Source organism: Alloyangia pacifica (assembly GCF_900116195.1).
Lineage (GTDB): Bacteria > Pseudomonadota > Alphaproteobacteria > Rhodobacterales > Rhodobacteraceae > Salipiger > Salipiger pacificus.
The window spans coordinates 1-56,314 of sequence record NZ_FOZW01000017.1 but is presented as its reverse complement, the minus strand read 5'-3'; the positions used below and the strand labels follow the sequence as shown (position 1 = coordinate 56,314).

The 56,314-nt window shown below is 66.7% G+C and carries 51 protein-coding genes and 1 riboswitch (1 of these 52 cut by a window edge); of the genes, 25 read left to right on the top strand and 26 right to left on the bottom strand.

All coding sequences use genetic code 11. The annotated features are described in order from the left end of the window. Positions 1-472 carry the 5' portion of a MarR family winged helix-turn-helix transcriptional regulator gene (locus tag BM397_RS25730; protein WP_245696223.1) on the bottom strand. It extends 2 nt beyond the left edge of the window, so only the first 472 of its 474 coding nucleotides appear in the window; it begins with the start codon at positions 470-472; only part of the stop codon is in view: it crosses the left edge, with 1 base visible at position 1. A gap of 103 nt (positions 473-575) precedes the next feature. Between BM397_RS25730 and BM397_RS25725 the strand changes: the two genes are divergently transcribed. Beyond that, the gene (locus tag BM397_RS25725) at positions 576-1,004 is read left to right on the top strand and encodes an organic hydroperoxide resistance protein (protein WP_092430073.1); all 429 of its coding nucleotides are present in this window, start codon (positions 576-578) and stop codon (positions 1,002-1,004) included. A gap of 87 nt (positions 1,005-1,091) precedes the next feature. Here the strand turns inward: BM397_RS25725 and BM397_RS25720 are convergent, their stop codons facing one another. Then, a complete protein-coding gene (locus BM397_RS25720; protein ID WP_092430075.1) occupies positions 1,092-1,625 on the bottom strand; it encodes a GNAT family N-acetyltransferase in 534 nt (177 codons plus the stop codon). Positions 1,626-1,668: 43 nt separating this feature from the next. Beyond that, positions 1,669-3,345, bottom strand: coding sequence for a chloride channel protein (locus BM397_RS25715; protein WP_092430077.1), 1,677 nt, complete (start codon positions 3,343-3,345; stop codon positions 1,669-1,671). 73 nt (positions 3,346-3,418) lie between these two features. On the opposite strand from BM397_RS25715, the gene BM397_RS25710 reads away from it, so the two are divergent. Continuing rightward, the gene (locus BM397_RS25710; RefSeq protein ID WP_092430079.1) at positions 3,419-4,792 is read left to right on the top strand and encodes an FAD-binding oxidoreductase; all 1,374 of its coding nucleotides are present in this window, start codon (positions 3,419-3,421) and stop codon (positions 4,790-4,792) included. 130 nt (positions 4,793-4,922) lie between these two features. On the opposite strand, the gene BM397_RS25705 is transcribed toward BM397_RS25710, so the two are convergent. The 4 genes from BM397_RS25705 to metZ form a co-directional block, all read right to left on the bottom strand. Further along, positions 4,923-6,371 (bottom strand): TrkH family potassium uptake protein, encoded by a 1,449-nt coding sequence (locus BM397_RS25705; protein ID WP_092430081.1) that lies wholly within the window; start codon positions 6,369-6,371, stop codon positions 4,923-4,925. Between the two features lie 44 nt (positions 6,372-6,415). Further along, positions 6,416-6,655 (bottom strand): hypothetical protein, encoded by a 240-nt coding sequence (locus tag BM397_RS25700; RefSeq protein WP_092430083.1) that lies wholly within the window; start codon positions 6,653-6,655, stop codon positions 6,416-6,418. A gap of 187 nt (positions 6,656-6,842) precedes the next feature. Further along, on the bottom strand, positions 6,843-7,943 hold the full coding sequence (gene folE2 / locus BM397_RS25695) for a GTP cyclohydrolase FolE2 (RefSeq protein WP_092430085.1): 1,101 nt from the start codon (positions 7,941-7,943) through the stop codon (positions 6,843-6,845). Between the two features lie 163 nt (positions 7,944-8,106). Then, complete coding sequence (gene metZ, locus BM397_RS25690; protein WP_092430087.1) at positions 8,107-9,291, bottom strand: O-succinylhomoserine sulfhydrylase; 1,185 nt, start codon at positions 9,289-9,291, stop codon at positions 8,107-8,109. Positions 9,292-9,367: 76 nt separating this feature from the next. Continuing rightward, positions 9,368-9,444: riboswitch (SAM riboswitch) on the bottom strand. Between the two features lie 177 nt (positions 9,445-9,621). On the opposite strand from metZ, the gene BM397_RS25685 reads away from it, so the two are divergent. Both BM397_RS25685 and BM397_RS25680 read left to right on the top strand, forming a co-directional pair. Continuing rightward, the gene (locus BM397_RS25685) at positions 9,622-11,493 is read left to right on the top strand and encodes a monovalent cation:proton antiporter-2 (CPA2) family protein (RefSeq protein ID WP_092430089.1); all 1,872 of its coding nucleotides are present in this window, start codon (positions 9,622-9,624) and stop codon (positions 11,491-11,493) included. 244 nt (positions 11,494-11,737) lie between these two features. Continuing rightward, the gene (locus tag BM397_RS25680; protein ID WP_176806880.1) at positions 11,738-13,066 is read left to right on the top strand and encodes an NAD(P)/FAD-dependent oxidoreductase; all 1,329 of its coding nucleotides are present in this window, start codon (positions 11,738-11,740) and stop codon (positions 13,064-13,066) included. 268 nt (positions 13,067-13,334) lie between these two features. On the opposite strand, the gene BM397_RS25675 is transcribed toward BM397_RS25680, so the two are convergent. From BM397_RS25675 to BM397_RS25655, 5 genes are all read right to left on the bottom strand, one after another. After that, complete coding sequence (locus BM397_RS25675; protein ID WP_092430093.1) at positions 13,335-13,844, bottom strand: CarD family transcriptional regulator; 510 nt, start codon at positions 13,842-13,844, stop codon at positions 13,335-13,337. Between the two features lie 311 nt (positions 13,845-14,155). Next, on the bottom strand, positions 14,156-14,494 hold the full coding sequence (fdxA, locus tag BM397_RS25670; RefSeq protein ID WP_092430094.1) for a ferredoxin FdxA: 339 nt from the start codon (positions 14,492-14,494) through the stop codon (positions 14,156-14,158). A 49-nt stretch (positions 14,495-14,543) separates the two neighbouring features. Next, on the bottom strand, positions 14,544-14,927 hold the full coding sequence (locus tag BM397_RS25665) for an RNA-binding S4 domain-containing protein (RefSeq protein ID WP_092430096.1): 384 nt from the start codon (positions 14,925-14,927) through the stop codon (positions 14,544-14,546). Positions 14,928-14,939: 12 nt separating this feature from the next. Continuing rightward, the gene (locus BM397_RS25660; protein WP_092567426.1) at positions 14,940-17,948 is read right to left on the bottom strand and encodes a helicase-related protein; all 3,009 of its coding nucleotides are present in this window, start codon (positions 17,946-17,948) and stop codon (positions 14,940-14,942) included. A 56-nt stretch (positions 17,949-18,004) separates the two neighbouring features. Then, positions 18,005-18,568 carry a tetratricopeptide repeat protein gene (locus tag BM397_RS25655; protein WP_092430100.1) on the bottom strand — a complete coding sequence of 188 codons (564 nt, stop codon included), beginning with the start codon at positions 18,566-18,568 and terminating at the stop codon, positions 18,005-18,007. 65 nt (positions 18,569-18,633) lie between these two features. On the opposite strand from BM397_RS25655, the gene BM397_RS25650 reads away from it, so the two are divergent. The 7 genes from BM397_RS25650 to BM397_RS25620 all read left to right on the top strand — a co-directional run bounded on the left by BM397_RS25650 (position 18,634) and on the right by BM397_RS25620 (position 27,411). Continuing rightward, entirely contained in the window at positions 18,634-18,924 is a 291-nt protein-coding gene (locus BM397_RS25650; RefSeq protein WP_092430102.1) for an SCP2 sterol-binding domain-containing protein, read from the top strand. Continuing rightward, positions 18,924-19,892, top strand: a complete 969-nt coding sequence (locus BM397_RS25645) for an alpha/beta fold hydrolase (protein ID WP_092430104.1) — start codon at positions 18,924-18,926, stop codon at positions 19,890-19,892. Before BM397_RS25650 ends, BM397_RS25645 begins: the two co-directional genes overlap by 1 nt. Before the next feature lie 37 nt (positions 19,893-19,929). Then, the gene (locus tag BM397_RS25640) at positions 19,930-20,946 is read left to right on the top strand and encodes a ligase-associated DNA damage response exonuclease (RefSeq protein ID WP_092430106.1); all 1,017 of its coding nucleotides are present in this window, start codon (positions 19,930-19,932) and stop codon (positions 20,944-20,946) included. Beyond that, complete coding sequence (locus tag BM397_RS25635) at positions 20,943-22,535, top strand: ATP-dependent DNA ligase (RefSeq protein ID WP_092430108.1); 1,593 nt, start codon at positions 20,943-20,945, stop codon at positions 22,533-22,535. Before BM397_RS25640 ends, BM397_RS25635 begins: the two co-directional genes overlap by 4 nt. A 203-nt stretch (positions 22,536-22,738) precedes the next feature. Further along, the gene (locus tag BM397_RS25630; protein ID WP_092430110.1) at positions 22,739-25,033 is read left to right on the top strand and encodes an arginine/lysine/ornithine decarboxylase; all 2,295 of its coding nucleotides are present in this window, start codon (positions 22,739-22,741) and stop codon (positions 25,031-25,033) included. A gap of 168 nt (positions 25,034-25,201) precedes the next feature. Beyond that, the gene (locus BM397_RS25625; RefSeq protein WP_092430112.1) at positions 25,202-27,016 is read left to right on the top strand and encodes a M3 family oligoendopeptidase; all 1,815 of its coding nucleotides are present in this window, start codon (positions 25,202-25,204) and stop codon (positions 27,014-27,016) included. A gap of 86 nt (positions 27,017-27,102) precedes the next feature. Continuing rightward, positions 27,103-27,411: a hypothetical protein gene (locus tag BM397_RS25620; protein WP_245696224.1), complete on the top strand. Its 309-nt coding sequence runs from the start codon at positions 27,103-27,105 to the stop codon at positions 27,409-27,411. Here the strand turns inward: BM397_RS25620 and BM397_RS25615 are convergent. Next, positions 27,404-27,673 (bottom strand): DksA/TraR family C4-type zinc finger protein, encoded by a 270-nt coding sequence (locus BM397_RS25615; protein WP_092430114.1) that lies wholly within the window; start codon positions 27,671-27,673, stop codon positions 27,404-27,406. The two genes, BM397_RS25620 and BM397_RS25615, sit on opposite strands and share 8 nt — an antisense overlap. A 160-nt stretch (positions 27,674-27,833) precedes the next feature. Here BM397_RS25615 and BM397_RS25610 point away from each other — a divergent pair, with 160 nt between their 5' ends. After that, a complete protein-coding gene (locus BM397_RS25610) occupies positions 27,834-28,361 on the top strand; it encodes a glutathione peroxidase (RefSeq protein WP_092430116.1) in 528 nt (175 codons plus the stop codon). Here BM397_RS25610 and BM397_RS25605 read toward each other — a convergent pair. From BM397_RS25605 to BM397_RS25585, 5 genes are all read right to left on the bottom strand, one after another. Continuing rightward, on the bottom strand, positions 28,358-28,615 hold the full coding sequence (locus BM397_RS25605; RefSeq protein WP_092430118.1) for an HP1242/YdcH family protein: 258 nt from the start codon (positions 28,613-28,615) through the stop codon (positions 28,358-28,360). The two genes, BM397_RS25610 and BM397_RS25605, sit on opposite strands and share 4 nt — an antisense overlap. Positions 28,616-28,716: 101 nt before the next feature. Further along, entirely contained in the window at positions 28,717-29,433 is a 717-nt protein-coding gene (locus tag BM397_RS25600; RefSeq protein ID WP_092430120.1) for a thermonuclease family protein, read from the bottom strand. 90 nt (positions 29,434-29,523) lie between these two features. After that, positions 29,524-29,733 carry a hypothetical protein gene (locus BM397_RS25595; RefSeq protein WP_092430122.1) on the bottom strand — a complete coding sequence of 70 codons (210 nt, stop codon included), beginning with the start codon at positions 29,731-29,733 and terminating at the stop codon, positions 29,524-29,526. Between the two features lie 120 nt (positions 29,734-29,853). Further along, entirely contained in the window at positions 29,854-30,753 is a 900-nt protein-coding gene (locus BM397_RS25590; protein WP_245696225.1) for a DMT family transporter, read from the bottom strand. Between the two features lie 44 nt (positions 30,754-30,797). After that, positions 30,798-31,397 (bottom strand): LysE/ArgO family amino acid transporter, encoded by a 600-nt coding sequence (locus tag BM397_RS25585; protein ID WP_092430124.1) that lies wholly within the window; start codon positions 31,395-31,397, stop codon positions 30,798-30,800. A gap of 99 nt (positions 31,398-31,496) precedes the next feature. On the opposite strand from BM397_RS25585, the gene BM397_RS25580 reads away from it, so the two are divergent. Then, positions 31,497-32,384: a LysR family transcriptional regulator ArgP gene (locus BM397_RS25580; RefSeq protein ID WP_092430126.1), complete on the top strand. Its 888-nt coding sequence runs from the start codon at positions 31,497-31,499 to the stop codon at positions 32,382-32,384. Here the strand turns inward: BM397_RS25580 and BM397_RS25575 are convergent. Beyond that, positions 32,363-33,634 carry an MFS transporter gene (locus BM397_RS25575; RefSeq protein ID WP_092430128.1) on the bottom strand — a complete coding sequence of 424 codons (1,272 nt, stop codon included), beginning with the start codon at positions 33,632-33,634 and terminating at the stop codon, positions 32,363-32,365. The genes BM397_RS25580 and BM397_RS25575 overlap by 22 nt on opposite strands. 84 nt (positions 33,635-33,718) lie before the next feature. Next, the gene (locus BM397_RS25570) at positions 33,719-34,387 is read right to left on the bottom strand and encodes a DNA-3-methyladenine glycosylase I (protein ID WP_092430130.1); all 669 of its coding nucleotides are present in this window, start codon (positions 34,385-34,387) and stop codon (positions 33,719-33,721) included. Positions 34,388-34,516: 129 nt separating this feature from the next. Between BM397_RS25570 and BM397_RS25565 the strand changes: the two genes are divergently transcribed. After that, complete coding sequence (locus BM397_RS25565) at positions 34,517-35,227, top strand: GntR family transcriptional regulator (protein WP_092430132.1); 711 nt, start codon at positions 34,517-34,519, stop codon at positions 35,225-35,227. A gap of 4 nt (positions 35,228-35,231) precedes the next feature. Here the strand turns inward: BM397_RS25565 and BM397_RS25560 are convergent, their stop codons facing one another. Next, the gene (locus BM397_RS25560) at positions 35,232-35,666 is read right to left on the bottom strand and encodes a nuclear transport factor 2 family protein (protein WP_092430134.1); all 435 of its coding nucleotides are present in this window, start codon (positions 35,664-35,666) and stop codon (positions 35,232-35,234) included. 234 nt (positions 35,667-35,900) lie between these two features. Between BM397_RS25560 and BM397_RS25555 the strand changes: the two genes are divergently transcribed. From BM397_RS25555 to thrS, 5 genes are all read left to right on the top strand, one after another. Continuing rightward, a complete protein-coding gene (locus BM397_RS25555) occupies positions 35,901-37,070 on the top strand; it encodes an ABC transporter substrate-binding protein (RefSeq protein WP_092430136.1) in 1,170 nt (389 codons plus the stop codon). 86 nt (positions 37,071-37,156) lie between these two features. Next, positions 37,157-38,032, top strand: a complete 876-nt coding sequence (locus tag BM397_RS25550; RefSeq protein ID WP_092430138.1) for a branched-chain amino acid ABC transporter permease — start codon at positions 37,157-37,159, stop codon at positions 38,030-38,032. 4 nt (positions 38,033-38,036) lie between these two features. Further along, positions 38,037-40,553 carry a branched-chain amino acid ABC transporter ATP-binding protein/permease gene (locus BM397_RS25545; protein WP_092430140.1) on the top strand — a complete coding sequence of 839 codons (2,517 nt, stop codon included), beginning with the start codon at positions 38,037-38,039 and terminating at the stop codon, positions 40,551-40,553. Continuing rightward, positions 40,550-41,773, top strand: coding sequence for an amidohydrolase family protein (locus BM397_RS25540; protein WP_092430142.1), 1,224 nt, complete (start codon positions 40,550-40,552; stop codon positions 41,771-41,773). Before BM397_RS25545 ends, BM397_RS25540 begins: the two co-directional genes overlap by 4 nt. A gap of 314 nt (positions 41,774-42,087) precedes the next feature. After that, on the top strand, positions 42,088-44,034 hold the full coding sequence (gene thrS, locus BM397_RS25535) for a threonine--tRNA ligase (RefSeq protein WP_092430144.1): 1,947 nt from the start codon (positions 42,088-42,090) through the stop codon (positions 44,032-44,034). 94 nt (positions 44,035-44,128) lie between these two features. Here thrS and BM397_RS25530 read toward each other — a convergent pair whose 3' ends face one another. After that, positions 44,129-44,443: an ArsC/Spx/MgsR family protein gene (locus BM397_RS25530; RefSeq protein WP_092430146.1), complete on the bottom strand. Its 315-nt coding sequence runs from the start codon at positions 44,441-44,443 to the stop codon at positions 44,129-44,131. A 242-nt stretch (positions 44,444-44,685) separates the two neighbouring features. Between BM397_RS25530 and BM397_RS25525 the strand changes: the two genes are divergently transcribed. Continuing rightward, entirely contained in the window at positions 44,686-44,892 is a 207-nt protein-coding gene (locus BM397_RS25525; RefSeq protein WP_008885598.1) for a cold-shock protein, read from the top strand. A 121-nt stretch (positions 44,893-45,013) separates the two neighbouring features. On the opposite strand, the gene BM397_RS25520 is transcribed toward BM397_RS25525, so the two are convergent. Beyond that, a complete protein-coding gene (locus tag BM397_RS25520) occupies positions 45,014-45,919 on the bottom strand; it encodes a LysR family transcriptional regulator (protein ID WP_092430148.1) in 906 nt (301 codons plus the stop codon). A 98-nt stretch (positions 45,920-46,017) separates the two neighbouring features. On the opposite strand from BM397_RS25520, the gene metF reads away from it, so the two are divergent. The 4 genes from metF (at position 46,018) to BM397_RS25500 (ending at position 50,791) form a co-directional block, all read left to right on the top strand. After that, complete coding sequence (gene metF, locus BM397_RS25515; protein WP_092430150.1) at positions 46,018-46,884, top strand: methylenetetrahydrofolate reductase [NAD(P)H]; 867 nt, start codon at positions 46,018-46,020, stop codon at positions 46,882-46,884. A gap of 331 nt (positions 46,885-47,215) precedes the next feature. Next, the gene (locus BM397_RS25510) at positions 47,216-47,980 is read left to right on the top strand and encodes an HAD-IIB family hydrolase (RefSeq protein ID WP_092430152.1); all 765 of its coding nucleotides are present in this window, start codon (positions 47,216-47,218) and stop codon (positions 47,978-47,980) included. A 12-nt stretch (positions 47,981-47,992) separates the two neighbouring features. Then, positions 47,993-49,213, top strand: coding sequence for a glycosyltransferase family protein (locus BM397_RS25505; RefSeq protein ID WP_092430154.1), 1,221 nt, complete (start codon positions 47,993-47,995; stop codon positions 49,211-49,213). Positions 49,214-49,405: 192 nt separating this feature from the next. After that, a complete protein-coding gene (locus BM397_RS25500; RefSeq protein ID WP_092430156.1) occupies positions 49,406-50,791 on the top strand; it encodes a GntP family permease in 1,386 nt (461 codons plus the stop codon). Between the two features lie 57 nt (positions 50,792-50,848). Here BM397_RS25500 and BM397_RS25495 read toward each other — a convergent pair whose 3' ends face one another. Both BM397_RS25495 and BM397_RS25490 read right to left on the bottom strand, forming a co-directional pair. Beyond that, a complete protein-coding gene (locus BM397_RS25495) occupies positions 50,849-51,469 on the bottom strand; it encodes a DedA family protein (RefSeq protein WP_092430158.1) in 621 nt (206 codons plus the stop codon). A gap of 161 nt (positions 51,470-51,630) precedes the next feature. After that, complete coding sequence (locus BM397_RS25490; protein WP_092430160.1) at positions 51,631-53,379, bottom strand: alpha-amylase family glycosyl hydrolase; 1,749 nt, start codon at positions 53,377-53,379, stop codon at positions 51,631-51,633. A gap of 336 nt (positions 53,380-53,715) precedes the next feature. Between BM397_RS25490 and purU the strand changes: the two genes are divergently transcribed. After that, a complete protein-coding gene (gene purU / locus BM397_RS25485; protein WP_092430162.1) occupies positions 53,716-54,603 on the top strand; it encodes a formyltetrahydrofolate deformylase in 888 nt (295 codons plus the stop codon). A 1,001-nt stretch (positions 54,604-55,604) separates the two neighbouring features. On the opposite strand, the gene BM397_RS29435 is transcribed toward purU, so the two are convergent. Next, positions 55,605-56,314, bottom strand: a 710-nt coding sequence (locus BM397_RS29435; protein ID WP_218159339.1) for a hypothetical protein, incomplete at its 5' end; no start/stop codon positions are given.

Sequence of the window (56,314 nt, the reverse complement as noted above, 5' to 3'; positions counted from 1 at the left end):
ACCCCTTGCGCAGGTTGTCCCGCAGTCGGCTCACCTGGTCGCGCAGGGCAAGCAACTCGTCGACGCTCATGCCGCTCTGCTCGGCGATGCAGCCCGCGATATGCGCCGTGCGGCCCTGCATTTGGTGTCCCTCCTCCGTCAGGGCGATACGCACCTGCCGCTCGTCCTCTGCGTCGCGACGGCGGGTCAACAGACCCATGGTCTCGAGCCGCTTCAGCAGTGGGGTCAGCGTGCTCGACTCGAGCTGCAGCTGGCGCGACAGCATACCCACGGTCGGCGGCGCCTTGGCCGCCCAAAGCGCGCTCATCACGAGGTACTGCGGATAGGTCAACCCGAGCTTTTCCAGATGCGGGCGGTACGCCTGGCTCATGGCGTGCACCGCCGAGTAGAGCGAGAAACAAACCATGTCCTGCGGCGAAAGCGCCTGCGGTGCGGTGGTCTCGGGGTCTGAGGGCGTGGCGGTTCGGGTCATGCCCCCAATATAAATCGCACGCGATACTTTCTCAAGCGATTGACTTTCGCTTGGATGCGAATATCTATCGCGCGCGATACAATCGACAACAAAGGATTCTCCCATGTCTCTCGATGTGAAATACCGGACCGAAGCGCAGGCCTCCGGCGGCGGCCGCGACGGCATCACCAAGCTCGCCTCGGGCATGCTGACCTTGACGATGAACAGCCCAAAGGAACTGGGTGGCTCGGGCAAGGGGCACAACCCCGAGGAACTCTTCGCCATGGGCTACGCCGCGTGCTTCCTCAGCGCGATGCGCTTCGTGGCGCAGGCCGAGAAGCTGGGCACCGTGCCCGAGAGCGCGACCGTAGATGCGCAGGTGGCGATCGGCGGCCTGCCCGAAGGCGGTTTCGGACTGGCGGTGAAGCTGGTCGCGAAGATGCCGGGCCTGGAGCGCGACACGGCCGAGGCGATCCTCGCCCGCGCCCACGAACTCTGCCCCTATTCCAACGCCACCCGCGGCAATATCGACGTCACGCTGGAGCTGGCCTGAAGAGCCTCACCCAAGGACGACAAAGCCCCGCGAACACTCGCGGGGCGTTTGCATTTCGAAGCAACGGAACATGGTCTCCGAACCCTATCAGTCCGGCATCGCGCCCGGCGCAGCGCGCAGCCGGCCCATGACGTGGGAGTCGATAAGTCCCCCGTCCCGCATGGCATCGCCGCGCCGCGTGCCCTCGATCTCGAAGCCGAACCCCTGATAGAGATGGATCGCCGCGCGGTTGTCGGTGTTCACATCGAGCTCCAACCGCCGCAACCCGAGCCAATTGTCGGCAATGTCGATGAGGGCCCGCAGGATCGCCTTGCCATAGCCGCGCCCCACGTGATCGTCGTGCACGATGAGGAATATCTCACCCACGTGTGAGCGCCGCCGCTGGCCCGGCATGAGCCCACCCTCGGCAACCACCTTCTGCACGCCCACGGGATGCTCGATCACCCCGACGAGAAAATGGTTCGCACCGCGCGCCGCAAGTCGCCGCTCGACCCTGCCTTGCGTGTCGTAGGGCATGCGTAGGGTGCCGTGCCGGACCCCCGGCAGGTTGCCCATCTCGGCAAGCGCGGCGGCATCGCCCGCTTCGGCAGCCCGGATCGTGAGAGCTGGAAACTCGGTCATTCAAACGCTTTCTTCCATGACGGCCGACGTCGGCGCGCGCGGCTCAGCTGTGTTCTTCCTCTGCCGTCGCCGCCAGCGCGCGGTTGTAGGCCTTCAGCGCATCGACGTGGAACAGCGCGCCCTGCAACACCGGCGCGTCGTCGGGGCCGCTGCGGGTCACCACCGGCAGGTAGGCCACGCCCGACTTGTCGAAGAGCGGCAGCGCCGCCTCCAGCGTTGCCTGTGCGTTCAGGAAAAGCCCCTGCTCGATCATCCGCAGGCAGGCCTCGTCATCTGCTGCGCCCTCGTCGGTGGGCTTGCGCATCACCCCCTGCACCCGGAACATCGCCAGAAGGTAGGCCTGCGGTCCGGCGGCGAGATGCACGTTGCGCCGCTCCAGTTGCGACAGGAAGAAGCTGCGGTCGACGAGCCGCGAGGCCACCGCCGTGGACATCGACACGGAGACCATCACCGCAAGCCCGGTCTGCCAGTCCCCGGTCAGCTCGAAGACGATGAGCGTCGTCGAGATCGGCGCGCCCAGCACCGCCGCCGCCACCGCCCCCATGCCCGCGAGCGCGTAGAGCGTGAAGACCGAGCTTTGCTCGGGGAAGAGCCCGGTGGCGATATGGCCGAAGGTCAGCCCGGTCAGCGCGCCGACCATCAGCGAGGGCGAGAACACGCCGCCGCCCATGCGCCCGGCCATGGTAATCGACACCGCCGCCACCTTCACCGCCGCGAAGACGAAGGCCTGGCTCAGCGTCAGCTGCCCCGAGAGCGCCCGCGAGGTCGTCTCGTAGCCCACCCCGATGATGTGCGGGAAGGCGATGGCGATGGCCCCCAGCAGCAGCCCCGCCACCGCCGGGCGCAGCCAGTGCGGCAGGCCGAGCCTGTTCTGGATCGTCGTGCCCACCCCGTCGGACCAGAACAGCGCCTTCATCATCAGCACCGCCACCAGCCCGCAGACCAGCCCCATGATGAAAAAGGCCGGCAGCTCGAGGTAGAACTGCACTGTGGTGGTGCCGGGCAGCACGAACTCGGTCACGTCGCCGAAATAGATGCGGTTGATCACCGTGCCCGCGGCGCTGGCCACCACGATCGGCGCAAAGGCATGCAGGGCGAAGTGGCGCAGGATCACTTCGAGCCCGAAAAGCGCGCCGGCGATGGGCGCATTGAAGCTGGCCGAAACGGCAGCGGCCACCGCGCAACCCAGCAGGTCGCGCCCGGTGATGCCGTCGACGCGCAAGAGATTGGACACCGATGAGGCGATCATCGCGGCGATATGCACCACCGGCCCCTCGCGCCCCGTGGAGCCACCGGTCGAGAGCGTGATCCACGAGCAGAGCGCCGAAGCGATGCCCGCCTTCTTCTCGACCCGCCCGTCGTTCAGCGCCGCCCCCTCGATCACGTCCGACACGCTGCGCACCCGCCCGTCCGGGGTGAACTTCTGCAGGATGAGCCCGACCGTCGCACCGCCCGCCACCGGGATCAGCAGCACGTAGATCCAAGGCAGCGACTCGGCAAAGGTGTGCAGCAGGTTGACGTCCTCGGTGCCGTAGACAAAGGCCTGCAACCGCTGGATGGCAATACGGAAGAGCAGCGCGGCAAACCCGGCAGCGGCCCCGACCAGCAAGGCGATCACCCAGAAGGTGACCTGCCCCGGCCCCTTGTGGCGCAGCGTGTCCCATCCACGGCTGCAAAGCGCGCGCGTCTCGCGCCACTGATCGGCAATCTGCTGCGGCATTCCTCGGTCCCATGGCTTTCGCAGGGCGCAGAGCGGGGATAAGGTCGCCCCGATTTTCCACGGAGGTTTCTCTATGTCCGTCGCCGCAGCCCTGGAGGCTCTTGATGCCTTCCTAGGCGAACGATTCACCCGCTCCAAGTCCGAACTGGAGCAGCATGGCCGTTCCGAGTCCTATTTCCCCCTCACCCCACCTGATGGCGTCGCCTACCCGGAGACCGCCGAGGAGGTGCAGCGCATCGTGCAGATCTGCGCCGAGCACGCCTGCCCGGTCATCGGCTGGGGCGCGGGCAGCTCGCTCGAGGGCCACGGCCAGGCGGTGAACGGCGGCGTCACCGTCGATTTCACCCGGATGAACAAGGTGCTGGAAATTCGCCCCGCCGACATGGATGTGACGATCCAGCCCGGCGTCACCCGCGAGGCGCTGAACGAGGAACTGCGGGCCACCGGCCTGTTCTTCCCGGTTGATCCCGGCGCCAACGCAACCCTCGGCGGCATGGCGATGACCCGCGCCTCGGGCACCACGACGGTGCGCTACGGCTCGATGCGGGACAACGTGCTGGGGCTGAAGGCGGTGCTCGCCGACGGGCGCACCATCGAGACCGGCACCCGCGCCCGCAAGTCGGCGGCGGGCTATGACCTCACCGCGCTTTTCGTCGGCTCCGAGGGCACGCTCGGTCTCGTCACCGAGCTGACGCTGCGCCTGCACGGCATCCCCGAGGCGGTCTCGGCGGGCATCTGCGCCTTCCCCGACATGGGCAGCGCGGTCACGGCGGTGATGGAGACCATCCAGATGGGCATCCCCATGGCCCGCATCGAATTCGTCGACGCCGCCACCGCCCGGGCCTTCTCGGCCTATTCGGGCATGGCGATGGCCGACAGCCCGCACCTTCTGGTGGAGTTCAACGGCTCGCCCGAAAGCGTGACACAGGACGCCGAGCGCTTTGCCGAGATCGTCGCGGACAACGGCGGCAGCCCGTTCGAATGGTCGACCCGAGAGGAGGAGCGCCGGGCCCTCTGGGCGCTGCGCCACAACGGCTATTACGCCATCCTCGCCTCGCGCAAGGGCGCACGGGCGGTGGTGACCGACATCTGCGTGCCGATCTCGCGGCTGGCCGAAGCGGTCGAGGAGACCCAGGCCGACATCGCGGCGAGCGGCATCCCCGGCCCGATCCTCGGCCATGTCGGCGACGGCAACTTCCACGCCATCCTTCTGCTTGATCCCGACAAGCCCGAGGACCTCGTCGAGGCCAAGCGCCTGTCGCACCGCATGGCCGAGCGCGCCCTGCGGATGGGCGGCACCTGCACCGGCGAGCACGGCGTCGGCCATGGCAAGCTGGCCTACATGGAAGAGGAACACGGGATGGGCTGGCAGGTCATGGGCGAGATCAAGCGCGCGCTCGACCCGCAGAACATCATGAACCCCGGCAAGCTGGTGCCGCAGGGGTGACGGCGGCAGGCCGGGGTGCCCGTCGCCCCGGCCTCGGCCACGACCTCTCCGCCGCGAGATGAGTATTTGGGGAAAGATGAAAGCCGGACGCGCCTTCATGTTTCTCCAAATACGCCCGCCGGAGGCATCCTCAGTCGCGCCAGAAGCGCACGGTGAAGAGCACGAAGACCGCCATGATCTCCAGCCGGCCGACCAGCATGGCAAAGGAGAGCAGCCATTTGGCGGTGTCGTTGAGCGTCGCGAAGTTGCCCGCCGGGCCAATGATGTCGCCCAGCCCCGGCCCGACATTGGCCAGCGCGGTGGCCGCGCCCGACAGCGAGGTGACGAAGTCGAGGCCGGTGAAGCCGAGCGCCACCGACAGCACGCCCAGCGAGACCACGAAGAAGACGAAATAAGCCATCACCGAGCTCAGCACGTCGTCGGCCACCGGCCGACCGTCGAAGCGCGGGGTGAAGACGCCATGCGGGGCGCGGATGCGCTTGAGCTGGACGCGGATCGAGGCGAAAAGCAGCTGGTAGCGGAAGATCTTCACCGAGCAGGCGGTCGAGCCCGCACAGCCGCCGATCAGCCCGATGAAGAAGAACAGCGTGATCAGGAACGGCCCCCAGCCCATGTAGTCCACAGAGGCGTAGCCGGTGCCGGAGATGATCGAGCTGATGTTGAACAGCGACTCGCGGATCGCCTGCTCGGGGTGGTGCGGGAACTGGAAGACCAGGGTCACGCTCATCACCGCCACCAGCGCGAGGATGGTGGCAAAGAAGGCGCGGACCTGGCTGTCCTGCCACAGCGCCGTATGGTGGCCGCCCAGCATCTGCACGTAGCGCACGAAGGGTAGCGCGGCGGCGATCATGAAGAAGGCGGCGACATATTCCGCCGGGCCCTGAAATGTGCCGAAGGAGGCATCATAATTGGCGAAACCGCCGGTCGAGAGCGTGGTCAGCGCGTGCACCGTGGCATCGAAGGCATCCATGCCGCAGACCATGTAGGCGGCGGCACAGGCCAGCGTCATGCCCACGTAGATGGTCGAGATCGACGAGGCGATCTCGGTGGCGCGGGGCAGGATCTTGCCCATGGTCTCGAAGGCCTCGGAGCGGAAGATCTGCATCCCCCCGACCCGCAGCTCGGGCAGGAAGACCATGGCGACGACGATGATCCCGATGCCGCCCAGCCATTGCAGGATGCCGCGCCAGAGCAGGATGCCCTTGGGCAACGCGTCGAGCCCGGTGAAGACGGTGGAGCCGGTGGTGGTGATCCCCGACATGGCCTCGAAGAAGGCGTCCACCACCCGCGCCTCGGTCGCCCCGAGCATGAAGGGAATGCCGCCGAAGAAGGGCAGCACCACCCAGGCTCCGACGGTCAGCAGGAAGGTCTGCTGCAGCGTCAGCCCCTGCCGCCCGGCGTTGGCGCAGGCGAGGCTCACGAGGCCGCCGCAGAGCATGGTGATCAATGCGCTTTCGAGGAAGACAGGCCAATGTCCGCGCGCTTCGGCAATGTCCACGAGGAACGGGACCAGCATGCAGCCGCCGAGCGTAGTGACGAGAAGGCCAAGGACGTAGGCGACGGGGCGGACATCGAACATGGCAGAGCCTTCGCCCGCCGGCCCGCGCCTGTCAAGCGCGCCCCTCAGTCGCCGAAGAGGTCGCGGAACACATGTGGCAGGATCTGGTCGCGGGTCAGCCCCAGCTCGGCCAGGCGCTCGTCGCTCTGGCTTTCCAGCACGAGGATTTGGTGCATCCGCGCGCGGCGCAGCCCGTAGGCGTTGATGCCCTGCCCGATGCCCACGAAATAGGCGTCGATCCTGGCACGGAGCGATCCCCGTCCCATGCCGATCATGACATTCTCTGCGATGCTGCTCGTGGCCATACGAAGACCTCCGGTGGGTTGCCTGCCCTCCCGGTCCCAGCATGCCCCCTCCCCGCATGGAAATCATGAACGTGCGCCGGAAAATTTCCGCAGTGCAGCAAAATGCCGCCGGAGTGACCGGCGGCATCGGGGAAGTGCCAAATCTTGCGGCAGCCTCGGGCAGCGCCCGGGCGCGGAGGCCCCGGCGTCAGCCCTGATGGATCAGGCTCGGGAAGAGCGTCGGATCGAGGCTGGTCTGCGCGAAGGTCGCGCCCTGGGTCAGCAGCGCCACGGCGTCATGCGAGTGCAGGCTTTCCTGGTGGCTGCAGAGCACGCGGAAGTCGCCGATCCGCTCTTCACCGGCCATCGCCTCGGCAAAGAGGCGCGCGGCATCCTCGACGAAGATCGGGTTGGCGGCGTTGAGCTCGGCAAATGCCTGCTCGTCCTCGCGCTTGACCATGACCTGCGTCTCGGTCGGCACCGCGGTGCGACACAGGCCCACGAGGTCCTCGAACCACAGGCAGTCGTCGCTGTCGTCGTTCAGCACCACCGAGACCCGCGCCACCGAACGCTGCGAGTGCGGCGTGGCGAGCTGGCCACGGAACTGGCGAGCGTGCTCGGAAAGCTCCAGCGAGCAGGGGCAGGTCGAGCTGTAGACGTAATCGAGGTGGGCAATGCGCTGGCGCACGCCATCCTGCTCGACCAGTTCGAGCGCGATGTCGTAGTACTGGTAGCCCGACAGGCCCGAGCGCAGGCTCTCCACCTTCATCGGGAAGCGGAAACGCATCTGGATGCGCGCATCGAAGCTTTCGAGGTCGGACTTGTAGTCGTCGAGCGCCGCCTCGATCACGCCGAAGCTGAAGCTCTTCTCGGCATGGGTGTAGAAGCTGCGCATGATGCGCGACATGTTGATTCCCTTTTTGTCGGCCTCGAGGCTGACCGTGCCGGTCACCGAGGTTTCGACGGAAAGGGACTGGCCGTCCTTCAGCTTGTAGCTGATCGGAAGGCGGAAGTTCGAAATGCCGACGTGCTGGATGCGCACATTTTCGCCACGGATCAGCGAGGCCGGACCGTTCTGCAGGTCGGGCAACGAGGTCTTGTAGGCGTCATCGACGGCGAAACCCTCGGGATACTGGCGCGAGAAGACCGGATAGTCCTGCGCTGCCCCCAGAAGTTTCAGAAGTGCGGGGTCGAGATCGGTAATTTCACTGTCGTCGGCTGCCTCGGTCCATTGACGGAGAACGGCAAGCGCTGCCTCTGCGTCATCACGGCTTGGGTTACGGTCAACTACCGGCGAATACACATTCATGTCCTGCCCTCCGAGGCGGGGGTTCGTTCCAACGTACTTAGGATGTTTTACCGAAAAAACCACCATTTACGACCCTTATACGGGCACCACTACTCTTATGGATCATCTATTGCGGGCAAAAATGTGGCTAGGGCAAACGTTATTTCCCCTAGCCGCCTGATTATTACGCAACGTCAAGGGCTTGTTGAATATCTGCAACAAGATCCCCGGTGTCCTCGATGCCGACCGAAAGACGGATCAAACCGTCCCCAATTCCAAGCCCTTGGCGCTGCTCCGGGGAGAGGCGCTGGTGGGTCGTCGTGGCAGGATGCGTGGCGATCGACTTGGCATCGCCGAGGTTGTTGGAGATCAGGATCACCTTCAGCGCGTTGCAGAAACGGAAGGCTGCCTCTTTTCCGCCTTCAATCTCGAAGGCGACCATCGTGCCCCCTGCCCCGAGCTGGCGCTGCGCCAGCTCGTGCTGCGGGTGGCTCTCCAGCCCCGGGTAGCTGACGCGGGTCACCTTGGGATGGCCGATGACCGCCTTGGCGATGGCTTCGGCCGAGGCGGTCTGCGCACGTACGCGCAGGTCGATGGTCTCCAGACCCTTGAGCATGACCCAGGCGGTGAAGGGGCTCATCGAGCCGCCGGTGTGCTTCATGTAGGGCTCGATGACGCCGCGGATGATCTCGCGCGAGCCGAGGATCACCCCGCCCAGCGTGCGGCCCTGGCCGTCGATGTGCTTGGTGGCCGAGTAGACCACCACGTCGGCGCCCTGCTCGATGGCACGGCTGTAGACCGGGGTCGAGAAGACGTTGTCGACCACGACCTTGGCACCAACTGCATGCGCGAGCTTCGAGACGGCTTCCACGTCCACCAGCTCCAGCGTCGGGTTCGACATGCTCTCGAAGAAGACCAGTTCCGCGCCCGGCTTCAGCGCCTCTTCCCATTGGGCCAGATCGGCCCCATCGACGAAGACCACCTCGACACCGAAGCGGGTCAGGATGGTTTCCAGCACGTAAAGGCAGGAGCCGAAGAGCGCGCGGGCCGCGACGACGCGGTCGCCGGCCTTCAGCATGGCGGTCAGCGCGCCCGAGACGGCGGCCATGCCCGAGGCGGTGGCAAAGGCATCCTCGGCGCCTTCCAGCAGCGCGATGCGTTCCTCGAACATGGCAACGGTGGGATTGCCGTAGCGGGCGTAGATGTACTCATCCGCCTCGGTCTTGATGAAGCGCGCCTCGGCCTGCTCGGCGCTGTCGTAGGCAAAGCCCTGGGTGAGGAAGATCGCCTCGCTCAGCTCCCCCCACTGGCTGCGCTTCGTTCCGCCGTGCACCAGTTCGGTTCGCGATGCCTTCTTGAAATCTGCCATGGTCTTCCACCTTTCTGTGTCCCGGCCATCCCGTTGCGCCGGAAATGAAAAAGCCCCGTCCGCGGTCAAGCGAAAGGGGCTCTCTCGTCCGACCTTTTAGCGGAATGTTTTACGTGGCCCGCAATCCGTCAACAAATCGCCACGGCGCGTGAAATACGCTTCTGCGGCGCATCGGTCAAGCGTGAGCACGGCCCTGGCGGAAACTGCGGATCAGGCGGCCTGCCCGAATGTCACGTGATGTCGGGCGCGCACCGGGGGCGCTTGTCATTCCGCGCGTTCCCGCCCCATCATGCGCGGGCAAGGGCAGACGGAAACAGGCACGGGACTGACATGGAAAGCGCGCTCTTTCAGGCCTCGATCTACCTCGCCGCGGCAGTGGTCGCGGTACCCATCGCAACGCGGCTGGGACTGGGCTCGGTGCTGGGCTACCTGCTCGCCGGGATCATCATCGGGCCGGGGCTGCACCTCGTGTCGCACACCGATGACCTGCGCCACTTCGCCGAGTTCGGCGTGGTGATGATGCTCTTCATCATCGGGCTGGAGCTGGAGCCGCGCGCGCTTTGGGACATGCGGCACCGGCTGATCGGTCTCGGGGGGCTGCAAATCCTGCTGACCATGGCGGCGGTGACCGCGGTGGTCATGGGGCTGGGCAGTGTCTGGACCACCGCGCTCGCCGCCGGGATGGTCTTTGCCCTCTCCTCCACCGCCATCGTGCTGCAGACCCTGTCGGAAAAGGGGCTGATGCAGACCGCCGGAGGGCGCTCGGCCTTCTCGGTGCTGCTGACGCAGGACATCGCGGTGATCCCGATGCTGATCCTGATGCCGCTGCTCGGCGCGCCCATCGCCGCCTCGCTCGGCACCGACGGCGCCGTCCAGCTGCCCGAGGGCGACCATGGCGGCGGGCACGGCATGTCGCTGGTGGCCGGTCTTCCGGGCTGGGCAGTGGCGCTGGTGACGCTGGGCGCAATTGCGCTGATCATCGTCGCGGGCATCTACGGCGCGCGGCCGCTGTTCCGGCACATCAATGCCTCGCACCTGCCGGAGATGTTCACCGCCGTGGCGCTGCTCATCGTCGTCGGCATTGCCTTCCTGATGGGACTCGTCGGCCTGTCACCCGCGCTCGGCACATTCCTCGCAGGGGTCGTTCTGGCCAACTCGGAATTCCGCCACCAGCTCGAGAGCGACATCGAGCCCTTCAAGGGGCTGCTGCTGGGGCTTTTCTTCATTACCGTGGGCGCCGGGCTCAACTTCGCGGACTTCCTCCGCGAGCCCTTCCTGCTGCTCGGCATCACGCTGGGACTGATCCTGCTGAAGGGCGCGATCCTCTACGTGCTGGGCGGGCTCTTCCACCTGCGTGGCCGCGACCGGATGCTCTTCACCCTGTCGCTGGCGCAGGCGGGCGAGTTTGGCTTCGTGCTGATTTCCTTCGCCCTGCAGCAGAACGTCATGACGCAGGTCTTCGGACAGCGGCTGCTCATGGTGGTGGCCCTCTCGATGCTGATCACCCCGGCGCTTTTCATCCTCTACGACAAGCTCTCGGGGAAGTTCGAGGAAAAGGCCGAGAAGCGCCCCGACGACAAGATCGACCGCGAGGGGCCGATCATCCTCGTGGGGATCGGGCGCTTCGGGCAGATCGTCAACCGGCTGGTGCAGAGCGCCGGCTTCAAGACCGTGGTGATCGACCACGACATGCAGACCATCGAGCTGATGCGGAAGTTCGGGGTGAAGGGCTTCTTCGGCGACCCCACCCGCCCCGAACTGCTGCACGCCGCGGGCATCTCCCGGGCCAAGGTGCTGGTCGCCGCGCTCGACGATCCCAAGGCCACGACCAAGCTGGTGCGCTTCGCCAAGCGCATCCGCCCGGACATTTTCATCGTCGCCCGCGCCCGCGACCGCACCCATGTCTACGAGCTCTACCAGGCCGGTGCGGACAAGATCGTGCGCGAGATGTTCGACAGTTCGCTGCGGGCCGGGCGCTATGTGCTCGAGCAGGCCGGGCTGAGCGACTACGAGGCCGCCATCGCCGAGGAAACCTTCTACCACCACGACCGCGAAACCATGCGCGAACTTGCCACGCTGTGGGACCCGAACACGCATCCGTCGCAGAACTCGGCCTACGTGAGGCGCGCCCGCGAGTTGGAAAAAGATCTCGAGACGGCACTGTTCGAAGCGCTGGAAGCGCAGCGCGAAGACGTGGCCTGAAGGTATCCCACGGCATACAATCCAGGGGAAAATCCCTTCATTCCCATGCGGATAGCTTAAAATTGAGGCAAATTGCCGCGTGCGACATATCACCTCGCGCGATTGTCATTACGCATCGGCATTTCGCGGATGCTGCACCTGCAGCATTGGGCTAAGCGGAGCGCGCCTGAGGTGGACCAAGACCCGCGCACGCGGCGCCGGCCACGTCCCGCCCTCCGGCTCCAAGATGCGAATAGCCTCGACCATGCCCCAGACCTCCCAGCAGACCCCCAAGCCGCCCCGGATCGTCATCGTAGGTGCCGGCACCGCCGGGCTGAACCTCGCCACCCGCCTCAGCCGCCGCCTCGGCCATGCCGGCAAGGCCGAGATCACCCTGGTGGACGAAAACCTCTCGCACATGTGGAAGCCCTCGCTGCACGAGTTCGCCGCCGGTACCAAGGGGTTCGACGAGGAGATCAGCCTGCTCGAGCACTCGCACCGGAACGAATACAACTTCCGCCTCGGCCGCTTCGTCGGCATCGACCGCGAAAAGCGCCTCGTGCAGCTGCAGGCGGTGAACGACCCAGCCAACCGCCCGCTCGCGCCCAAGCGCGCCCTGCCCTACGACATCCTCGTGCTGGCCATCGGAAGCCGCTCCAACGACTTCGGCACGCCGGGCGTCGCCGAGCACTGCATGATGCTCGACACGCCGAGCCAGGCCAAACGGCTGCAGGCAGAACTGCTGAACCTCTTCCTGCGCTTTCAGACCGGCGCGCTGTGCACGAGCAACGACAAGCTCGAGTTGACCATCATCGGTGCCGGTGCCACCGGCGTCGAGCTCGCCGCAGAGCTGCGCGAGGCCGCCGGGCAGTTCGCCCGCAACGGCATCCACAAGGTGCGCCGCCCCGATGCGGTGACCATCCGCGTGCTCGAAGCCGCACCGCGCGTGCTGGGCGCCCTGCCCGAGAACATCTCGGCCAAGGTCGAACGGCACCTGCGCGAGTTGCACATCGACGTGCAGACCGGCGCCAAGGTGGCCCGTATCGAGCCCGGCGCGGTCCACCTCGCCGACGGCACGGTGCTCAGCTCGAACCTGACGGTCTGGGCGGCCGGCGTGCGCGCGCCCGAGGTGGTCGGCCAGCTCGAAGGCTTCGAGACCGGCAGCCTGGGACGGCTCAAGGTACGGCCCACCCTGCAGACCCTCGCGGATGACCGGATCTACGCCCTCGGAGACTGTGCCGATTGCCCTTGGCCCGCCAAGGAGAGCTCGCTGCCGCCGCGCGCGCAGGTCGCCACGCAACAAGCCGAGTTCATGGAGCGCCAGATCTTGGCACAGATCGCTGGCAAGCCGCTGAAAGAGTTCTCCTACGCCGACCATGGCTCGCTGGTGGCGATCAGCAACGAGGGCGCCGTCGGCTCGCTGATGGGCAAGGCCATCGGCACGATCACCATCGAGGGTTGGCTGGCCCGCCGCGCCTACCGCTCGCTGCATTTCCTCCACCGCAAGTCGGTGCTGGGCACCTGGCGCGCCACGCTGGGCGCGCTGCTCGGCGGTGCCTCCAGCCGCATCCGGCCCAAGCTGAAACTGCACTGACCGGAGCCCTGAGGCGGGACGCCGGAACAAGCCGCAGAGCAGCGGGATCCCGCGGCACCGCCCTCCGAGCCCGCGGTCGCGCAGCCATATTTGCGCGGCGGGGCCGACGGACGCAGCGCCCCGCCGGCCGCCCCGCTCTCGCGGCCCGGCCCTCGTGCGTCGCGCCACGTGACAGCGCCCCTCACCCAGCAGCGCTAGGTCATCAAGAATGAAAAAGGGCTGTCCCTGCGGGGACAGCCCTTAAAAATGCGACGGGAGGTCGATGCGATCAGGCGGCGCGCAGGCCGAGAACCTCGTCCACCTGGCGGGCGGCAGCCACTTCGTCGCCACCGCTGACGGCGGCAACTTCGCGGGTCAGGCGCTCGAGCGCGGCTTCGTAGAGCTGACGCTCGGAGTAGCTCTGCTCGCGCTGGTCGTCGGCGCGGTGCAGGTCGCGCACCACTTCTGCGATGGCGATCAGGTCACCCGAGTTGATCTTCTGTTCGTATTCCTGGGCACGGCGGGACCACATGGCGCGCTTCACCTTGGCCTTGCCCTTGAGGGTCTTCATCGCCTGGCTCACCACGTCCGGGGAGGACAGCGAGCGCATGCCGATCTCGGTCGCCTTGTGGGTCGGAACCCGCAGCGTCATCTTGTCTTTCTCGAAGGAGATCACGAAAAGCTCCAGCGTGAGGCCGGCGATTTCCTGCTCCTCGATCGACATGATCTGACCCACGCCATGGGCCGGGTAGACCACGTAGTCATTCGGGCGGAATTCGTTCTTCTTGGTCTTGGTCATCCAACAGCGTCCTTAGCAGCGAAACCTTGAGCACACGCGACAGAAAGACGGACGGGATGCGGAGCATTCCGTTCGCCTGGTTTTACGCGACTAGCTTAACCCCCGGGGTGCAGACCGGCCCGGTCATGTGTGCATGGTTTCAACATGAGTGGCGCAGAACATAGCACAAAATGAACGTCTTTCCTAGGAGCGCCCGGGCCGGAAAGAAGTTTTTCTAAACCAACATGTTACGGGGCAATACACGCCCCCGTGAGCGGGTCCCGGTGCGGCAGGGACGAATCGCAGGCCGCGCCGGGGGTATTTCCACCGTCTCAGTCGCCCTCGCCGGGCGCTTCCGAGAAGTACTTGGTCATCTTGTCGGCCTCGCCGTCGCGCTCTTCGGCCTCGGGCAGCGGGTCCTTCTTGGTGATGATCACCGGCCAGAGCTCCGCGTACTTGCGGTTGAACTCCACCCACTTCTCCATGTCCGGCTCGGTATCCGGGCGGATGGCATCCGCCGGGCACTCCGGCTCGCAGACGCCGCAGTCGATGCATTCATCCGGGTGGATGACCAGCGTGTTCTCACCTTCGTAGAAACAGTCCACCGGGCAGACTTCCACGCAATCGGTGTATTTGCAGGCGATACAATTCTCGGTGACGACGTAGGTCATTGCTGTCTCTCAAAGGCTGTTAGGCGCTTAGCTAGACCAGCACAGGCGATCATTCAAGCGCCCGGCCACGATCAAGATCGAGTTTCCTGCGGTCGCGCTTGGTCGGACGAGAATTGCCTTCGAGGCGCTGCACGGGCGGAACGTCGTCCTCGGATTTCGGCTGCGGAGGATCAAGATCCTCGTAGAGCTGCTGCGCCTCGGGCGCCGGGCCGCGGCGCTCGCCGAGCGCCACGACCTTGATCACGCGCACTTGGCGCGCCTGGCTGAAGGTCAGAACGTCCCCCGGCCCCACGTTGAAGGCCGGTTTCGAGACGTTCAGCCCGTTGACCCGGACACCCGCCGAGATGGCCTTGGCCGACAGGCCCCGCGTCTTGAAGAAGCGGGCCTGCCAGAGCCATTTGTCGATGCGAATCTTGGAGACCGGATCAGCCACGCGCGATGCGCCTCAGGACTTGCCCTTGTTGAAGCCCATGAGCGCCGCGGCGAAGGGGTTGTCCGGATCGATCCGGTCCTTCTTCTCGGGCCGCGACTCGAAGGTCTTCGGCCCCTTGGGACCACCCTTGCCGCCGCCCTTCGGGCCGCCCTTGCCGCGCGGCTTGCCGCCGCCCTTGGGGCCACCCTTGCCGCCGCCACGCGCCTGGCGTCCGCCCTCGCGGCCGCCGTCACGACCACCCTCGCGGGCCCCGTCACGCGCGCCGTCACGGCCACCCTCGCGACCGCCCTGACGACCACCGCGTGCGCCGCGGTTGCCGCCCCAGGTGAAGGTGTAGAACACCTCGGTCTCGGGGCCGGCGAGCGCCGCATCGGGGGCCTCGCCCGGCAGGATCTCGGTCTCGGAGGCCTCGGGGATGTTGTCATCCACTTCCACCGCATCCGGGGTCTCGGCGATCGGGGCCACGCCCTCGTCGTCGATCGCTTCGGTGCCAGCGACGAGATCGGCAGCCTCGGGCGCGGCAGCCGGGTCGGCCATCGCGGCGGGGGTCGCCTCTTCTTCCTGCGCGGCGTCGAAGACGGGCTCGTCCTCGCCCGGCGTGCCGGTGGGCTCGGAGCTCTCGGTCACCACCTTGTCGGCGGCGCGCACCTTGCTGCGCTCGCCCTTCTCGGCGCGGTAACCCAGACCCTGCATCAGGTCCGAGAACTGCTCCAGCGTCATGCCGGTGATCGACAGCATGTCGGCCTTGGCCTCGAAACCGCCGCGGCTGTCCTCGCTGCGCAGCATGTCGGCGAGACGCTCGAGCATGTCGATGCGGATCGCGCGCTCACCGGCGGGGCGGTAGCCCGACAGCGTGTAATGCGCCATCGGCACTTCGCGCATGTTGGGCACGGTCACCAGGCCCGGCGGCGGCGCCTCGGGGAAGGTGTCAAGATCGCTGGACAGCGACCACAGCACCAGCCGCAGGCGCGTCGGCGCGGGCTTGAGCAGCAGCGGCATGAAGATGGTGTACTGGCCGAAGCGCACGCCGTGCTTGCGCAGCGCGCCGCGGGCATCCTGGTCCAGCTGCTTCACCTCGTCGGCCACCTGGCCACGCGGGATGATGCCCATCGATTCGATCAGGCGGAAGGCAAAGCCCCGCGCCAGGCCGGACAGTGTCTCGTCGTTCTTCATCGCCAGCAGCGGCTCGAAGAGCGCGGCGATCTTGCGGTCGATGAAATGCTGCAGGCGGCGTTCCACCTTCTGCGCCACATCGGCACCGGCCTCATCGTCGACGAAGACCGCGATGCGCGGCTTCAGCGGATCGTCACCCTTGACCAGCTTGCCCACGGCCTGGTCGCCCCACATGAGGCCACCCTGCTCGGTGAAGTCGATCTCGGTGTCGGGCGCGTTGTAGAAGCGATCCGCCCGCAGGTGGAAATGCGGCGCCAGCGCCTGCAGCGACGCCGTCTTCAGCGTCTTCGCTTCCTGTCCCGTTGCGCCGGCATCCTGCCGGAAGCGGAACCCTTCGAGCCGACCGACGAATTCGCCTTCGACGGTCACTTCTCCGTTCTCGTTCACCTCGGCCAAGAGGGCCTCCTTCTGCTTCAACCGCCGCATCAGCACTGACGTGCGGCGGTCAACAAATCTTTGCGTAAGACGCGCGTGCAGCGCGTCGGACAGGGCATCTTCTACCGCGCGGGTTGCCTCGCGCCAATGGCTTTCGTCATCGACCCAACCTTTGCGTTGCGCCACGTAAGTCCAAGTGCGGATAAATGCCAGACGTTTCGACAACGCATCGATGTCGCCATCGGTTCGATCGATGCGTTTTACCTGCCGCGCCATGAAATCGCGCGGAATGCTGCCGCGCTCGTGCAGGTGCTGGTAGATCACCTGCAGCAGCGCCGCGTGTTCATTATGGCTGATCCCGCGGAAATCGGGAATACGGCAGACATCCCACAGCAGCTTGACCGAGGCCGGATCGGACGCGCGCGCGCGGACCTCCGCCTGCGAGTTGAGCGACTTGAGCGACATCAGGTCGTCCGCCTCGCGCGCCTTCACCAGCGAGGGATCGTCCGGCGCCTTCTCCAGCGAGGCGATCAGCGCCTCGGGCGAGCCGAAATTCAGTTGCGGGTTCCGCCAGTTGAGCTTCTTGAGCGGGGTGAAGCTGTGGCTGGTGATCGCCTCGACCCACTCCTCGGGGATCTGCCCCGCCTCGCCGGTGGTGCCGAAGGAGCCGTCGCGCATCCCCCGCCCCGCCCGGCCGGCGATCTGCGCCAGCTCGTTCGGCTGAAGCTCGCGCATCCGCCGCCCGTCAAACTTGCGCAGCGAGGAAAACGCCACGTGATCGACGTCGAGGTTGAGCCCCATGCCGATGGCATCGGTGGCCACGAGATAGTCCACGTCGCCGTTCTGGTAGAGGTCCACCTGCGCGTTGCGGGTGCGCGGGCTGAGCGCCCCCATCACCACCGCCGCGCCGCCCTTGGTGCGGCGCAGCAGCTCGGCGATTGCATAAACGTTGTCCACCGAGAAACCGACGATGGCGCTGCGCGGCTGCATGCGGCTGATCTTTTTCGAACCCGAGTACATCAGCTGGCTCATGCGGTCGCGGCGCATGAACTCCACGCCCTTGACCAGTTGCGAGATCGGCCCGCGCATGGTGTCCGAGCCGAGGAACAGCGTCTCGTGCAGGCCGCGCATGCGCAGCAGCCGGTCGGTGAAGACATGGCCGCGCTCGGGGTCGGCGCAGAGCTGGATCTCGTCGATCGCCACGAAATCGCACCCCATGCCCTCGGGCATCGCCTCGACGGTGCAGATCCAGTACTGCGCGCGCGGCGGCACGATGCGCTCTTCGCCGGTCACCAGCGCCGCAACCGAGGGACCGCGGGCGGCCACGACCTTGTCGTAGACCTCGCGCGCCAGAAGCCGCAGCGGCAGGCCGATCATGCCGGTCCTGTGCGCCAGCATCCGTTCGATGGCGTAATGGGTCTTGCCTGTGTTGGTCGGGCCGAGAACGGCCGCGATCCGTGCGCGTTGGGCCATGGGAGGGGGCCTTGTCTTTCCTCTTCCGGTCGCCTGATTTGCGGCGGGCCGGTGCCTCAGAGCGAAACGCCGTTTACCCGCGTTTCGAGCCTTTCGATGGCCTCGGTGACATCGCTGTCATAGGGCCGAAGCTCAACTACCCGGGAATAGGCGCGATAGGCAAGGTCAAGATCGCCCAGCTCCTCGTGGATCGCCCCGACGCCCTGCAAGGCACCAAAATGATTGGGGTTGAGCGCCAGCGTGTGCTCCAGCGCATCCATCGCCGGGCCGAGCGCATCCGCGGCGTAATAGGCCAGCGCCAACGTGCTCCAGCCCTCGGCAAAGCCGGGTGCATGGTCGGTGAGCGCGGTGAGATGCTCGATGGCGGTCTGGAAGTCGCTGACCTCCAGCGCGTCGCGGCCGCGCTTCAGCAGCAGGTCCATCGCCGGCGAGCCGGATTTCGACCATTCATTGAACAGGTCGCGCTCCACCCGGTCGGCGATCTCGGGGCTCGAGGCGCCTGCCAGCTCCGCCAGAAGCTCGTCCGCCCGGTCCGCCTGCGCCGCGACGGGTAGGGAAAACGTGACTAGGGCCAGCGCCGCAACCGTTCTAGATTTGAATTCGCGGATCAGGATGCTCATAGAGGAGAGTGTAGCGCACGGCTGGCGCTTTGCCAGCACAGGAATTCGTGAGGAGTGCCCGCAACATGAGCGAAACGGTCAAGGCGGCGGTCGCCGCGCTGAACAACAAGCTGGACGGCAAGGGATTCGCCGGCATCGCGAAGTTCGTCATCGAGGGCAAAGGCAGCCTGATCGTCGACGAGAACGGCGCGCGCGTCGGCGATGACGAGGCCGAGGTGACGCTGACCGCCGACACCGAGACCTTCCGCGCCATCATCGACGGCGAGAAGAACCCCACCACCGCCTTCATGACCGGCAAGCTCAAGGTCGACGGCGACATGGGCGCGGCCATGCGGCTGGCGAGCACGCTGGCCTGATGTTCGAGGCAGCCCCCTTCCACGCCGAGCTGGCCGACGGCCCCGATGGGGGCCGCGCCTTCTGGGTACGTGCCGAGGACGGGCTGCGCCTGCGCATCGCCCATTACCCCGGCCCGGCGAAGGCCGAGGGCACCGTGTTGCTCTTTCCCGGCCGCACCGAATACGTCGAGAAATACGGCCGCGTGTCGCAGGAGTTCGCCGCGCGCGGCTTCCACGTGCTGACCATCGACTGGCGCGGCCAGGGACTGGCCGACCGGATGCTCGAGGATGTGCAGACCGGTCACGTGCACCTCTTTGCCGACTACCAGAAAGACGTGGCGGCGCTGCTCGACGCGGTGGACGTGCTGGGGCTGCCGCGGCCGCTGCACCTGCTGGCGCATTCCATGGGCGGGGCCATCGGGCTGCGCGCCCTGACCCGCGGCCTGCCGGTGGCCGCCGCGGGGTTCACCGCGCCGATGTGGGGCATCCGCATGTTCGGCCCGGTCCGCCCCGCCGCCTGGGCGCTGAGCTGGTCCGGCGCGCGCATGGGTATGGGGCATTTCTACGCACCCTCGACCGGGCCCGGCAGCTACCTGTCGCGCACCGCCTTCGAGGGCAACGTGCTGACCACCGACCGCGCCAGCTGGGACTACATGCTGCGCCAGGTTACCGAAGTGCCGCAGCTGCAGCTTGGCGGCCCCTCGCTGCGTTGGCTGCACGAGGCGCTGGCCGAATGCCTGTCGCTGTCGCGCCGGCCCGCGCCCGAAGTGCCTTGCCTCACCTATCTCGGCAGCAACGAGCGGGTGGTCGACCCCGCCCGCATCCGGGCCCGCATGGCATCCTGGCCCGGCGGCAGGCTCGAGGTCGTCCAGGCCGGCGAGCACGAGGTGCTCATGGAAGACGTGGTGACCCGCGGCCGCATCGTCTCGCAACTGGTGGCTCACTACCGGCAGGGCGCCGAGCAGGCGCAGCCCGCAGAGCAGGCCTGATCTGGTCGCCCGCAACCTGCGCCCTATCCTCCGCCCCATGGCGGACCCGGTTCTCAGCTTCACCGAGCGCGGCATCTACTGTCCCGCTGCGGACGTCTACATCGACCCGTGGCGCCCGGTGCCGCGGGCGCTGATCACCCACGCCCATTCCGACCACGCCCGCCCCGGCCATGGCGCCTACCTCGCCACGCCGGTCACCGCCGCGATGATCTGCCACCGGCTCGGGGTGGAGGTCGAAACGCAGCCCTACGGCGAACCGCGCAGGATCGGCGGCGCGACCATCAGCTTCCATCCTGCCGGACACGTGCCCGGCTCGGCGCAGGTGCGGGTCGAGGTGGGCGGCGAGGTCTGGGTGGTCTCGGGCGACTACAAGCTCGAGAACGACGGGCTCAGCGAGCCCTTCGAGCCGGTGCGCTGCCATGCGTTCATCACCGAGTGCACCTTCGGCCTGCCGGTGTTCCGCTGGCAGCCGCAGGCCGAGATCGCCGCCGAGATCAACGCCTGGTGGCGCGCCAACCGCGAAGCCGGACGCGCCTCGCTGCTGGGGGCCTACAGCCTCGGGAAGGCGCAACGGCTGATTTCGATGCTCGACCCGGAGATCGGCCCGATCCTCACCCATGGCGCAGTCGAGGGCAGCAACGCGGTGCTGCGCGAGATCGGCGCCTTCGACCGCGAGACCGTTCCGGTCACGCCGGATTACGACCGCAAGGCGCATCCCGCGCCGATGGTCATCGCACCGCCCTCGGCCTTCGGCACCTCCTGGGCGCGAAAGTTCGGCCCGGCACAGACCGGTTTCGCCTCTGGCTGGATGCGTCTGCGCGGCGTGCGGCGGCGGCGCGGCGTGCAGCGGGGCTTCGTCATCTCAGACCACGCCGATTGGCCCGCGCTGCTGCGCGCGATCAAGGATACCGGCGCAGAAAACATATATCCGACACATGGTTACGTGGACATCTTTGCGCAATACCTGCGCAGCGAGGGCTACGCCGCCACCCCCGTACCCACCGAGTTCGGCGGCGACGAGGACGCGACCGAGCAAAGTGGAGACGCCGCATGAAGGACTTCGCGCGCCTCTTCACAAAACTCGATCAAACCACCAGAACTTCAGAGAAAACTTCCGCTCTTACCGAGTTTTTTCGCGAGGCGCCCGAGGCGGATCGCCTCTGGGCGGTTGCGCTCTTCTCCGGGCGCCGGCCGAAGCGCGCGGTCACCACAACGCTGCTGCGCGAATGGGCCGCCGAGCGCGCCGGCATCCCCCTCTGGCTGTTCGAGGAAAGCTATCCCATTGTCGGCGATCTCGCCGAGACCATCGCGCTTATCCTGCCGTCGCCCGCCGCGCCCGAGGACCGGGAGCTGGCGGAATGGATCGGCGTGGTGAAGGGGCTGGCCGAGAAGGAGGCGGAGGACCGCAAGCACGCGGTGCTGGAGGCCTGGGATCACCTCGAGCCAACCGAGCGGTTCCTGTTCAACAAGCTGATCACCGGTGGCTTTCGCATAGGCATCAGCCGCAAGCTGATGACCCGCGCACTGGCCGAAGCGACGGGGGTGGACGAGGCGGCGATGGCGCTGCGGCTGATGGGCAAGTGGCAGCCTGAGGACACCAGCTGGGACCAGCTCACCGCCGAAGAGGACGCCAGCGAAGACGATAGCCGCCCCTACCCGTTCTGCCTCGCCTCGCCGCTCGAGGCAGAGGCCGCGAGCCTCGGCGATCCGGCGGACTGGCTGGCGGAGTGGAAATGGGACGGCATCCGCGGCCAGCTGATCCTGCGCGGCGGCACCCATCACCTCTGGTCGCGGGGAGAGGAGCTGATCACCGACCGTTTCCCCGAGTTCGCCCGCACGCCGGACTTCCTGCCGCCGGGCACGGTGCTGGACGGCGAGATCCTCGCCTGGAAGGACGGCAGCCCGCTGCCCTTTGCCCAGTTGCAGCCGCGCATCGGGCGCAAGACCGTGCCGAAGAAGCTGCTGACCGAGGCGCCGGTGCGAATGCTGGCCTATGACCTGCTGGAGCACGAGGGCGCGGACATCCGCGCGCTGCCTCTGTCGGAGCGCCGCGCCCGGCTCGAGTCGCTGCTCTCCGGCCTGCCGGAAGATGCCGCCGTGATGCCCTCGCCGCTCCTCGACGAGACCGACTGGCCCGCCCTCGCCGCGCGCCGCGAGAGCGCGCGCGAGCTCCGCTCCGAAGGGCTGATGCTGAAGCACCGGGACTCGGCCTACCGCGACGGGCGCAAGCGCGGCGACTGGTGGAAATGGAAGCTCGACCCGCTCAGTGTCGACGCGGTGATGATCTACGCCCAGCAGGGCCATGGCCGCCGCGCCAACCTCTTCACCGATTTCACCTTTGCGGTGAAGGATGGCAACGGGCTGGTCCCCTTCACCAAGGCCTACTCCGGCCTCACCGACGCCGAGTTCGACGAAATCACCCGCTGGGTGAAGCGCAACACCCAGCAACGCTTCGGCCCGGTGCGGCAGGTGACGCCCGAACTGGTTTTCGAGATCGCCTTCGAGGGCATACAGGAGAGCGCGCGTCACAAGTCCGGCATTGCGCTGCGCTTCCCGCGCATGGCGCGCTGGCGGCGCGACAAGCCGGTGGACGAGATCGACACGCTGGACGGGCTGAAATCCCTGCTTGCCGCCTATGGGTGAGCCCCGCCGTCCCGATGATCCAAGCGCGCTTTCCCGCCAGAAAGCCGGTCCGCGCCCCCTTGACGGGGACGGGTTCAAAAGAAAGAAACATCCGATCATTATAGGGGCAACATAGCGTGCCCCGACGACCCGCCCGGAACAGGGGCCCAAGGCCTCGGCGACCGCACATCCACCCAACGAAAGACCCCCTGTTGGAGAAAAGAATGAAGTTCCGCTTCCCCATCGTGATCATCGACGAAGATTTCCGCTCCGAGAACAGCTCGGGCCTCGGCATCCGCGCGCTCGCCGAAGCCATCGAGGCCGAGGGGTTCGAGGTGCTCGGCGTCACCAGCTACGGCGACCTGTCGCAATTCGCACAGCAGCAGTCGCGCGCCAGCGCCTTCGTGCTGTCGATCGACGACGAGGAGTTCTCTCCGGGTCCCGAGCTCGATCCAGCGGTGCTCAATCTGCGCAACTTCATCGAAGAGCTGCGCTGGAAAAACGAGGACGTGCCGATCTACATCTACGGCGAGACAAAGACCTCGCGGCACCTGCCCAATGACATCCTGCGCGAGCTGCACGGCTTCATCCACATGTTCGAGGACACGCCGGAGTTCGTCGCCAAGCACATCATTCGCGAGGCCAAGAGCTATCTCGAAGGCATCCAGCCGCCGTTCTTCAAGGCGCTGCTCGATTATGCCGAGGACGGCTCCTACTCGTGGCACTGCCCCGGGCATTCGGGCGGCGTGGCGTTCCTCAAGTCGCCGATCGGCCAGATGTACCATCAGTTCTACGGCGAGAACATGCTGCGCGCCGACGTGTGCAACGCGGTCGAGGAACTCGGCCAGCTGCTCGACCACAACGGCGCCATCGGCGAGTCCGAGCGCAACGCCGCGCGGATCTTCAACGCCGATCACTGTTTCTTCGTGACCAACGGCACCTCGACCTCGAACAAGATGGTCTGGCACCACAGCGTGGCGCCCGGTGACGTGGTCGTGGTGGACCGCAACTGCCACAAGTCGATCCTCCACTCGATCATCATGACCGGGGCGATCCCGGTGTTCCTCAAGCCGACGCGCAACCACTGGGGCATCATCGGCCCGATCCAGCGCAGCGAGTTCGAGATCGAGAGCATCAAGGCGAAGATCCGCGCCAACCCGCTGCTGAAGGACGTCGATCCCGAGACCGTGCAGCCGCGCATCCTGACCCTCACCCAGTCCACCTACGACGGGGTTCTCTACAACACCGAAGAGATCAAGGGACTGCTCGACGGCTACGTCGAGAACCTGCATTTCGACGAGGCCTGGCTGCCGCACGCCGCCTTCCACCCGTTCTACGGCACCTATCATGCCATGGGCCGCAAGCGCGGGCGCACCCGCAAGTCGCTGACCTATGCGACGCAATCGGTGCACAAGCTGCTGGCGGGGATTTCGCAGGCCAGCCACGTGCTGGTGCAGGACAGCGAGGAGACCAAGCTCGATCGGCATCTCTTCAACGAAGCCTACCTGATGCACACCTCGACGAGCCCGCAGTACAGCATCATCGCCTCCTGCGACGTGGCGGCGGCGATGATGGAGCCTCCGGGCGGCACCGCGCTGGTCGAGGAGAGCATCGTCGAGGCACTGGAATTCCGCCGCGCCATGCGCAAGGTCGATGAGGAATACGGCGCCGATGACTGGTGGTTCCAGGTCTGGGGCCCCGAGGACTTCGACCACAACAGCGACGGCATGGGCCGGACCCGCGACTGGGTGCTGAAAAAGACCGATGCCGAGGGCGTAGAGAGCAGCGGCACCGACAGCTGGCACGGCTTCGGCGACATGGCGCCGGGCTTCAACATGCTCGACCCGATCAAGGCGACGATCATCACGCCCGGCCTCAACCTCGACGGCCGCTTCGAGGACTGGGGCATCCCCGCCTCGATCGTTACCAAGTATCTCGCCGAGCACGGCGTGGTGGTGGAAAAGACCGGGCTCTACAGCTTCTTCATCATGTTCACCATCGGCATCACCAAGGGCCGCTGGAACACGCTGCTGACCGCCCTGCAGCAGTTCAAGGACGACTACGCCAAGAACCAGCCGATGTGGCGCTCGATGCCGGAGTTCTGCGCCAAGCACCGCCGCTACGAGCGCATGGGGCTGAAGGACCTGTGCCAGCACGTGCACGCGCAATACGCCAAATACGACGTGGCGCGGCTTTCGACAGAGATCTACCTGTCGGATCTCACCCCGGCGATGAACCCCGGCGAGGCCTTCTCGCATATCGCGCGCCGCACCACGCAGCGCGTGCCGATCGATGCGCTCGAAGGGCGGATCACCACTTCGCTGGTCACCCCCTACCCGCCGGGCATCCCGCTGCTGATCCCGGGCGAGGTGTTCAATAAGCGCATCGTCGACTACCTGCGCTTCAACCGCGAGTTCGCCCGCGAGTGCCCCGGCTTCGAGACCGATATCCATGGGCTGGTGCAGGAGACCATGCCCGACGGATCGGTGGAGTATTTCGCAGACTGCGTGGCGGAGTGAACTCCGGCGCGCGGCTGGAGAGGGGCTCTGCCCCTCGGCGCTGCGCGCCTCACCCCGGGATATTTTCATCTAGACGAAGGCAAGGCGCGCAACGCGGCGCTTTGCCCTTGAACCTGCGGGGGCCGCGTTCTTAGCTGTCCCCCAAGAAAGACAACAAGGAGCGACGCGATGACCGTTCGGCCCGTATTTGACGCAACCGCCTCTGCCGGAGGCAAGAACCTGGGCGATCTGCCGGAATGGGACCTGAGTGATCTCTATCCCGCGCCCGACGCGCCCGAGGTGAAGCGGGACCTCGACTGGCTGGAGGACGCCTGCGCGCGTTTCGCCGCCGATTACGAGGGCAAGCTGGGCACGCTCGATGCCGCCGGTTTCCTCGAGATGATCCGCCGCCACGAGAAGATCGAGGCCATCGGCGGGCGCATCATGTCCTACGCCGGGCTGCGCTACTACCAGCTGACGGTGGATGCCGAGCGCGCCAAGTTCCTGTCGGACTGCCAGGAAAAGATCACCAATTACACCACGCCGCTGGTGTTCTTCACGCTCGAGCTGAACCGGCTCGACGATGAGCTGCTCGACGGGCTCTTTGCCGCCGATCCCGAGCTCGGGCGCTACAAGCCCGCCTTCGACCGCATCCGCGCGATGAAACCGCACCAGCTGTCGGACGAGATGGAACATTTCCTGCACGACATGGGTGTGGTCGGCGACGCTTGGGAGCGCCTGTTTGACGAGACCATCGCCGGGCTGACCTTCGAGGTGGACGGCGAGGAGATGAGCATCGAGAGCACGCTCAACCTGCTGACCGAGCAGGACCGTTCCAAGCGCGAGGCCGCCGCCCATGAGCTGGCGCGGGTCTTCGGCGAGAACATCAAGACCTTTGCGCGGGTGCACAACACCCAGGCAAAGGAAAAGGAAGTGATGGACCGCTGGCGCAAGATGCCCTCGGCGCAGCACGCGCGGCACCTGTCGAACGACGTCGAGCCCGAGGTGGTCGAGGCGCTGCGCAACGCCGTGGTCGCCGCTTACCCCCGGCTGTCGCACCGCTACTACGAGCTCAAGCGCAAGTGGCTGGGGCTCGATCGCATGCAGGTCTGGGACCGCAACGCGCCGCTGCCGATGGAGAGCGACCGCATCGTCGGCTGGGACGAGGCCGAGAAGGTTGTGATGGAGGCCTATGCCGGCTTCGATCCGCGCATGGCCGAGATCGCCGAGCCCTTCTTCAACAAGGGCTGGATCGACGCCGCCGCCAAGCCCGGCAAGGCGCCCGGCGCCTTTGCCCACCCCACGGTGACCGACGCGCATCCCTACGTGCTGCTGAACTACCTCGGCAAACCGCGCGACGTGATGACGCTGGCGCATGAGCTGGGCCACGGCGTGCACCAGGTACTGGCCGCAGGCCAGGGCGAGATGCTCGCCTCGACGCCGCTGACCCTGGCCGAGACGGCCTCGGTCTTCGGCGAGATGCTCACCTTCCGCGCCATGCTGGCCAAGGCGAAGGACCAAAAAGAGCGCAAGGTCATGCTCGCCGGCAAGGTCGAGGACATGATTAACACCGTGGTGCGGCAGATCGCCTTCTACGACTTCGAGTGCAAGCTGCACGAGGCGCGGCGCGGCGGCGAGCTGACGCCCGAGGACATCAACGTGCTGTGGATGTCGGTGCAGGCGCAGAGCCTCGGCGAGGCCTTCGACTTCATGCCGGGCTACGAGACCTTCTGGGCCTATATCCCGCATTTCGTGCACTCGCCCTTCTACGTCTATGCCTATGCCTTTGGCGACGGGTTGGTGAATGCGCTCTACGCCGAATACGAGGCGAACCCCGACGGCTTCCAGGACAAGTATTTCGACATGCTCAAGGCGGGTGGCTCGAAACACCACAAGGCGCTGCTCGAGCCCTTCGGCCTCGATGCCACCGATCCCAAGTTCTGGGACAAGGGGCTGTCGATGATCGAAGGCTTCATCGACGAGCTCGAGGCGATGGAAGACTGATCCACCCCGGGCGGGCCTTTCGGGGCCCGCCCGTTTCCTTTCCGAATTTGCCGATCCCTTTCCTTAGGCCTGCAAGGAGCCGCAGCATGCCCTCCCCGGCGGACAAGCCAGACGTGACACCGCGCGCCAAGCGGCCGCGGCGCAGTCTCAAGCGGCGCATGCAGCATTTCCTCGTACACGTTCGGCGGCGGGTGCCGCCGGGGCTGCGGCTGGTGCTGGGGCTGCTGCTGATCTGTGGGGGGATCCTCGGCTTCCTGCCGATCCTCGGCTTCTGGATGATCCCTCTCGGCTTTGCCGTGGCGATGCTGGACCTGATGCCGCTCTACCGGCGCGGGCTGCGACGCGGCAAGGCGCTGCGCGAGCGCGATGCACCGGAAGACGACGATCTCACTTGAGCTGGCTGTCCTTCGAGCCGCGCCGGTTGATTCCGCCGCGCGCCTGAAAGGCGCCGTCGCGCTCCTGCTGGCAGTCGATGCAGAGCTTCACGCCCGGAATTGCCACGCGGCGCTTCTCGGGGATCGGCTCCTCGCATTCGGCGCAATGGGTCGCGCTCTCGCCCGATGGGCGCCTGCGCGCCTGCATGCGCGACAGCTCGTCCTTGATGCTGTCCTCGATCTGCTCCTGTACCGCACCGTCGCGGCTCCAGCCTCCGGCCATGGCGTCACCTCCTGAACGGCAAAGATAGGCGGCCCGCCGCCGGGCTCCAAGAGGTTTCGGAAAATGTGCGCTCGTGCAGATCCGATCCGCACCGGGACGCGTATTCGTTTCATTGACTTCACGTCAGCGAGACTATTTGTGAGCCCAAAGGAGTCGCCCCATGCGTATTGCCCCCCTGCTCGCCGTGATGGCCACCATCGCCCTGCCCACCTCCATGGCCCTCGCCTCCGAGACCACGGTCTTCGAGTCGATCGATGGCGGTACGCTGGATCTGGAAAGCTGGCGCGGTGGCCCGGTGCTGGTGGTGAACACCGCCTCGCGCTGCGGCTTCGCCCCGCAGTTCGACGGGCTGCAGGGTCTCTACGACCGCTACCGCGATCGCGGGCTGGTGGTGCTGGCCGTGCCCTCGAATGATTTCAAGCAGGAGCTGGGCAGCGAGGCAGAGATCAAGGACTACTGCGAGATCAACTTCGACCTCGACATGCCGATGACCACGATCACCCATGTGGTCGGCGACGCGGCGCATCCCTTCTTCCGGGATCTGGCCGAACACGAGGGCTATGCGCCCTCGTGGAATTTCAACAAGGTGCTGATCGGACCCGAGGGCGAATTCGTCGCGGGCTGGGGCAGCACGACGCTGCCCCTGTCGGACCCGATCACCTCGGAGATCGAGCCGCTGCTGAATTAACCTTCGACGCCCTCGGCGTCGGCGGTCAGCAGCGCGTAGATTTCATCCTTCAGCGCGGCGCGCTTCTTGCGCAGGTCGGCTTCGGCGAGCCCTTCCATCGGAGTCAGCCCGCTCTCGGCGCCATGCACTTCGCGGTTCACCTCGTAGTAGCGCTCGGCGAGCGTGGCGAAGTGACCGCCCTGCTGCTTCAGCTCGGAGATGCGCGCGGCGAACTGCGGGAATTCCTCGGCGAGGGTGTGCGGAACATGGGACATGGGCATGTGCCTCCTTAGCTTGTCTTGCCCCTGTCTTGGCATGCCCCGTACGCCCCGACTTTGATGCGGATCAACATGCCCCAAAGTCATCCTGCGGGCCCTTACTGGCGGGCTCTGCGCCAGCCGGCGCTGCGCGCCTCGGTCTCGGTGCAGAACCAGCGCTCACCCTTGCTCTCATCGATGCGAGTTGGTCCGTAGTGCTTCTGGCCGGGCATGTGGTAGATGCGCACCCCCTTCGAAGAGATGTTGCCCTTGATCACGCAGCCCTGCGGCGCCTCGGCCAGCGCCGCGGCATTGGCCGCGCTGCGGGTTTCGGCGCGGAAATCAGCCGGGCGCTGCACCTCGGAGCCATGCACGCCGACGCCGCGCACCACGGCACGCTTCTCGTCGAGATCATAGTCGAGTGAGTAGTCCCGGTAGGCGAAGGCGAGACCGTTGGAGACCAGCGCGCGGCCCATGTCCTCCCCGCCCACCGAGCAGCGCGCCACCGCGCGACCATAGCGGTCGGTGTCGAGCCGCTCGCAGCGGGCGCGGCGGCCCTCATAGCGAGCGCGGACCTCGGAGGTGACCCAGGCGCCACAGGCCCATTTGGGCGCGCCCCGACCGCCGCAGGTCTGGTCCTTTTCAGGGGCATCGACGCCGAAGAGGCGCACGCGCACGTCGCCCACGTCGAAGGTATCGCCGTCGATCACCCGGACCTTGCCGGAGAACACCGCCGGCGCCGCAGCCAGGGGGTCGGCCGAAAGGCTGACCAAAGGTGACGCAAGGGAAACGATGGTGAATAAAACGCTGACGTAGCGTGAACAAATCCTGATCATCAGGCCAATCTCTACCGCCACCGCTACGGGTGCAAGGCGGTGAGATTAATCTTCCCTAACGCGTGAGCGCCGTGCAACGTCGGCCCCCGGTCAGGCGTCGAGCGTTCCCAGCAGCCGGTTCTGCGGCAGCCGCGAAACCTCCACGCCCTGCGCGGTGCGGCGCAGCTGGTAACCGTAGCCCTTCATCCGAAAGCGCCATTCGGTCTCGGAAAGGGATTTCTGCCGCTCCGCGAGCAGGAGGGCCCGGACATCATCGAGGTGCTCAATTGGTCGGTTGTCTGTAATGTTGTCTGCAATCATGGGTACACACCGGATTAACCGTTTCACTTTAGGAAACCGTGATCCGGAAATATGGCTGAAATGCGAAACGCCTGGGGTGACTTCGTGTTGGGGAAACACTCTGTTTCCGCGACACCCCCCTCAGAACTTCGTGTCAGGCCCCGACGGTGTCACCCGGCGCTTCAGCATCGCCTCGCGCAGGGTGATGAACAGCACCGAGCCGATGATCACCAGACCGCCCGCCACCACGTAGGGGTCCACCCCCTCGCCGAAGAAGACCGCGCCGACCAGCACCGACCAGACAAGCTGCAGGAAGGTCGCCGGCTGGGTCACCGTCACCGGCGCACTGGCGAAGGCCAGAGTCATCGCGTAGTGCCCGCCGGTCGCGAAACAGGCGACGAGAAAGAGGATCCCGAGGTCGGACCAGCTTGGCCAGACCCAGACCGCCAGCGCGAAGGGAAAGAGGCCGATGGTCACGGTGATCGACAGCAGCGCCACCACGATGGCCGGCGACAGCTCGTCGGTGATCATCTTGGCGATCAGGTAGGAAATGCCGAACATCAGCGACGTGCCGAGCATGGCAAAATGCCCTGGATCGAGTTCACGGAACCCCGGCCGCAGGATCAGGATTGCCCCCCCGAGCGCGGCGAGGATGGCGAGGATGCGGCGCAGTGCCAGCCGCTCGCCGAGGAAGAAGACCGCCAGCACCGTCACGTAGATCGGCGTGAGGTAGTTCATCGCCGTGACCTCGGCCATGGGAATGCGGGTCATGGCGAAGAACCAGCAGATCACCCCCAGCGTCTGCGTCGCCCCGCGCAGTGACGCCAGCCGCAGCTGCCGCCCGGTGAGCCGCAGATCGCGCAGGCTGCGCCAGGCGGGGATCACGAACACGAGGCCCAGAAGGTAGCGCAGGAAGGCCGACTCCGCCGCCGGCACCCGCCCCGCGAGCAGCTTGACCGTCGCCGTCATCCCCACGAAACACAGCCCCGTGCAGATCATCCAGAAAATGCCGAGGGCGGGGTTGGAGGTCTTTGTGTTCATGAGGACTTTCGTAGCGTCCCCGGCGCCGGGCGCAAGCCCCGCGCTCAGCCCAGCAGCAGTTTTGCCGCGATCAGCCACATGGTCAGCCCGATCACCAGGTCGAGCACGCGCCATGCGCGGGGCCGCGCGAAGACCGGGGCCAGCAGCCGCGCCCCGAACCCCAGCGCAAAGAAGAACACGAAGGAGGCCGTCGCTGCCCCGAGACCGAAGAACAGGCGGTTGTCGTATTGCGCCGAAACCGCGCCGAGCAGCATCACCGTGTCGAGGTAGACATGCGGGTTGAGCCATGTGAGGGCGAGGCAGGTCAGCAGCGCCCGGCGCAGCGATCCATTGCCCGGCGCATCCTCGGCGCGCAGCGCCTCGCCGCCGCGCCAGGCGGCGAGCAGCGTACGCGCGCCGTACCACAGCAGGAAGGCCGCGCCGAGCCAGCGCATTGCGGCCTCGAGCCCCGGCAGCCGCGCCGCCAATAGCCCGAAGCCGGTCACCCCTGCGGCGATCAGCAGCGCGTCCGAAACCGCGCAGACCAGCACCACCGGCAGCACGTGGTCGCGCCGCAGCCCTTGCCGCAGCACGAAGGCGTTCTGCGCGCCGATCGCCAGGATGAGCGAAAGCCCGAGGGCAAATCCTGCCGTCGCTGCCTGCATGATCCTGTCTCCTGCTTTTTCGTTACTCCGAAGGCGGAGCTATCACGCGGCTTGCGAGACAGGCTAGTTAAACAAATTTACTCTGATTAAGATGTTCTAATGCAATACGACCCCTCGCAACTGGCCGCGCTCGAAGCGGTTCTCCGTCTCGGCAGCTTCGACGCCGCGGCCCGGCAACTTTCGGTGACCCCCTCGGCGATCTCGCAGCGGATCAAGGCGCTGGAGGATCGCGCCGGCGCGGCGCTGGTGATCCGCGCCACCCCCTGCACCGCCACGCCAGCCGGCGCGCGGTTGGCGCGCCATGCCTCCGAGGTGGCGCTGCTCGAGGCGGCGCTGGCCCGCGATCTCGGACAGGATGTGGCGCGCGCCGTCCCGCAGGCCCGGCTGCGGCTGGCGGTGAACGCCGACAGCCTCGGCACCTGGTTCCTGTCTGCGCTGGTGGGGCTGGACCTGCTCTTCGAAATCGTGGTGGACGATCAGGCCTTCTCGGCGGACTGGCTGAGGCGCGGCGAGGTCTCGGCCGCCATCTGTGACCACGCCCGCCCGGTGCAGGGCTGCGACGCGGTACCACTCGGGCGGATGCGCTACATCGCCACCTGCGCGCCCAGCTTCCGAGACCGCTACTTCGCCGAAGGAGTGACCCCGGAAACACTCGCCCGCGCACCGCTGCTGCAATTCGACGGCAAGGACGCGCTGCAGCACCATTGGCTGCGCCGAGTGGCCGGTGCGCCGCTGCTGCCGCCCACCCATCGGCTACCCTCGACGCAGGGCTTCGTCGAGGCCGCCCGGCTAGGGCTTGGCTGGGGACTGAACCCGGAAATTCTCGCCGCGCCGCTGCTGGCCTCGGGCGAGTTGGTGGCCATCCGGCCGGACGCGCCCGAGGACATCTCGCTGACCTGGCAGGTCAACCGACTGGTCGCCCCGGCCCTCGCCCCGCTCACCCGCGCCGTGCGGGCGCAAGCGCGTCAGGCCTTGCTGTCCTCCTGATCCGCCTCAACCTCGCGTAGCCCCAAGGCGATGACACCGCCGATCAGGCTCAGCACCGCGAAGCCCGCCAGCGCCGCCACCGGGCCGACGATCGCGAGCAGACCGCCGAGCGCGCCGGTGAGCAGAAGCAGCCCGCCGATCAGCGTGTTGGCCAGCGCCGCATAGCTGGAGCGCCCCTCCTCGGGTGCCATGTCGACGAGATAGGTCGAGCGCCCCTGCCGCACGCCCTGCCAGGAGATCAGCAGCGCGAAGAGCAGCAGCGGCGTGACCCAGATCGGATCGGTCCAGCCGAGCAGCGCCGCGGCCACCGCCAGCGCCATGGCCGCCGCCCCCGCGAAGCCCGAAAGCATGAGGACCCGGCGCGACGAGCGGTCCGCCAGCCGGCCCCAGACCCAGGCCGACACGAAGCCCGCCAATGCCGAGGCAAGCACCATGGCCCCAAGCTTCTGCAGCGCGCCGTCGCTGTTCTCCAGCAGCACGAGGTAGGGCGGCGCCAGCGAAGTCACGGTGAGCGCGCCCCGGCAGGCGATGAAGCGGCGAAACTGCGGGTCGTCGCGGAGCGGCGAGAGATCGATGGGCCCGGCGTCTTCCTCGACCTCGCTGTCCTCTTCCTCAAGCGTCGAGAAGAGCGCCGCCGCGCCGAGCCAGAGCGCCGCCGCCACGCCGATGGCAGCGGCGACCGGCGGCACGTCCTGCAGGTAGCCCGACAACAGCAGCAGCGCGAAAACCAGCACGCCGGCGGAGGCGACCGAGCCGGCGGTGCCGGTGATCGACCCGCGGCGGGTCTTCGAGACGGTCTTGCCCAGCACGTCCTTGTAGCTGACCGAGGCGGCGGCGCGCGACAGCGCCAGCACCGCCAGCAGCGCGCAGAGCGCCAGACCCGCCGCCATGCCCTGCAGGGTCAGCGCCACGGCGACCATGCCCGCCGCCGCGAGCCCCTGCCCGACCGAGCCCGCCACCCAGATCCACTTGCGCTGGCGACTGCGGCGCACCACGCCTGCCAACATGAGCTGCGGCAGCAGCGCCCCTGCTTCGCGGATCGGCACCAGCAGGCCGGTGATCGCGGCGGGCGCACCAAGCGCCTGCGCCAGCCATGTCAGCACCAGTTTCGGGTTGAGCAGCCCGTCGGCGAGCTTGGTCATCGACAGCGACCCGACGTGACGCAGCCCGTTGCGGGCTTCTGACTTCGGCGCTCCGTCGTCGCCTTCGGTCAATGTGTCGTAGATCTGCGTCTCGTCGAGATGGGTCATGCGCTCTGCCTGCCGCTGCTGTTCCGCCGGTGGGTCCGGCAGGAAACGCCGCAGCGTCTCGGCAGGTTCCCGCGCAGGGAGGACTCAGCCGATGCTGCGCGCCAGCACCCGGCTGACAGTTGTATAGGGTTGCCCGCTTTCCTCGGCCCATGTGTTGAACGCCGCCTGCACCGCGGCCAGTGCCCGGCGCGAGGTCGGCGGCTTGTCGATCACCCCCTCGGCGATCAACCGCCCCACCACGTCGCGGCTCAGCACGTAGCCATCCTTGCCCATGGCGCGCAGCATGTAGGCGCCGGTATTGCCCCCCAGGCGCGAGCCGCTGCGCTTGAGCCAGTCGAGCAGCGCGTCGAACTCTGCCACCGGCCAGTCGGCGATTTTCCGGGCGAAGCTGCCCGCCTCGGAGGCGACCTCGGTGACGAACACCGCGTTGTCGCGGATCGCCGCCAGCTTCGGTCCCGAGCGGATCACCCGCGTATCCGAGAGCAGCGCGTCGAAGGCATCGCCCTCGATCATCGCCACCCGCGCCGGCTCGAAGCCGTGGAACGCCTCCTCGATGCCGGGCCATTTGGCATCGACCACGCTCCAGCTGATGCCGGTCTGGAAGATGCCTCGCGCCATGGCTGCAAGAAAGCGCGCTTCGGGCTGGGCGGCGATCTGCTCGGGGCTCAGCGGTTCGGGAATATTCGCCAGCGCGGCCTCGCGGCCGCCGTGGCGCTCGGCGGCGATGGCAAGGATCTCTTCGAATGTGCGCATGTCCGGTCCCTCCGTGGCTCGCGGCAGCGTGACGCAAACCGCGCGGCTTGGAAAGCGCGCGCGGCAGTTGAGCTTGCCGGGGCGACGTGCTTTCTTGCGAGCCTGAAAGATCGAAGCCGGGGACAGGACATGCCTTCGAAGGCCGTGCCGAAGAACAGGTCGGAACTCATCTGCGCGGCGCTGCGCTCGGCGATCCTCGAACGCGCGCTGTTGCCGGGGATGAAGCTGCCCGAGGATGCGCTGGGAGAGCGTTTCGGGGCCAGCCGCACGATCATCCGGCAGGCATTGGAGCGTCTGGCAGCCGAGGGGCTGGTGGAGCTGCGCCACAACCGCGGCGCGGCGGTGGCCTCCCCCAGCCTCGAGGAGGCGCGCGATCTCTTCGAGCTGCGCACCCAGATCGAGGATCTGGTGATCGCCCGACTCGCCGCCGGGCTGACCGAGGAACAGGCCGCGCGGCTCGAGGCGCATATCGCCCGTGAGGAAGAGGCCCGCGACGGGCCCGAGCCGCAGTCGATCCGACTGGCCACCGAGTTCCATATCCTGCTGGGCGAGCTGACCGGCAGCCCGGTGTTGATGCGCTACGTCAACGAGCTGAGCTATCGCTGCGCGCTGACCCTGTCGCAATACGCCCGCCCGCATTCCACCGCCTGCGGCATCCAGGAGCATCGCGACATCCTCGCGGCGCTGCGCGAGGGCGACGTGGTGCAGGCAAAGCGCATCGCCCGCAGCCACCTCGAGTCCGTCTCGAGCCGCGCGCAGTTCCAGGAAGGCGCCAAGAGCGCCTTTTCCTATCTCGACGCGCTCGAGCCCTACGCCATGGACGTGCGCGAGAAGGGCTGAGGCCTTACGCCTCGATGCCCCGCGCGGTCAGGATACGCTCGGCGCTGTCGTTCCAGACGTCCATCTTCACGATCCTGCCGCCCTTCACCACGAAGCGGTCGACGTAGCGGTTGCCCTCGAAGGGCGTGCCGTCGGGCCATTCCCCGTAGAGATAGCCCGTGGAATAGACCACCGTCCCCTCGGCCCCCTGCGCCACGTCGAACTGGCGCATGTCCTTCTTCACCCAGGCGTAGCGCATGGCGTTGAAGCCCGACGGGCCCGAGGGGTGATGATAGACCCGCCCGCCGGTGAAGGTGATCACCACACCCTCGGCCATGTAGGTGGCGGCGCGCTCGGGGTCGGGCACCATCGAGGCTTCGAGGTAATCGTGCACGATCTGCGCCTCGGGCGGCAGCGCGGCGTAATCGAGCGCGAGGGCATCGGTCGTTTCAGCGGTCATCTGGGATCCTTTCGGTCGGTTGCTGATTCGACATTGGCATACCGCGGGCCCGATGGAACCCGTGCGCGGCAATTTCATACAAAAATTGCATGCAATTTGCCTGAAGCTTGTGCAGAGCGCTGGGAGATGTCGATTTTCCGGGGAATTTCCGACCCGCGTCTTTGACAGAAGACCGCCCCTGCACGGCCTTATGAGGGCACCAACAGGACCCTCATTGCTGGAGAGAGACAGAAAATGCCCATCCAACCGACCTTCACCCGCCGCGCGCTCATGGCCGGTGCCGCCGCGCTGTCGCTGCTCGCTGCGGCCCCCGCAAGCGCTGCAGAGCCGATCAAGCTCGGTCTCGTCGCCGCGCTGAGCGGGCAGTCCGCCAAGTCCGGCGAGGCGATCACCCGCGGCATCGAACTGGCGCTCGACAAGATCAACGGCGCGGGTGGCGTGCTTGGGCGTCCGCTCGAGCTGGTCAGCCGCGACGACGAGAGCAACCCCGGCAAGGGCCTCGTCGCCGCGCGCGAGCTGGTGCAGCGCGAAGAGGTTGCGGCGCTGATCGGCGGGCTCGACACGCCGGTGTCGATGGCCATCGTGCCCTACATGAACGAGGCCAAGGTGCCCTTCGTCGGACCCTGGGCGGCGGGCACGCCGATCACCATGAACGGCGCCGAGGAGAACTACGTGTTCCGCGTCTCGGCGGTGGATGAATACGTCGACGAGGCGATCACCGAGTATCTGGTGACCAAGTATGGCGCCGCGAAGCCGGGAATGATCCTGATCAACAACCCCTGGGGCGAGTCCAACGAGGCCGGGCTGACCAAGGCGCTGGCCAAGCGCGGCATGGAGCACGCCGGCATCGAGAAGTTCGAGAGCAACGACGTCGACGTGGTGCCGCAGCTCACCCGCCTCAAGGAAAACGGCGCCGACAGCCTCTTCCTCGTCGCCAATGTCGCGCCCTCGGCGCAGGTGGTCAAATCGCTCGACCGCATGGGCTGGGACGTGCCGATCGCCTCGCACTGGGGTCCGGCGGGCGGACGCTTCACCGAGCTGGCGGGGGCCAGCGGCGAGAAGGTCCACTTCATCCAGACCTTCCTCTTCACCGATGCGGCGCATCCGCTCTTTGCCGCGCTGCAGGAGAAGTATCCCGAGATCGAGACGCTGGCCGACGTGACCCCGGCCACCGGCATCGCCAACGCCTATGATGCGACACTCCTTCTGGCCGCCGCGATCGAGAAGGCCGGCTCGACCGAGGGCCCGGCAATCCGCGAGGCGATGTACCAGATCAGCGGCGTCGAAGGGGTCATCAAGACCTACGACATGCCCTTCACCCCCGAAGATCAGGATGCGCTCGGGCCGGAGGATTACGTCTTCTCGCAATTCGTCGAGGGCGAGATCGTCCCGCTGATGGATTGACCCCTGCCGGTGCCGCCCAGCGCGGGCGGCACCCCTGCACGACCTTGCCGGCCACATCGGCCGGAAGCCCCATTTCGGAGCACTGAATGACACTTCTCTTTGCCGCCCTCCTCACCGGGCTCGGACTTGGCGCCATGTACGGGCTGATCGCGCTCGGCTTCCAGATCACCCACTCGGTCTGCAGCCGGGTGAATTTTGCCCAGGGGTCCATGGTGATGCTGGGCGCGGTGCTCGGCTACGTGCTGACCCAGCGCGCCGGCCTGCCGGTTATCCTCGCCTATCCGCTGGCGCTGCTCGGCTGCGCCGCGATGGGCGTCATCGTGGAGTTCTGCCTGATCCGCCCCTTTGCCGTCCGCGGCAACGACGGCTGGCTGATGGCGACGGTTGCGGGCGGCATCCTGCTGGACAATGCGGTGCTCTTCACCTTCGGCAACGAGCCGCGCAGCCTGCCCTCGCCGCTGGTGGAAACCAGCTGGCAGATCCTCGGCACGGGGGTCTATCCGCAGCAGGTGCTGATCCCGCTGGTGGCGATCGCCGTCGCCTTCGCGCTTCAGATGCTCTTTCGCCGCACCCGGCAGGGCCGCGCCTTGCTGGCGGTGGTACAGAACCCCGAGGCCGCGCGGCTCATGGGCATCAACACCACGGTGATGATCTCGGGCTCCTTTGCCCTGTCGTCGATGCTGGCCGGGGCGGCGGGCCTGCTGATCGCGCCGCTCTTCTCGGTGCATTCTGACATGGGCACGCTCTTCGGTATCAAGGCCTTTGCCGTCGCCATCCTCGGCGGCATGACCTCGGCCTGGGGCGTGATGATCGCGGGTTTTCTCTACGGGCTGGTCGAGGCGCTGGTGACCACATTCCTCGGTTCCTCCTACACCTATATCGTCGTCTTCGGCCTGCTGATCGCGGTGCTGGCGATCAAGCCGAGCGGCCTCTTCGGCGCGGCCAAGCTGCGGAAGGTGTGAGCCCATGCGCCTGACAGACACCCGCCTTCTCGATCTCGCCATCCTTGCGCTCACCGCCGCCGCACTGGCGGGACTGGGCCTTGTGGGCGGCTACACGCAATTCGTCTTCGGCCTCGTGGCCATCTGGACCATCCTCTGCACCGGGCTGAACGTGCTCTTCGGCCTGACCGGGCTGGTCTCGCTGGGACAAGTCGGCTTCTTCGCCATCGGCGCCTATGCCCATGCGATCCTGATGCAGGCCGGGTTGAGCTTCTGGCTCGCCCTCCCCCTCGGCACGCTGATCGCCGCTGCCGTGGGCTGCCTGCTGGCGGTGCCTGCCGTGCGCATGGCGGGGCCGTTCCTTGCCATGGTGACCATTGCCTTCGCCTTCATCGTCGAACATCTCGCCATCGAGTGGCGCGGTCTGACCGGCGGGCAGAACGGGCTGATGGGGTTCGACGCGCCCTCCCTCCTCGGCACGACCTTCGGCGAGCGCGAGCTGGTCATGCTCGCCATCGTGCTGGCCGGGATTCTGCTGCTCGGCTACCGCAGGCTCACGGCGAGCGGTTGGGGCATGGGCATGGCGGCGCTGCGCGATCAGGAGATCGCGGCCAGTTCTCTGGGGTTCAACCCCTTCCTCACCAAGCTCTCGGCCTTTGCCATCGCGGCGGGCACCGCAGGGCTTGCGGGCGGGCTCTTCGCCTCGCTGATGCAGTTCATCGCGCCGAGCAACTTCATGCTCTCGCAGTCGATCCTCTTTCTCTTCGCCGTCATCCTCGGCGGCGCAGGCACGGTGCTTGGCCCGGTGGTCGGCGCTGCCATTGTCGTCTTCCTGCCCGAGGCGCTCTCGGGCATGTCCGAATACCGGCTTCTGGTCTTCGGGGCGCTGCTGATCGCGGTCATGCTCATTGCCCCACGCGGAGTGGTCGGCACCATCGCCGGGTTCCTGCCGCGTCGGGAGGCCAAGGCCGGGGCCTGCGATCAGGAGACGGTCCTGCGCTACATCTCCCCCGAGATGCCGCATCCCCTTACGGTCACCGATCTCGGCATCACCTTCGGCGGCGTGAAGGCCGTTGCGGGCGCGAGCTTCACCGCCGCCCCCGGCGAGGTGACCTCTGTCATCGGCCCCAATGGTGCGGGCAAGACCACGCTGCTCAACATGATCTCTGGCTTCTACACCCCCGGTAGCGGCCGCATCGAGACCGCCGGGACCGAGATCGCCGGCTGGCCGATGCACGCCACCTCGCGGCTGGGTGTCGCACGGACCTTTCAGGCAACCCGGCTTTTCGGCTCGCTTGGAGCCGAGGCCAACGTGATCTCCGCCTTCCCCAAGGGCCGGTTCGGCGCGCCCTTCGCGACGCTGGCCAACGAGGAGCGCCGCGCGCTGGCGTTGGGGTTGCTGGAGCTGGTCGGCTTCACCGGCGATGCCGCAACCCCAGCCGCCGACCTGCCGCACGTCGACCGGCGGCTGGTCGAGATCGCCCGCGCGCTGGCGCTGCGGCCGCACGTGCTGCTGCTCGACGAGCCGGCCGCCGGGCTGATGCATGCCGACAAGATGACCCTCGCGGCGCTGCTGCGGCGGATCGCCGACCTCGGCATCGCGGTGGTGCTGGTCGAGCACGACATGGACATGGTCATGGGCATCTCCGACCGCATCCTCGCGATGGACGCGGGCGTGCCCATTGCCTTCGATACCCCCGAGAGCATCCGCGCCAACCCGCAGGTCATCGCCGCCTATCTCGGCGAGGGCACGCTCCAGGCGCCGCCGCGCATGCTCGCCTTCGAGCCCGGCGCGATGGACACGCTGATCACCCGCGACCTGCGCGCGGGCTACGGCGCGGCGGACGTGCTGCAGGGGCTCAACATCCGCGTGCGGCGCGGCGAGCTGGTGGCGCTGCTCGGGGCCAACGGCGCGGGCAAGTCCACCTTCCTCAAGGTGCTGTCCGGGCTGCTCGCCCCGAGCAGCGGACAGGTGCTGATGAACGACGCCTACGTGCAGGGGCTGGCGCCGCACCGGATGGTCGAGCACGGGCTGGCGTTGGTGCCCGAGGGGCGGCAGGTCTTCCCCGAACTCACCGTCGCGCAGAACATCGAGCTGGGCGCCTACCGCCGCAAGACCCGTCCCGCCCCCGAGGAACTGGAAGCCATCCTGCGCCGCTTCCCGCGCCTGCGCGACCGGCTGGACACCCCTGCCGGGCTGCTCTCGGGCGGCGAGCAGCAGATGATGGCCATCGCGCGCGGGCTCATGGCCGCGCCGAAGCTGCTGCTGCTCGACGAGCCGTCGCTCGGCCTTGCCCCTGCGATGACCGAGGAGCTGTACCGCATCCTCGCCGAGCTGCGCGACGACGGGATCACCATCCTGCTGGTCGACCAGATGGCGACGCTGGCGCTGGCCGTGGCCGACCGGGGCTACGTGCTGGAACAGGGCCGCGTGGTGGCCGAGGGCAGCGCCGAGGAGTTGCGCCGTGACACGGCGCTGATCGAGGCATATCTCGGCCAGGGGGAGGCCCGCGACGAGATACAGGCAGAAGCAGCACAATGACACTCGATCTCATCATCCGCCGGGCGCGCCTGTCGGACGGCGCCGCCCCGGTGGACATCGGCGTGGCGCAGGGGCGCATCGCGACAATCGCGCCCGACATCGCCAGCGACGCCCCAACGCTCGATGCCAGCGGAGGCATGATCTTCCGCGGCTTCGCCGACAGCCACCTGCATCTCGACAAGGCCTGCATCCTTGAGCGGGCGGTAAACCGGACCGGCGACCTGAAGGGCGCGCTGGCCGCGGTGACTGCCGCCAAGAAGGGTTTCACCACCGAGGACGTCTACGCCCGCGGCGCGCGGGTGCTGGAGCAGGCCATCGGACAGGGCACCACGCTTATCCGCACGCAAGTCGAGATCGACCCGGTGATCGGTCTGGCGGGCTTCGAAGCGGTCAAGCAACTGAAGGCCAACTATTCATGGGCGCTCGACCTGCAGATCTGCGTCTTTCCGCAGGAGGGATTGCTGAACTACCCCGGTACCGAAGAGCTGCTGCGCGCCGCGCTCGCAGGCGGCGCGGATCTGCTCGGCGGCTGCCCCTACACCGACACCGACCCCGAGGGGCATATCGCCCTGCTTTTCGCCATGGCGCGGGAGTTCGACGTGGACCTCGACTTCCACCTCGATTTCGACCTCGACACCAGCTGGCGGCACCTCGACGAGGTGGCGCGGCAGACCATCGCACATCGCATGCAGGGGCGCGTGGCGATCGGCCATGTGACCAAGCTCTCGATGTTGCCCCCGGACGCGCTGGCGCAGAGCATCGCGCTGCTGAAGGAGGCCGGGATCGCGCTGACCGTGCTGCCGGCGACGGACCTCTTCATCACCGGGCGTGACCATGACCACGCGGTGCCGCGCGGCGTCGCCCCGGCGCATCGCTTCCACGCGGGCGGCGTCTGCTGCACCGTGGCGACAAACAACGTACTGAACCCCTTCACCCCCTACGGCGACTGCTCGCTGCCGCGGATGGCGAACCTCTTTGCCAACGTGGCGCAGCTGGGCGGGCCCGAGGAGCTGACGGCCTGCTTTGCGATGGTGAGCAGCGATCCCTTCCGGTTGCTCGGCGTCTCCGACCGGATCGAGGAGGGCGCCCCCGCCGATCTGGTGCTGCTGCCCTGCGACAGCCGCGCCGCCGCCGTGGCCGAGATCAGGCGGCCGCTCTGGGGGATGCGGGGCGGGAAGATGACCTTCGAGGCACCCGCGCCGAGGATTTTGCGACCCTGACAAGCGCGCAACAGTAGCAGGGCGAGCGCCGGCCCGTGGGATGGCGCTGCTACGATTGACGTCTGCGCTTTATCCCCGCCAAGTCCGGCAAACACGTGAACGCCTAGCTGCGTGATCAAAGCGCCAGCCCGCCGAGACGGGCCGGCGCTCGCCCGGCGGCTTCGCCTTGAATCCGGGCGAACCGGCACGACGCTCTCGCGGCGGCCTTGGTTCCGCCGCTTGACACCCCCTCCCCCGAGGGCCACAAGGCGGCACGACACATAACCCGCAACCGGGCGTTCCGTGGGCGCCAGACCGACGAGGAGACTAGGCCTATGAGCCAGATTTCCCTGACATTCCCCGATGGCAATGCGCGCGAGTTCGACAAGGGCGTGACCCCTGCCGACGTTGCCGCAGCCATTTCCAAGAGCCTTTCGAAAAAGGCCATCTCCGCCACCGTGAACGGCGCGCATTGGGACCTGCAATGGCCCATCGACGCCGACAGCACCATCGCGATCCACACCCTGCAGGACGAGGACCAGGCGCTCGAGCTGATCCGCCACGACCTCGCGCACGTGATGGCACGCGCGGTGCAGGAGATTTGGCCCGACACCAAGGTCACCATCGGCCCGGTCACCGACCACGGCTGGTTCTACGACTTCGACCGTGCGGAGCCCTTCACGCCGGAGGACCTCGGCCAGATCGAGGCGAAGATGAAAGAGATCATCAACGCCCGCGACGAGGTGAAGACCGAGATCTGGGACCGCGAGCGCGCCCGCAAGTTCTATGAAGACAGCGGCGAGGGCTACAAGGTCGAGCTGGTGGACCGCATCCCCGCGGATGCGCCGATCCGCATGTACTGGCACGGCGAGTGGCAGGACCTCTGCCGCGGCCCGCACCTGCAGAACACCGGCCAGCTGCCGTCGGATGCCTTCAAGCTGATGGGCGTCTCTGGCGCCTATTGGTTCGGCGACGTCTCGCGCCCGATGCTGCAGCGCATCACCGGCGTGGCCTTCCGCAACCGCGACGAGCTGAAGAAGTACCTCAACTTCCTCGAGGAAGCCGCCAAGCGCGACCACCGCAAGCTGGGCCGCGAGATGGACCTCTTCCACCTGCAGCCGGAGGCACCAGGGCAGATCTTCTGGCATCCCAACGGCTGGAAGATCTACACCACGCTGCAGGACTACATGCGCCGCCGCCAGGAGCGGGACGGCTACGTCGAGGTGAACACGCCTCAGGTCGTCGATCGCAAGCTCTGGGAAAAATCCGGGCACTGGGACAACTACCAGGAGAACATGTTCATCGTCGAAGTGGACGAGGAGCATGCCCGCGAGAAGGCAATCAACGCGCTCAAGCCGATGAACTGCCCCTGCCACGTGCAGGTGTTTAACCAGGGCCTGAAGTCCTACCGCGACCTGCCGCTGCGCATGGCCGAGTTCGGCTCGTGCAACCGGTACGAGCCCTCGGGCGCGCTGCATGGCATCATGCGGGTCCGCGGCTTCACCCAGGACGACGCGCACATCTTCTGCACCGACGACCAGATCGAGGCAGAAACCAAGAAGTTCATCGAGTTCCTCGCGTCGATCTACGCCGATCTGGGCTTCGAGAACTGGACGATCAAGCTCTCGACCCGCCCCGAGAAGCGCATCGGCTCGGACGAGAGCTGGGACCGCGTCGAGGCGGCGCTTGGCGACGCCTGCAAGGCCGCGGGCTACGAGTACGAGATCCAGGAAGGCGAAGGCGCCTTCTACGGTCCCAAGCTCGAGTTCACCCTGACCGACGCGATCGGCCGGGACTGGCAGTGCGGCACGCTGCAGGTGGACCCCAACCTGCCCGAGCGTCTGGATGCGAGCTTCATCGGCCAGGACGGCGAAAAGCACCGCCCGGTCATGCTGCACCGCGCCGTGCTGGGATCCTTCGAGCGCTTCATCGGCATCCTGATCGAGGAACACGCCGGCAAGCTGCCGTTCTGGCTCGCACCGCGGCAGGTCGTGGTCGCCTCGATCACCTCCGAGGCGGATGACTACGTGCTCGAGGTCGTCGCCGCGCTGAAGGCCGCTGGCGTCCGCGCCGAGGCCGACACGCGCAACGAGAAGATCAACTACAAGGTGCGCGAGCACTCGGTCGGCAAGGTTCCGGTGATCCTCGCCGTGGGTCACCGCGAGGTCGAGGAGCGCACCGTCACCGTGCGCCGTCTCGGCGAGAAGCAGACCGCGGTGCAGAGCCTCGACGAAATCGTCGCGGCGCTGTCGCTGGACGCCACCGCGCCCGACCTGCGCTGATCTGACCGCCAGAAACGAGAAAGCCCCGGACAAGCGTCCGGGGCTTTTTACGTTTCAAGCACTTAGCACACTGTGTGCCTGGCGACGCGTGCCCTCACCCGGCGACCGAGGCCTGCACGTCCTTGGTCCAGCCGAGGTACATGGTCTCGCCGTCGACGATCAGCGGCCGTTTCATCAGCGTCGGGTGATCCGCCAGCAGCTCCTTGGCCGGGCGGGCGCGCTGCGCATCATCCAGTTCGCGCCAGGTGGTCGAACGGGTGTTCACCAGCTTTTCGCCGAACTCCGCCAGCGCGGCATCGATCACCGCGCTCGGCACGCCATCGGCCCGCACATCGAGAAACTCCGCATCCGGCAGCGCTTTCAGCGCTTTCCGGCAGGTATCGCAGGTTTTCAGCCCGTATATCAGCATCCGCCATCTCCTTGATCTTTCCCGGCACCATTTATTGCCTAATGCCGCAACTGCGAAGTGTTTCTCTTGATTTTTGCAGACACCGTGCAACTCTTGGGCCGTGACCTTCGATGATCAGACCCGGAAAGCCTAGATTTTCCCGTGTTTTCGACCGGGACGGGCATTCCTTCCGCTGAGAGGCGAATGTGACGGGGCGCCCGCATTACGGGTACAAACAGGAAAGTTGGAAGGAGCACGGACACATGCCGAGCGGCACCGTGAAATGGTTCAATACCACTAAAGGCTACGGCTTCATCGCGCCCGAAGAAGGGGGCAAGGACGTCTTCGTTCATATCTCGGCCGTCGAACGTTCGGGGCTTACCGGCCTCGCGGACAATCAGAAAGTGAGCTACGAGCTCAAGGAAGGCCGCGATGGACGCATGATGGCGTCCGACCTCAAAACACTTTAATAACAATATCTTACATAGAATGACCCTACCCCATCCGGGGTCGGGTCCCAGCGGGGGTGTACCCGCACACGTCAGCCCGTAGCGGGACTGGCGCTTGCCAGCGTTGCAGTCGGACGTTTTATCATTGCGACTGCAGGCGACGTGCCTCCTGTCCGGCGAGGCGGATCAGATCCATCATGAAGGGCTTGTCGAGATCCTCCGTGCGGGTCGCGGCGTAGAGGTGCCGGGTGATCCCCGCCTCGGTCAATGGCCGGGTGATGTAGTCCGAATTGTATTTCACCTCGCGCACCACCCAATCGGGCAAAACCGCGACCCCGCGATTCGAAGCAACCAAAAGCAGAATCACCGCAGTCAGCTCGACTTGGCGAATCGCCGCCGGTTCGACTTTCGCCGGGGTCAGCAATTGCGAGAAGATATCCAGCCGCGCCCGGTCCACCGGATAGGTGATCAGCGTCTCGCCGCGGAAGTCCTGCGCGTCGATCCACGGCTTCTCGGCAAGCGGATGCGAGGCCGAGGCGACAAAGACCGGGTGATACTCGAAGAGCGGGGTGAAGGTGACGCCCGGCAGGTCCTCGGGATCCGAGGAGATCACCACGTCCACCTCCTCCTTCACCAGCGCCGGCAGCGCATCGAAGGCGAGCCCGGGCCGGATGTCGACATCGACATCGCCCCAGCTCTTGCGAAAGCCCTCGAGCACCGGGAAAAGCCATTCGAAACAGGCGTGACACTCGATGGCGATGTGCAGCCGTCCGACCGAGCCCTTGCGCAGCCCGTCGAACTCGGCCATCGCCGCCTCGACCTGCGGCAGCACCTGATCCGCGAGCCGCAGCAGCCGCAGACCGGCGGCGGACAGCTTCATCGGCTTGGAGCGGCGCACAAAAAGCTCGACCCCCGCCTGATCCTCCAGACCCTTGATCTGGTGAGACAGCGCCGATTGCGTTATGTTCAGCTGATCGGCGGCACGCGCGAGCCCACCGGCCTCGTGGATGGCCTTGATCGTGCGAAGATGACGAAACTCGATGTGCATCCCAGTGTTCGCCTCATGTTGTTCTTGAGAAGTATGAGTTTGTCTCACAAAGGCTCATGTGTCACAAGGACCGAAATCCAAACTCGGAGTCCCGGCCAATGACCCGCCCCGACATCTCTTTCGAATTCTTCCCGCCCCGCAACATCGAGGCGACCTTCCGGCTGTGGGACACGGTGCAGGCGCTCTCGCCGCTCGGTCCGCGCTTCGTGTCGGTCACCTATGGTGCCGGCGGCACCACGCGCGAGCTGACCCGTGACGTCGTCGCCACCCTGCACAAGAACTCCGGCCTGAAGGTCGCGGCACACCTGACCTGCGTCGATGCCACCCGCGAGGAGACGCTGGCCATCGCGCGCCAGTTCAAGGACGCCGGCGTGAACGACATCGTCGCGCTGCGCGGCGACCCGCCAAAGGGCGCCAATGGCTTCACCCCCCACCCCGAGGGCTTCAACTCGTCGATCGAGCTGATCGAGGCACTGCGCGAAGCCGGTGATTTCACCATCCGCGTCGGTGCCTATCCCGACAAGCACCCCGAGGCCCCCTCGGCCACCGCCGATGTGGAGTACCTCAAGCGCAAGTTCGACGCCGGCGCGTCGGAGGCGCTGACGCAGTTCTTTTTCGAAGCCGAGAGCTTCTTCCGCTTCCGCGATGAATGCGAGAAGGCGGGCATCGACAAGCCGATCGTGCCGGGCATCCTGCCGATCGAGAACTGGAAGGGCGCGCGCCGCTTCGCCGAGGCCACCGGCACCAAGATCCCCGCCTGGGTGATCGAGGCCTTCGAGAAGGCCGAGCGCGACGACCGTCAGGACCTGCTGGCGACGGCGATGTGCACCGAGCTCTGCAACGAGCTGCTGGAGGGTGGCGTCGACAAGCTGCACTTCTACACGCTCAACCGCCCCGAGCTGACCCGCGACGTGTGCTACGCGCTTGGCGTGACGCCGGACAACAAGCTCGAGAACGTCGCCTGAGGGCGTCGCGCGGGGCGCAAGCCTGCGCTCCGCTTCAAGGCAAAGCCCCACAAGGCGAGCGCCGGCCTGTCCCCACGGGCGGGCGCTCTGTCATTGTAGAACGGCGGTGGGCACTCCTATGGGCTTGGCCGGACCAAGGCGCGGCCCCCGCCGTTCTTGCACCACCTCATGGACCGACACTGGCCCGCCCCCCTGCATCAACGCCCCATATCTGCCCGTTGCCTCTTTTCCGTCCAATCCCGGCATCTTAGCCATTTCCTCGCCCCGCCCCTGTTCCCTTCCCCGATCCCATCGGCTTAACTGGCCGCGGGGATAGAAGAAGGAGCAGAACGTGAGGCTGGCGGTTTTCACCGATCTCGACGGGACACTGCTCGACCATGGCAGCTACTCCTACGCCGCCGCCCAGCCAGCGCTCGACGCGCTGAAACAGCGCGACATCCCGCTGATCCTCGCCTCGTCCAAGACCGCCGCCGAGATCGCGCCGCTGCATGCCGAGCTCGGGCTGGGCGACTGGCCCGCCATCGTCGAGAACGGCGCCGACCGGATCTCGCCCGGCACGCTTTCGGAAGACGCGCCCGAATACGAGAAACTGCGCGCCGCACTGGCGGACCTTCCAGACTACGCAACCCACTTCCAGGGCTTTGGCGACATGGACGCCGAGGGAGTGGCCCGCGTCACCGGTCTGCTGCTTGAGAATGCCGCCCTCGCCCGCAAGCGCCGCTTCACCGAGCCCGGCCTCTGGTCTGGCAGCGACGCCGAGCAGGACGCCTTCCTTGAAGCCCTCGCGGAACAGGGCATCCACGCACGCAAGGGCGGGCGGTTCCTCACCTTGTCCTTCGGCGGCACCAAGGCGCAGCAGATGGCCGGGATCATGGCCGACCTCGGCTGCGACACCTCCATCGCGCTCGGCGATGCCCCCAACGACATCGAGATGATCGAGACCGCCACGCGCGGCGTCATCATCCGCAACGATCACGGCAATGGCATCCCGCCCCTGCCCGGCGAGCAGACGGGGCGCATTCGACGCACCGCCCTGCCCGGCCCCGACGGCTGGAACGCCGCCATCCTCGACTTACTTGCAGACCTCGGGCTCTAGGAGACCTCCGCCATGGCCGACTTCCAGCAGAACGGCAATATCGCCCAGTTCCACAACCTGCGCTCGCGCCCGATCGAAGAGATGATCTACGAGCTCGAGACCTATGCCCAGAGCCGCAAGATCTCGCTGATCCTGCCCTCGCTCTACTCCGAGCTCGAGGGCGACGCCCTGCCCAACATCCTTAAGGAATTGAGCAAGGTCAGCTACCTGCATCGGATCGTCATCGGCCTCGACCGCGCCGACGAGGCGCAGTACCGCCGGGCGCGCGAGTTCTTCTCCGTCCTGCCGCAGCAGCATACGGTGATCTGGAACGACGGCCCGCGGATGACCGAGATCATGGGACGCCTCGAGGCGCTTGGCCTTGCCCCGCAGGAGCCGGGCAAGGGCAAGAACGTCTGGGGCTGCATGGGTTATCTGATTTCCTGCGCCGACAGCGCGGTGATGGCGATCCATGATTGCGACATCGTCACCTACACCCGCGAGCTGCTCGACCGGCTGGTCTACCCGGTGGCCAACCCGACCTTCAGCTACCAGCTATCGAAGGGCTACTACCCCCGCGTCGGCGGCGGCAAGCTCAACGGCCGCGTGACCCGCCTGCTGGTCTCGCCGCTGCTGATCGCGCTCAAGCGCACCATCGGCGACCGCGACTACATCGACTACCTGCGTGCCTTCCGCTACCCGCTCTCCGGCGAGATGGCGCTGCGGACCGGCCTGCTGCCTGACCTGCGCATCCCCTCGGATTGGGGGCTGGAGATCGGCGTGCTCTCCGAGGCCTGGCGTAACCTCGGGCCGCGGCAGGTCTGCCAGGTCGAGATCGCCGACATCTACGACCACAAGCACCAGGACCTCTCTCCCGAGGATGCCAGCCAGGGGCTCTCGCGCATGTCCGTCGACATCTGCAAGGCGATCTTCCGCAAACTGGCCGCCGACGGCACGGTCTTCACTCCGCATGTGTTCCGCACCCTCAAGGCCACCTACTACCGTTCGGCCCTCGACCTGCTCGAGGCCTATTCGGCGGATGCCAAGATGAACGGGCTGACCATCGACCGACACGCCGAGGAGCGCAGCATCGAAATGTTCGGCGAGAACATCGTGCGTGCCGGGCAGCTGTTCATCGAGAACCCGCAGGAGACACCCTTTATCCCGACCTGGAACCGGGTGCATTCGGCGGACCCCACGCTGCTGGCGGATTTCCGCGCCGCAGTCGCGGCCGATGACGCCGAGTTCGGCTGATCCTCGCCGAAATCCGCCGGAACCTCACGTCACGGTGATCACAGATCCCTTGCGACGTCGCGTCCTTCACCGGGACGTCGCATTGACCTGACCTAACTCTCGTCCGAGTAACTGATTTTTGAGCCCTGCCCGCGCCGGTCCTCCCCGTTCCGGCCTCCCCGCGGGGCGCTTCAAATCAAAAGGAGGAGAAGAATGGGTCTCATCGGGATCATTCTGTCGCTGGGCTTGCTGATGTACCTGGCCTACCGTGGCATCAACGTGCTGATCCTGGCACCGCTTCTGGCGATGCTGGCGGTGCTGCTGTCGGGCGGGCTGCCGGTCATGGCCACTTACACGCAGGTCTTCATGCAGTCGCTCGGCGGCTACGTGACCACCTACTTCCCGCTGTTCCTGCTCGGCGCGATCTTCGGCAAGGTCATGGCCGACGGCGGCGCCGCGCGCACCATCGCCGAGAAGATCGTCGAATGGGTCGGCGGAGATCGCGCGATCCTCGCCGTGGTGCTGGCCTGCGGTGTGCTCACCTTCGGCGGCGTGTCGCTCTTCGTGGTGGCCTTTGCCATCTACCCGATCGCCAACGCGCTGTTCCGCCGTGCCGATGTCCCGAAGCGCCTGCTGCCCGCGGCCATCGCGCTCGGCTCGTTCACCTTCACCATGACCGCCTTCCCCGGCACCCCGGCAATTCAGAACGCGATCCCGATCCCGTTCTTCGGCACCAACGTCTTTGCGGCACCGCTGCTCGGCACGCTGGCGGGCCTCATCATGCTCGGCGGCGGCACGCTCTGGTTGAGCCGCCGCGCCAAGGCGGCACAGGGCCGCGGCGAAGGCTACGGCGTGCATGAGCGCACCGGAGCCGACAGCTCGCTGCCCGAGGATGCGGACATGCCCGGCTTCGTCGCGGCGATCCTGCCGGTGATCGCGGTGATCGGCCTAAACGCGCTGCTCACCTACGTGGTCTTCCCGAACATGAACGCCGACTACCTCGCCGACGCGAAATACGGCGCGACCGAGCTGTCGCGGGTCGCGGGCATCTGGGCGATCATCATCTCGCTGGTGGTGTCGATCGTGCTGGCGCTGGCGCTGAACTGGAAGCGCTTCGCCGACGTCAAGGAGACGGTGAACAAAGGCACGATGGGCTCGCTGCTGCCGATCTTCAACACCGCCTCCGAGGTCGGCTACGGCGCGGTGATCGCCTCGCTGCCCGCCTTCGGACTGATCCGCGACGCGGTGCTGGGGCTCTTCCCGAACAACCCGCTGGCCTCGCTTGCAGTGGCGGTGAACGTGCTCGCGGGCATCACCGGCTCGGCCTCGGGCGGCATGTCGATTGCGCTGAAGGCGCTCGGCGAGCAGTTCGCCGCCATGGGCGTGGAACAGGGCATCAGCATGGAGCTGATGCACCGGGTGACGGCACTCTCCTCGGGTGGTTTCGACGCACTGCCGCACAACGGTGCGGTGATCACGCTGCTGGCGATCACCGGGATGACCCACAAGAAAAGCTACTCGGACATCTTCGTGGTGGCGGTGGCGATCCCGGTCTTCGCGACGATCACGGTCATCGTGCTCGGCTCGCTCGGGCTCTGATCTTCCTGTCCCTGAAACCTCAAAAGGGCGCCCACGGGCGCCCTTTTTTGCGGCAAATCAACCCCCGGCCGCCTTGCGCCGCTTGCGCCGTCCGTAGGTCGCCACGCGCCACAGGTAGAGCCCGACGATCCCCGCGACCACGACGGTCGACACCGGATCGAGCCAGCCCGCCACCAGCCCGTATTGCGCCTGCAGCAGGTAACCGGCCATCGCCAGCAGCGCCGTCCAGCTCACCGTGCCCACCGCCGAGAAGGCCAGGAAACTCGCCATCGGCATCCGTGCTACCCCGGCGGGCACCGAGATGAAGGTGCGCACCGTCGGGATCAGCCGCCCGATCAGCACCGCGCTGCCGCCATGCCGGGTAAACCAGTCGTTCGAACGGTCGAGGTCCTCGGGCAGGATGGTCAGCCAGCGCCCGTGCCGGGCCGCGAGCCGCTTCAGCCGGTGTGTGCCGAGCCGCCGGCCGATCCAGTACCAGAACAGCGCCCCGGCCAGCGAGCCGAGCGATCCCGCGACGATCACCCAGACAAGATGCTCGCGCCCCGCCGCCGCGTTGAACCCGCCCAGCGGCATGATCAGCTCGGAAGGGATCGGCGGAAAGACATTCTCGAGAAACATCAGCACGCCGATGCCGAACGCCCCCACCGCGTCGATAAATCCCGAGATCCAGTCGAACATCGCGCCCTCCTCAAGCCTGCCCGGTTCCAACGCCTGGACCGGCCCGAAGGTTCAGAGGCGGCTGGGGTCTGCGCGCTTCTTCTCTTTCAAAATACGCCGGGGGAGACGCGCGCAGCGCGGCGGGGGCAGAGCCCCCTCTCCGGGCCGCCCGCGCCGGGACATCAGCCCTGGTTCGAAATCCACCGGCACTGGTAGGGCGCCAGGGTCACCGGTCCGGCCTCGATGGTCTCGCCTGACAGCAGATCCACCCAATGCTCGTCGGCGATCATGTTCAGCCCCTCGTGCGGGATCACCACCTCCTCGTCCGAGCAGTTGTGCAGCGCAAAGATCGACTGCGCCCGGTCCAGAGACTGCCGCCACAGGCCGAAGACCCGCTCGTCGAGGTTCAGCGTGAACTGCGTGGCGTTGGGGTGGAAGCCCGCCTGACACGCGCGCAGCTTCAGCCGCTCGGACAGCATCTCCAGCACCTGCGCGTGGACGGTCTCAGGATCATCCAGCAAGGCGTTGAGCTCGCCGTAGTCCCAGCGGTGGCGGTTGATCGCCCGGTTCATGCCGCGCCGCTGCACCGCCTCGAGATCGTTCGGCGTGCCCAGCATCGAGTGGATGTAGAAGGCCGGGATCCCTTCGAGCGACATGACGATGGTCTGCGAGCAGAGGAACCGCGCGAGGTGATGCGCGTCCTCGCCCTTGTAAGTGCGGGCCATGGCCGCGAAGAAGGCGCAGTTGAGCTCGTAGACGCTTTCGCCGCCGCCGGGCAGCGAGCGCATCGAGGCCAGCCCGCCAAGCTCGCGCGCGGTATCGATGACGCGGCCCACTTCCTCGGGCGGCAACAGCCCCTCGGCGGGGCGCATGCCGATGCCGTCATGGCTGGCGGTGAAGTTGAGATAGGCGCAGCCCAGCGGCGCTGGCGGCATCGCCCGCTGCCAGTCGTTGAGATACTTCGCCGTCCCCGCCATCATCGCGTGCAGCACCAGCGGCGGCAGCGGAAAGTTGTAGACCATATGCGCCTCGTTGCGGTGCCCGAAGTACGACAGGTTCTCCGCCTTCGGCACATTGGTCTCGGTCAGCAGGATGATGCTCTCGGTGGCATAATCCGCCAGCAGCCGCAGCAGGCGGATCACCGCATGGGTCTGCGGCAGGTGGATGCAATTGGTGCCGATCTCCTTCCACAGGAAGGCCACCGCATCGAGCCGGATGATCCGCACCCCCATGTCGACATGCAGGCGGATGATGCGCAGGATCTCGAGCAGCACCTCGGGGTTGCGGAAATCGAGGTCGATCTGGTCGTGGCTGAAGGTGCACCAGACGTGGCGCGTGCCCATGGCCGTCTCGACCTCCTGCAGCAGCGGCGTGGTGCGCGGGCGGACCACCATCGACACGTCGTCCGAAGGCTCGGCCTCGAAGAAGAACCCGTCGTAGGGCTTCTGGCCCTGCCGATAGGCGTTGAACCAGACGCCCTGCGAGGAGACGTGGTTGAGCACGAGATCCGACATCAGGTGGAACTCGTCGCCGATGCGGGTGATGTCGACCCAGTCGCCGAGCTGCGGGTTCACCTTGCGATAGTCGGTCACGGCAAAGCCGTCGTCCGAGGTGAAGGGGAAAAACGGCAGGATGTGCACCCCGTTCACCACCCCCTTCATGTGGCGCAGCAGGAAGTCGTTCATCAGGTCGAGCGGCTTGTGGCTGCCGTCGATCAGGCTGTCGCCGTAGGTGATCAGCACCGCGTCGTTCTGCGACCAGAGATTGTTGCCCGGCTTGCGCGGCTGGCGTCGGCGGCCGCGGCCCGGCTTGTCCGGGCTCTCGGGCCAGAAGGCATCGATCACCTGGCTGGAGAGGATGTCGGCATTGAGATCGGGGTAGATGAAATGCAGCAGTTCGGAAAGGCGGGCGCTGAAGGAGGTCTCGGTCATGAAATCGGGTCTCGACGGGTCCGGGTTGAGAGGACCGGAAGGCCGGGGACGGCACGGAATTCCGGGCGCTTACCCTTGGGGTAAGCAATGATCCTCGCTTTCACAAGCATTTAGTCCGCCTTTGGCCCGCTTCCACGTCGCCGGGCGAAGAACCGCCCCGGATCGGGCGCGGGTTTCCGATCGCGGTCCTGTCGCATCTTGCGGGAAACATGTCGCGCCAGCACGTCGCCCCGGGCCGATCTTGCCGCAGGATGGGCCCGCAATGCGCTTGACCTTGCTTCCCGCAGGCGGCAGCGATTTGACCACCACACAGTCGAGAAAAGAAACGCACCTCCCATGAGCTCCTCCTACGCCCTCACCGTGCACTGCCCCTCCACCCGCGGCATCGTCGCCGCTGTTGCCGGCTTCCTCGCCGCGCAGGGCTGCAACATCACCGACAGTGCCCAGTTCGACGACCTCGGCACCGGCAGCTTCTTCATGCGGGTGAGCTTCCTGAGCGAGACTGGCGCCGAGCTGCCCGCGCTCGAGGCCGCCTTCGCCGCGGTGGCCGAGGAGTTCGGCATGGAGTTCGCCTTCCACGATGAGGCCACGAAGATGAAGGTGGTGATCATGGTCAGCCGCTTCGGGCACTGCCTGAACGACCTGCTCTACCGCTGCCGCATCGGCGCGCTGCCGATCGAGATCGTCGCGGTGATCTCCAACCACATGGATTACCAAAAGGTGGTGGTGAACGCCGACATCCCCTTCCACTGCATCAAGGTGACCAAGGAGAACAAGCCTCAGGCCGAGGCGGCGATCATGCAGGTGGTCGAGGACTCGGGGGCAGAGCTGATCGTGCTGGCGCGCTACATGCAGATCCTAAGCGACGAGATGTGCCGCAAGATGTCGGGGCGGATCATCAACATCCACCACAGTTTCCTGCCCTCGTTCAAGGGCGCCAACCCCTACAAGCAGGCTTTCCAGCGCGGCGTGAAGCTGATCGGGGCGACCTCGCACTACGTCACCGCCGACCTCGACGAGGGTCCGATCATCGAGCAGGACATCGTGCGCGTCACCCACGCGCAGTCGCCCGAGGATTACGTCTCGCTCGGCCGCGACGTCGAGGCACAAGTGCTGGCCCGCGCCATCCACGCCCACGCCCATCGCAGGGTGTTCCTCAACGGCGACAAGACGGTGGTCTTCCCCGCCTCCCCGGGCTCCTACAGCTCCGAGCGCATGGGCTGACGGCATGGGCTGACGGCATGGGCTGAGGCCCCACCCGCTCTCAGGTTCCATTTGCCGGCATTTCCAAATGGAAGCTCAGGACAAATTTCCGGGCTAGTCTCCGGACAGACGCCGGCCCGCCTCCTCGGCGGGTCGGCGTCAATGCATGTGACATATCGCGATACACACGGGTGCGTCGTTGCGGCCGCCATGCAGGGCGGGGTCCGGGCTGGTAGGGAAAGGGGAAAATGGGGCGTGCTCTAAGGGGATAACGAGCACGCCCCTAGGGGGACTAAGTGCGCGGCTCAGGTGGTTGGGACACGCCGGACACTTCGTGCTGTGAAACAATCAAAAGAAAATTGAATTCAGCCAGATGACATTCGCGAGCCTGAGAGAGATTCGCAAGCGAAAACTTCCCCTGCGTCACAACCAATCCGCGATCTGACTGACGGCCACCGGGGCACGGCAGCTCCGGGCCAGGTCCCGGCACTGCGGTCCTTTTTGCCAGGTGATGGCTGCTGGCGACCTATCCCCGGGTCCAGTGCAGGCAGGGGGCGCGCCTATCCGAGACCCCGCCTGTCCGAGCCGGGGCAAACACTCAGGTCCGCGGCGCCGCCGCCTCCCTCGCCTGCCAGATTGCCTAAAAAATGCGCGCATTCCGAGGATTACCCGGCGGAATTCATGTCGAAGAGGTGAATTTTCCTGCCAGCCCGTTGTGACCTCCGTCAGAGACTATAGGTAGCGGGCGTCCGGCCGCCTCACTCCTCCTCCCGAGGCCGCCGGATTTGCCAAGACGGGCCGCCAACCGGCCAGTTTAGCGACCGGGTCGGCCTGCTCCTCCTCCTCCCTGCGGGTCGACCCAATTTCCCGGATCGACAGAACTACCTTTGTATGCCCCCAAGCATCGGCCCGAGGTCTTGTCACGCCTGTGCCGGCGCAGCGGCCTTCCCCTCTCGCGAAAAGCAAGACACCCGCCCGGAGGGTGTCCGGACGGGTGCGTGTCACGCCATGGCTGGCCGGTCTCAGACAGCCGGCAGATCGTCCACGTAGACATACTCGAGGAAGTCGATCCGCAGCGGCTCGCCGCCATTCGGCGTGCCCGAGAGCTCTAGGCGGTCCCCCGCCTGCAGGGCGATCGCGGTGATCTCACGCTCCATGAACGCCGAGGGGTCGACGATCGCCGAACCAGCATCCGCATCCCAGACGAAGCTGTCGATGACCTCACCGTTCCGCAGCAGCGAGAGTTGCGATTGGCCGTCGCTTTCGTCGAAGTATCCAAGCGTGATGTTGTAGAGGCCGCTTGCCTCGGCGAAGCCGAAGCCCGCCACATGCGCCCCGCTGCCGGTTGCCTGGATCAGTTGGTCGTTCGAGCCGTGGCCGTTGTTCAGGATCTGGAAGCCCTGAAGCTCCATCGCTTCCGCTTCGACCCGCACCGGATCGGCACTCGGCGGCGGGCTGTCGGGCACCGCCACGTTGAAGCTGGCGAGCGCCGCATCCGCCGCAACCGGGTTGCCGCTGGTGTCGACCACCTGCCCGCCCAGCAGCGCCACCGTGTAGGCACCGTTGTCCGCGGTGTCCCAGCTGCCGCCCGGTGCCGCCACCGTGTAGGTCGCGCTGCGCGGCGTGCCGTCGGAGCCCACGTCGAGGCTCACCCCGGTCACCGTCAGTGCGCCGCCCGGGCCGGTCACCGAGATGTCCTCCACGCCGATGCTCGAGGCGTCCACCGCCACGT

Excerpts from the sequence above, each read along its gene's own strand:
- BM397_RS25640 (WP_092430106.1), top strand. The coding sequence starts at position 19,930 with ATGGCGGACCCGGTTCTCAGCTTCACCGAGCGCGGCATCTACTGTCCC.
- BM397_RS25590 (WP_245696225.1), bottom strand. The coding sequence starts at position 30,753 with ATGAACACAAAGACCTCCAACCCCGCCCTCGGCATTTTCTGGATGATC.
- BM397_RS25630 (WP_092430110.1), top strand. The coding sequence starts at position 22,739 with ATGAAGTTCCGCTTCCCCATCGTGATCATCGACGAAGATTTCCGCTCC.
- metF (WP_092430150.1), top strand. The coding sequence starts at position 46,018 with ATGACCCGCCCCGACATCTCTTTCGAATTCTTCCCGCCCCGCAACATC.
- BM397_RS25680 (WP_176806880.1), top strand. The coding sequence starts at position 11,738 with ATGCCCCAGACCTCCCAGCAGACCCCCAAGCCGCCCCGGATCGTCATC.
- metZ (WP_092430087.1), bottom strand. The coding sequence starts at position 9,291 with ATGGCAGATTTCAAGAAGGCATCGCGAACCGAACTGGTGCACGGCGGA.
- BM397_RS25615 (WP_092430114.1), bottom strand. The coding sequence starts at position 27,673 with ATGGCCGGAGGCTGGAGCCGCGACGGTGCGGTACAGGAGCAGATCGAG.
- BM397_RS25540 (WP_092430142.1), top strand. The coding sequence starts at position 40,550 with ATGACACTCGATCTCATCATCCGCCGGGCGCGCCTGTCGGACGGCGCC.
- BM397_RS25505 (WP_092430154.1), top strand. The coding sequence starts at position 47,993 with ATGGCCGACTTCCAGCAGAACGGCAATATCGCCCAGTTCCACAACCTG.
- BM397_RS25650 (WP_092430102.1), top strand. The coding sequence starts at position 18,634 with ATGAGCGAAACGGTCAAGGCGGCGGTCGCCGCGCTGAACAACAAGCTG.
- BM397_RS25585 (WP_092430124.1), bottom strand. The coding sequence starts at position 31,397 with ATGCAGGCAGCGACGGCAGGATTTGCCCTCGGGCTTTCGCTCATCCTG.
- BM397_RS25595 (WP_092430122.1), bottom strand. The coding sequence starts at position 29,733 with ATGATTGCAGACAACATTACAGACAACCGACCAATTGAGCACCTCGAT.
- BM397_RS25660 (WP_092567426.1), bottom strand. The coding sequence starts at position 17,948 with ATGGCCCAACGCGCACGGATCGCGGCCGTTCTCGGCCCGACCAACACA.
- BM397_RS25500 (WP_092430156.1), top strand. The coding sequence starts at position 49,406 with ATGGGTCTCATCGGGATCATTCTGTCGCTGGGCTTGCTGATGTACCTG.
- BM397_RS25555 (WP_092430136.1), top strand. The coding sequence starts at position 35,901 with ATGCCCATCCAACCGACCTTCACCCGCCGCGCGCTCATGGCCGGTGCC.
- BM397_RS25575 (WP_092430128.1), bottom strand. The coding sequence starts at position 33,634 with ATGACCCATCTCGACGAGACGCAGATCTACGACACATTGACCGAAGGC.
- BM397_RS25635 (WP_092430108.1), top strand. The coding sequence starts at position 20,943 with ATGAAGGACTTCGCGCGCCTCTTCACAAAACTCGATCAAACCACCAGA.
- BM397_RS25645 (WP_092430104.1), top strand. The coding sequence starts at position 18,924 with ATGTTCGAGGCAGCCCCCTTCCACGCCGAGCTGGCCGACGGCCCCGAT.
- BM397_RS25720 (WP_092430075.1), bottom strand. The coding sequence starts at position 1,625 with ATGACCGAGTTTCCAGCTCTCACGATCCGGGCTGCCGAAGCGGGCGAT.
- BM397_RS25610 (WP_092430116.1), top strand. The coding sequence starts at position 27,834 with ATGCGTATTGCCCCCCTGCTCGCCGTGATGGCCACCATCGCCCTGCCC.
- BM397_RS25545 (WP_092430140.1), top strand. The coding sequence starts at position 38,037 with ATGCGCCTGACAGACACCCGCCTTCTCGATCTCGCCATCCTTGCGCTC.
- BM397_RS25495 (WP_092430158.1), bottom strand. The coding sequence starts at position 51,469 with ATGTTCGACTGGATCTCGGGATTTATCGACGCGGTGGGGGCGTTCGGC.
- BM397_RS25725 (WP_092430073.1), top strand. The coding sequence starts at position 576 with ATGTCTCTCGATGTGAAATACCGGACCGAAGCGCAGGCCTCCGGCGGC.
- BM397_RS25520 (WP_092430148.1), bottom strand. The coding sequence starts at position 45,919 with ATGCACATCGAGTTTCGTCATCTTCGCACGATCAAGGCCATCCACGAG.
- BM397_RS25685 (WP_092430089.1), top strand. The coding sequence starts at position 9,622 with ATGGAAAGCGCGCTCTTTCAGGCCTCGATCTACCTCGCCGCGGCAGTG.
- BM397_RS25675 (WP_092430093.1), bottom strand. The coding sequence starts at position 13,844 with ATGACCAAGACCAAGAAGAACGAATTCCGCCCGAATGACTACGTGGTC.
- BM397_RS25605 (WP_092430118.1), bottom strand. The coding sequence starts at position 28,615 with ATGTCCCATGTTCCGCACACCCTCGCCGAGGAATTCCCGCAGTTCGCC.
- BM397_RS25620 (WP_245696224.1), top strand. The coding sequence starts at position 27,103 with ATGCCCTCCCCGGCGGACAAGCCAGACGTGACACCGCGCGCCAAGCGG.
- BM397_RS25550 (WP_092430138.1), top strand. The coding sequence starts at position 37,157 with ATGACACTTCTCTTTGCCGCCCTCCTCACCGGGCTCGGACTTGGCGCC.
- BM397_RS25715 (WP_092430077.1), bottom strand. The coding sequence starts at position 3,345 with ATGCCGCAGCAGATTGCCGATCAGTGGCGCGAGACGCGCGCGCTTTGC.
- BM397_RS25580 (WP_092430126.1), top strand. The coding sequence starts at position 31,497 with ATGCAATACGACCCCTCGCAACTGGCCGCGCTCGAAGCGGTTCTCCGT.
- BM397_RS25600 (WP_092430120.1), bottom strand. The coding sequence starts at position 29,433 with ATGATCAGGATTTGTTCACGCTACGTCAGCGTTTTATTCACCATCGTT.
- fdxA (WP_092430094.1), bottom strand. The coding sequence starts at position 14,494 with ATGACCTACGTCGTCACCGAGAATTGTATCGCCTGCAAATACACCGAT.
- BM397_RS25560 (WP_092430134.1), bottom strand. The coding sequence starts at position 35,666 with ATGACCGCTGAAACGACCGATGCCCTCGCGCTCGATTACGCCGCGCTG.
- folE2 (WP_092430085.1), bottom strand. The coding sequence starts at position 7,943 with ATGAATGTGTATTCGCCGGTAGTTGACCGTAACCCAAGCCGTGATGAC.
- BM397_RS25490 (WP_092430160.1), bottom strand. The coding sequence starts at position 53,379 with ATGACCGAGACCTCCTTCAGCGCCCGCCTTTCCGAACTGCTGCATTTC.
- BM397_RS25705 (WP_092430081.1), bottom strand. The coding sequence starts at position 6,371 with ATGTTCGATGTCCGCCCCGTCGCCTACGTCCTTGGCCTTCTCGTCACT.
- BM397_RS25530 (WP_092430146.1), bottom strand. The coding sequence starts at position 44,443 with ATGCTGATATACGGGCTGAAAACCTGCGATACCTGCCGGAAAGCGCTG.
- BM397_RS25570 (WP_092430130.1), bottom strand. The coding sequence starts at position 34,387 with ATGCGCACATTCGAAGAGATCCTTGCCATCGCCGCCGAGCGCCACGGC.
- BM397_RS25710 (WP_092430079.1), top strand. The coding sequence starts at position 3,419 with ATGTCCGTCGCCGCAGCCCTGGAGGCTCTTGATGCCTTCCTAGGCGAA.
- BM397_RS25625 (WP_092430112.1), top strand. The coding sequence starts at position 25,202 with ATGACCGTTCGGCCCGTATTTGACGCAACCGCCTCTGCCGGAGGCAAG.
- BM397_RS25525 (WP_008885598.1), top strand. The coding sequence starts at position 44,686 with ATGCCGAGCGGCACCGTGAAATGGTTCAATACCACTAAAGGCTACGGC.
- thrS (WP_092430144.1), top strand. The coding sequence starts at position 42,088 with ATGAGCCAGATTTCCCTGACATTCCCCGATGGCAATGCGCGCGAGTTC.
- BM397_RS25565 (WP_092430132.1), top strand. The coding sequence starts at position 34,517 with ATGCCTTCGAAGGCCGTGCCGAAGAACAGGTCGGAACTCATCTGCGCG.
- BM397_RS25700 (WP_092430083.1), bottom strand. The coding sequence starts at position 6,655 with ATGGCCACGAGCAGCATCGCAGAGAATGTCATGATCGGCATGGGACGG.
- purU (WP_092430162.1), top strand. The coding sequence starts at position 53,716 with ATGAGCTCCTCCTACGCCCTCACCGTGCACTGCCCCTCCACCCGCGGC.
- BM397_RS25655 (WP_092430100.1), bottom strand. The coding sequence starts at position 18,568 with ATGAGCATCCTGATCCGCGAATTCAAATCTAGAACGGTTGCGGCGCTG.